The sequence below is a fragment of the Blautia aquisgranensis genome, assembly GCF_040096615.1.
GTDB lineage: Bacteria > Bacillota > Clostridia > Lachnospirales > Lachnospiraceae > Blautia_A > Blautia_A aquisgranensis.
Map to the genome: position 1 here is coordinate 1 of NZ_JBBMEJ010000001.1, position 57671 is coordinate 57671.

General features: G+C 46.2%; 56 protein-coding genes, 1 tRNA gene and 2 pseudogenes. 7 read left to right on the forward strand and 52 right to left on the reverse strand.

All coding sequences use genetic code 11. The features are described from left to right. Nucleotides 1-528: 528 nt before the first annotated feature. The 4 genes from WMO28_RS00005 to WMO28_RS00020 form a co-directional block, all read right to left on the reverse strand. Complete coding sequence (locus WMO28_RS00005; RefSeq protein WP_178645038.1) at nucleotides 529-1293, reverse strand: type III pantothenate kinase; 765 nt, start codon at nucleotides 1291-1293, stop codon at nucleotides 529-531. Nucleotides 1294-1327: 34 nt separating this feature from the next. Further along, entirely contained in the window at nucleotides 1328-1960 is a 633-nt protein-coding gene (locus WMO28_RS00010; protein ID WP_178645037.1) for an ECF transporter S component, read from the reverse strand. 185 nt (nucleotides 1961-2145) lie between these two features. Beyond that, nucleotides 2146-3339 carry a bifunctional phosphopantothenoylcysteine decarboxylase/phosphopantothenate--cysteine ligase CoaBC gene (coaBC, locus tag WMO28_RS00015; RefSeq protein ID WP_178645036.1) on the reverse strand — a complete coding sequence of 398 codons (1194 nt, stop codon included), beginning with the start codon at nucleotides 3337-3339 and terminating at the stop codon, nucleotides 2146-2148. A gap of 14 nt (nucleotides 3340-3353) precedes the next feature. Continuing rightward, a complete protein-coding gene (locus tag WMO28_RS00020; RefSeq protein ID WP_349055901.1) occupies nucleotides 3354-4091 on the reverse strand; it encodes a peptidylprolyl isomerase in 738 nt (245 codons plus the stop codon). A gap of 418 nt (nucleotides 4092-4509) precedes the next feature. Between WMO28_RS00020 and WMO28_RS00025 the strand changes: the two genes are divergently transcribed. Continuing rightward, nucleotides 4510-4989: an S-ribosylhomocysteine lyase gene (locus tag WMO28_RS00025; RefSeq protein WP_349055698.1), complete on the forward strand. Its 480-nt coding sequence runs from the start codon at nucleotides 4510-4512 to the stop codon at nucleotides 4987-4989. A 98-nt stretch (nucleotides 4990-5087) separates the two neighbouring features. Here the strand turns inward: WMO28_RS00025 and WMO28_RS00030 are convergent, their stop codons facing one another. The 6 genes from WMO28_RS00030 to WMO28_RS00055 form a co-directional block, all read right to left on the reverse strand. Beyond that, complete coding sequence (locus WMO28_RS00030) at nucleotides 5088-5600, reverse strand: SH3 domain-containing protein (protein ID WP_178645031.1); 513 nt, start codon at nucleotides 5598-5600, stop codon at nucleotides 5088-5090. A 112-nt stretch (nucleotides 5601-5712) separates the two neighbouring features. Continuing rightward, a complete protein-coding gene (locus tag WMO28_RS00035) occupies nucleotides 5713-5913 on the reverse strand; it encodes a hypothetical protein (protein ID WP_178645039.1) in 201 nt (66 codons plus the stop codon). A 1-nt stretch (nucleotide 5914) separates the two neighbouring features. Further along, nucleotides 5915-6139: a hypothetical protein gene (locus tag WMO28_RS00040; RefSeq protein ID WP_178645040.1), complete on the reverse strand. Its 225-nt coding sequence runs from the start codon at nucleotides 6137-6139 to the stop codon at nucleotides 5915-5917. Nucleotides 6140-6272: 133 nt separating this feature from the next. Beyond that, the gene (locus tag WMO28_RS00045) at nucleotides 6273-6455 is read right to left on the reverse strand and encodes a hypothetical protein (protein ID WP_178645041.1); all 183 of its coding nucleotides are present in this window, start codon (nucleotides 6453-6455) and stop codon (nucleotides 6273-6275) included. Nucleotides 6456-6564: 109 nt separating this feature from the next. Beyond that, nucleotides 6565-7638: an XdhC family protein gene (locus WMO28_RS00050; protein ID WP_349055699.1), complete on the reverse strand. Its 1074-nt coding sequence runs from the start codon at nucleotides 7636-7638 to the stop codon at nucleotides 6565-6567. Between the two features lie 82 nt (nucleotides 7639-7720). Then, complete coding sequence (locus tag WMO28_RS00055) at nucleotides 7721-8869, reverse strand: aminotransferase class V-fold PLP-dependent enzyme (protein WP_178643948.1); 1149 nt, start codon at nucleotides 8867-8869, stop codon at nucleotides 7721-7723. An 81-nt stretch (nucleotides 8870-8950) separates the two neighbouring features. Between WMO28_RS00055 and WMO28_RS00060 the strand changes: the two genes are divergently transcribed. Further along, nucleotides 8951-10171, forward strand: a complete 1221-nt coding sequence (locus tag WMO28_RS00060) for a cation:dicarboxylate symporter family transporter (protein ID WP_178641169.1) — start codon at nucleotides 8951-8953, stop codon at nucleotides 10169-10171. Between the two features lie 41 nt (nucleotides 10172-10212). Here WMO28_RS00060 and yedF read toward each other — a convergent pair whose 3' ends face one another. From yedF to WMO28_RS00090, 6 genes are all read right to left on the reverse strand, one after another. Next, entirely contained in the window at nucleotides 10213-10824 is a 612-nt protein-coding gene (yedF, locus tag WMO28_RS00065; protein WP_178641172.1) for a sulfurtransferase-like selenium metabolism protein YedF, read from the reverse strand. Nucleotides 10825-10885: 61 nt separating this feature from the next. Beyond that, nucleotides 10886-11074 (reverse strand): hypothetical protein, encoded by a 189-nt coding sequence (locus tag WMO28_RS00070; RefSeq protein ID WP_349055700.1) that lies wholly within the window; start codon nucleotides 11072-11074, stop codon nucleotides 10886-10888. After that, the gene (locus tag WMO28_RS00075; RefSeq protein WP_349055701.1) at nucleotides 11065-11721 is read right to left on the reverse strand and encodes a GTP pyrophosphokinase; all 657 of its coding nucleotides are present in this window, start codon (nucleotides 11719-11721) and stop codon (nucleotides 11065-11067) included. Before WMO28_RS00075 ends, WMO28_RS00070 begins: the two co-directional genes overlap by 10 nt. A gap of 121 nt (nucleotides 11722-11842) precedes the next feature. Further along, nucleotides 11843-13090 carry a DUF1015 family protein gene (locus tag WMO28_RS00080; RefSeq protein ID WP_178645307.1) on the reverse strand — a complete coding sequence of 416 codons (1248 nt, stop codon included), beginning with the start codon at nucleotides 13088-13090 and terminating at the stop codon, nucleotides 11843-11845. A 20-nt stretch (nucleotides 13091-13110) separates the two neighbouring features. After that, nucleotides 13111-14085: a choloylglycine hydrolase gene (bsh, locus tag WMO28_RS00085; RefSeq protein ID WP_178645306.1), complete on the reverse strand. Its 975-nt coding sequence runs from the start codon at nucleotides 14083-14085 to the stop codon at nucleotides 13111-13113. A gap of 3 nt (nucleotides 14086-14088) precedes the next feature. Next, entirely contained in the window at nucleotides 14089-15450 is a 1362-nt protein-coding gene (locus WMO28_RS00090) for an MATE family efflux transporter (RefSeq protein ID WP_349055702.1), read from the reverse strand. Nucleotides 15451-15646: 196 nt separating this feature from the next. On the opposite strand from WMO28_RS00090, the gene WMO28_RS00095 reads away from it, so the two are divergent. Together WMO28_RS00095 and WMO28_RS00100 are read left to right on the forward strand one after the other, a co-directional pair. Then, a complete protein-coding gene (locus WMO28_RS00095; protein ID WP_178645410.1) occupies nucleotides 15647-15946 on the forward strand; it encodes a BMC domain-containing protein in 300 nt (99 codons plus the stop codon). A gap of 17 nt (nucleotides 15947-15963) precedes the next feature. Next, complete coding sequence (locus WMO28_RS00100; protein ID WP_349055902.1) at nucleotides 15964-16254, forward strand: BMC domain-containing protein; 291 nt, start codon at nucleotides 15964-15966, stop codon at nucleotides 16252-16254. Between the two features lie 326 nt (nucleotides 16255-16580). Here the strand turns inward: WMO28_RS00100 and WMO28_RS00105 are convergent, their stop codons facing one another. The 14 genes from WMO28_RS00105 to WMO28_RS00170 form a co-directional block, all read right to left on the reverse strand. Continuing rightward, the gene (locus WMO28_RS00105) at nucleotides 16581-17171 is read right to left on the reverse strand and encodes a nucleotidyltransferase family protein (protein ID WP_349055703.1); all 591 of its coding nucleotides are present in this window, start codon (nucleotides 17169-17171) and stop codon (nucleotides 16581-16583) included. Further along, nucleotides 17168-17860 carry a selenium cofactor biosynthesis protein YqeC gene (yqeC, locus tag WMO28_RS00110; protein ID WP_349055704.1) on the reverse strand — a complete coding sequence of 231 codons (693 nt, stop codon included), beginning with the start codon at nucleotides 17858-17860 and terminating at the stop codon, nucleotides 17168-17170. The genes WMO28_RS00105 and yqeC overlap by 4 nt, the downstream gene beginning before the upstream one ends. Further along, on the reverse strand, nucleotides 17857-18678 hold the full coding sequence (gene yqeB / locus WMO28_RS00115) for a selenium-dependent molybdenum cofactor biosynthesis protein YqeB (protein ID WP_178645407.1): 822 nt from the start codon (nucleotides 18676-18678) through the stop codon (nucleotides 17857-17859). Before yqeB ends, yqeC begins: the two co-directional genes overlap by 4 nt. Next, a complete protein-coding gene (locus WMO28_RS00120; RefSeq protein WP_349055705.1) occupies nucleotides 18665-19459 on the reverse strand; it encodes a DUF975 family protein in 795 nt (264 codons plus the stop codon). The genes yqeB and WMO28_RS00120 overlap by 14 nt, the downstream gene beginning before the upstream one ends. 2 nt (nucleotides 19460-19461) lie before the next feature. After that, entirely contained in the window at nucleotides 19462-20061 is a 600-nt protein-coding gene (locus tag WMO28_RS00125) for a histidine phosphatase family protein (protein ID WP_349055706.1), read from the reverse strand. Beyond that, a complete protein-coding gene (locus tag WMO28_RS00130; protein ID WP_349055707.1) occupies nucleotides 20054-20434 on the reverse strand; it encodes a bifunctional adenosylcobinamide kinase/adenosylcobinamide-phosphate guanylyltransferase in 381 nt (126 codons plus the stop codon). Before WMO28_RS00130 ends, WMO28_RS00125 begins: the two co-directional genes overlap by 8 nt. A gap of 28 nt (nucleotides 20435-20462) precedes the next feature. Continuing rightward, a complete protein-coding gene (gene cobS, locus WMO28_RS00135) occupies nucleotides 20463-21236 on the reverse strand; it encodes an adenosylcobinamide-GDP ribazoletransferase (protein WP_178645403.1) in 774 nt (257 codons plus the stop codon). Further along, on the reverse strand, nucleotides 21233-21760 hold the full coding sequence (locus tag WMO28_RS00140) for a bifunctional adenosylcobinamide kinase/adenosylcobinamide-phosphate guanylyltransferase (RefSeq protein WP_178645402.1): 528 nt from the start codon (nucleotides 21758-21760) through the stop codon (nucleotides 21233-21235). Before WMO28_RS00140 ends, cobS begins: the two co-directional genes overlap by 4 nt. A gap of 1 nt (nucleotide 21761) precedes the next feature. Then, nucleotides 21762-22814 carry a nicotinate-nucleotide--dimethylbenzimidazole phosphoribosyltransferase gene (gene cobT, locus WMO28_RS00145; RefSeq protein WP_349055903.1) on the reverse strand — a complete coding sequence of 351 codons (1053 nt, stop codon included), beginning with the start codon at nucleotides 22812-22814 and terminating at the stop codon, nucleotides 21762-21764. Next, complete coding sequence (locus WMO28_RS00150) at nucleotides 22814-23242, reverse strand: GtrA family protein (RefSeq protein WP_178645401.1); 429 nt, start codon at nucleotides 23240-23242, stop codon at nucleotides 22814-22816. The genes cobT and WMO28_RS00150 overlap by 1 nt, the downstream gene beginning before the upstream one ends. Continuing rightward, nucleotides 23208-24173 (reverse strand): glycosyltransferase family 2 protein, encoded by a 966-nt coding sequence (locus WMO28_RS00155; RefSeq protein ID WP_349055708.1) that lies wholly within the window; start codon nucleotides 24171-24173, stop codon nucleotides 23208-23210. Before WMO28_RS00155 ends, WMO28_RS00150 begins: the two co-directional genes overlap by 35 nt. After that, complete coding sequence (locus tag WMO28_RS00160) at nucleotides 24170-26944, reverse strand: YfhO family protein (RefSeq protein WP_349055709.1); 2775 nt, start codon at nucleotides 26942-26944, stop codon at nucleotides 24170-24172. Before WMO28_RS00160 ends, WMO28_RS00155 begins: the two co-directional genes overlap by 4 nt. A 114-nt stretch (nucleotides 26945-27058) precedes the next feature. Then, nucleotides 27059-30604: a pyruvate:ferredoxin (flavodoxin) oxidoreductase gene (nifJ, locus tag WMO28_RS00165; protein ID WP_349055710.1), complete on the reverse strand. Its 3546-nt coding sequence runs from the start codon at nucleotides 30602-30604 to the stop codon at nucleotides 27059-27061. Between the two features lie 259 nt (nucleotides 30605-30863). Beyond that, nucleotides 30864-31277: an Rrf2 family transcriptional regulator gene (locus WMO28_RS00170; protein ID WP_178645340.1), complete on the reverse strand. Its 414-nt coding sequence runs from the start codon at nucleotides 31275-31277 to the stop codon at nucleotides 30864-30866. Between the two features lie 258 nt (nucleotides 31278-31535). Between WMO28_RS00170 and WMO28_RS00175 the strand changes: the two genes are divergently transcribed. Further along, nucleotides 31536-33176 (forward strand): ABC-F family ATP-binding cassette domain-containing protein, encoded by a 1641-nt coding sequence (locus WMO28_RS00175; protein ID WP_349055711.1) that lies wholly within the window; start codon nucleotides 31536-31538, stop codon nucleotides 33174-33176. Between the two features lie 185 nt (nucleotides 33177-33361). Here WMO28_RS00175 and ybaK read toward each other — a convergent pair whose 3' ends face one another. The 8 genes and pseudogenes from ybaK to WMO28_RS00215 all read right to left on the reverse strand — a co-directional run. Next, nucleotides 33362-33841, reverse strand: a complete 480-nt coding sequence (gene ybaK / locus WMO28_RS00180; RefSeq protein WP_349055712.1) for a Cys-tRNA(Pro) deacylase — start codon at nucleotides 33839-33841, stop codon at nucleotides 33362-33364. Nucleotides 33842-33865: 24 nt separating this feature from the next. Next, complete coding sequence (locus WMO28_RS00185) at nucleotides 33866-35143, reverse strand: hypothetical protein (protein WP_349055713.1); 1278 nt, start codon at nucleotides 35141-35143, stop codon at nucleotides 33866-33868. Between the two features lie 64 nt (nucleotides 35144-35207). Then, nucleotides 35208-36416 (reverse strand): transglutaminase domain-containing protein, encoded by a 1209-nt coding sequence (locus WMO28_RS00190; protein ID WP_349055714.1) that lies wholly within the window; start codon nucleotides 36414-36416, stop codon nucleotides 35208-35210. A gap of 80 nt (nucleotides 36417-36496) precedes the next feature. Beyond that, nucleotides 36497-38377, reverse strand: a complete 1881-nt coding sequence (locus tag WMO28_RS00195) for a C40 family peptidase (protein WP_349055715.1) — start codon at nucleotides 38375-38377, stop codon at nucleotides 36497-36499. Between the two features lie 266 nt (nucleotides 38378-38643). After that, complete coding sequence (locus tag WMO28_RS00200; protein WP_178641291.1) at nucleotides 38644-39240, reverse strand: zinc dependent phospholipase C family protein; 597 nt, start codon at nucleotides 39238-39240, stop codon at nucleotides 38644-38646. Nucleotides 39241-39437: 197 nt separating this feature from the next. After that, nucleotides 39438-40370: a homoserine O-acetyltransferase MetA gene (gene metA, locus WMO28_RS00205; protein WP_349055716.1), complete on the reverse strand. Its 933-nt coding sequence runs from the start codon at nucleotides 40368-40370 to the stop codon at nucleotides 39438-39440. Between the two features lie 91 nt (nucleotides 40371-40461). After that, complete coding sequence (gene ligA, locus WMO28_RS00210; RefSeq protein WP_178641285.1) at nucleotides 40462-42432, reverse strand: NAD-dependent DNA ligase LigA; 1971 nt, start codon at nucleotides 42430-42432, stop codon at nucleotides 40462-40464. Between the two features lie 82 nt (nucleotides 42433-42514). Next, nucleotides 42515-43168: pseudogene (locus tag WMO28_RS00215) on the reverse strand (pseudouridine synthase); the annotation flags it as partial. 111 nt (nucleotides 43169-43279) lie between these two features. Between WMO28_RS00215 and WMO28_RS00220 the strand changes: the two are divergent. Further along, nucleotides 43280-43801 (forward strand): N-acetylmuramoyl-L-alanine amidase family protein, encoded by a 522-nt coding sequence (locus WMO28_RS00220; RefSeq protein ID WP_349055717.1) that lies wholly within the window; start codon nucleotides 43280-43282, stop codon nucleotides 43799-43801. Between the two features lie 111 nt (nucleotides 43802-43912). Here WMO28_RS00220 and WMO28_RS00225 read toward each other — a convergent pair whose 3' ends face one another. The 14 genes and pseudogenes from WMO28_RS00225 to WMO28_RS00290 form a co-directional block, all read right to left on the reverse strand. Continuing rightward, nucleotides 43913-44833 carry an SH3 domain-containing protein gene (locus tag WMO28_RS00225; protein ID WP_349055718.1) on the reverse strand — a complete coding sequence of 307 codons (921 nt, stop codon included), beginning with the start codon at nucleotides 44831-44833 and terminating at the stop codon, nucleotides 43913-43915. Between the two features lie 56 nt (nucleotides 44834-44889). Beyond that, nucleotides 44890-44961: transfer RNA gene (locus WMO28_RS00230), tRNA-Arg, on the reverse strand. 204 nt (nucleotides 44962-45165) lie between these two features. Then, a complete protein-coding gene (locus WMO28_RS00235; RefSeq protein ID WP_349055719.1) occupies nucleotides 45166-45999 on the reverse strand; it encodes a hypothetical protein in 834 nt (277 codons plus the stop codon). A 109-nt stretch (nucleotides 46000-46108) separates the two neighbouring features. Beyond that, complete coding sequence (locus WMO28_RS00240) at nucleotides 46109-47167, reverse strand: DUF6077 domain-containing protein (RefSeq protein ID WP_349055720.1); 1059 nt, start codon at nucleotides 47165-47167, stop codon at nucleotides 46109-46111. Nucleotides 47168-47170: 3 nt separating this feature from the next. Beyond that, nucleotides 47171-49465, reverse strand: coding sequence for a xanthine dehydrogenase family protein molybdopterin-binding subunit (locus WMO28_RS00245; RefSeq protein ID WP_349055721.1), 2295 nt, complete (start codon nucleotides 49463-49465; stop codon nucleotides 47171-47173). Beyond that, nucleotides 49462-49932 carry a (2Fe-2S)-binding protein gene (locus WMO28_RS00250; RefSeq protein WP_349055722.1) on the reverse strand — a complete coding sequence of 157 codons (471 nt, stop codon included), beginning with the start codon at nucleotides 49930-49932 and terminating at the stop codon, nucleotides 49462-49464. Before WMO28_RS00250 ends, WMO28_RS00245 begins: the two co-directional genes overlap by 4 nt. Then, complete coding sequence (locus WMO28_RS00255; protein WP_349055723.1) at nucleotides 49932-50741, reverse strand: FAD binding domain-containing protein; 810 nt, start codon at nucleotides 50739-50741, stop codon at nucleotides 49932-49934. Before WMO28_RS00255 ends, WMO28_RS00250 begins: the two co-directional genes overlap by 1 nt. Nucleotides 50742-50830: 89 nt before the next feature. Then, complete coding sequence (locus WMO28_RS00260; protein ID WP_349055724.1) at nucleotides 50831-51466, reverse strand: GNAT family N-acetyltransferase; 636 nt, start codon at nucleotides 51464-51466, stop codon at nucleotides 50831-50833. 45 nt (nucleotides 51467-51511) lie between these two features. Next, nucleotides 51512-53473 carry a M28 family peptidase gene (locus tag WMO28_RS00265; protein ID WP_435375649.1) on the reverse strand — a complete coding sequence of 654 codons (1962 nt, stop codon included), beginning with the start codon at nucleotides 53471-53473 and terminating at the stop codon, nucleotides 51512-51514. 223 nt (nucleotides 53474-53696) lie between these two features. After that, nucleotides 53697-54548: pseudogene (locus WMO28_RS00270) on the reverse strand (ABC transporter permease); the annotation flags it as partial. 2 nt (nucleotides 54549-54550) lie between these two features. Then, the gene (locus tag WMO28_RS00275) at nucleotides 54551-55132 is read right to left on the reverse strand and encodes an efflux RND transporter periplasmic adaptor subunit (RefSeq protein WP_349055727.1); all 582 of its coding nucleotides are present in this window, start codon (nucleotides 55130-55132) and stop codon (nucleotides 54551-54553) included. Between the two features lie 104 nt (nucleotides 55133-55236). Beyond that, nucleotides 55237-55419: a hypothetical protein gene (locus WMO28_RS00280; RefSeq protein WP_349055728.1), complete on the reverse strand. Its 183-nt coding sequence runs from the start codon at nucleotides 55417-55419 to the stop codon at nucleotides 55237-55239. Continuing rightward, nucleotides 55416-56297, reverse strand: a complete 882-nt coding sequence (locus WMO28_RS00285; protein WP_349055729.1) for a hypothetical protein — start codon at nucleotides 56295-56297, stop codon at nucleotides 55416-55418. Before WMO28_RS00285 ends, WMO28_RS00280 begins: the two co-directional genes overlap by 4 nt. After that, nucleotides 56294-56635: an efflux RND transporter periplasmic adaptor subunit gene (locus WMO28_RS00290; RefSeq protein WP_349055730.1), complete on the reverse strand. Its 342-nt coding sequence runs from the start codon at nucleotides 56633-56635 to the stop codon at nucleotides 56294-56296. Before WMO28_RS00290 ends, WMO28_RS00285 begins: the two co-directional genes overlap by 4 nt. 275 nt (nucleotides 56636-56910) lie before the next feature. Between WMO28_RS00290 and WMO28_RS00295 the strand changes: the two genes are divergently transcribed. Continuing rightward, the gene (locus tag WMO28_RS00295; RefSeq protein ID WP_349055731.1) at nucleotides 56911-57498 is read left to right on the forward strand and encodes a cytidylate kinase-like family protein; all 588 of its coding nucleotides are present in this window, start codon (nucleotides 56911-56913) and stop codon (nucleotides 57496-57498) included. The last annotated feature ends 173 nt before the right edge of the window (nucleotides 57499-57671 follow it).

The window sequence follows — 57671 nt, forward strand, 5'->3', positions numbered from 1 at the left end:
AAAGAAATTTTCGAGAATCGTATGTGTTTCACTGTTTAGTTATCAAGGTTTTCCGCTTGTCTGTTTCTCAGACAGCTCGTTTATTTTATCTCATCTCTTTTTGTTTGTCAAGAACTTTTTTCAAGTTTTTTCAAACTTTTTTGAATCGAGATTTCGTTGTCGTTTCGTTGACGACTTGGATACTTTATCATATCTTCTGTCTTTTGTCAACTGTGAATTTCATTTTTCTGAAATTCTTTTTAATTGTTTGCTTTTTGAAAACAATTATTTGCGACAGCTCAGTTATATTACCATAGGGTTTTATGCTTGTCAACCATAAAATTCATTTTTTTTCGATTATTTTGTTTTTTTGTTTTAAATAAACAATTATTGCATTCACAACTTCTACTTTCTATTGAAAAAGCGAAAATGCAACGTGCATGTATTTATATAAAAGCAACTGTCTGAATCATAGATTACTTCCAGGGCAATATCCCAATCTTCCCCCACGAAATCCCCTGTATCCAGACAGCTGATTTCTATTTTTCTTTATTTATTTTTTTCATAGATTACAAGAAGTCCCTTGAGCAGAAGATCTTCATCCAGGATAATATCCTTCTTGCAATGAGAAACGATCTTCTTTGCAAGACCGCCTGTTGCAATAACAGTCGCCTTTTCTCCAAGCTCTTCCTCTATACGGTCAATGATTCCATCAATAGCAGCAGCATTGCTGTAAAGCACTCCGCTCTTCATACACTCGATCGTATTCTTGCCGATCACATGCTTTGGAGCATCGATGCTGATTCCACTGAGCTGAGATGCCCTGGCAGTCAGTGCGTCCAGTGACACGCCGATTCCCGGAAGGATCATACCCCCAATGTACTGTTTCTTATCATTGACAACTGAAACCGTAGTTGCAGTTCCCATATCAATCACGATAAACGGCACCGGATATTCATGCAGTCCTGCTACCGCATCTGCTACAAGATCTGCGCCCAGTTGTCCCGGATTATCCATCATAATATTCAGTCCCGTCTTAACGCCAGGCCCCAGAACCATAACCTCTTTTTTGAGGATTTTTTCCGCAGCAAGCTTCGCGATATTTGTGATCTGCGGAACAACCGAAGAAATGATGCATCCCTCGATCTCTGTTTTTTTGATGTGATAGATATCCAGTACTGTCTTCAGGTCAACGGCATATTCCAGCTCCGTTTTTGTCCGTACCGTAGCAAGCCTCTCAATAAAATACGTCTTCTTGTCATCAATGCATCCGACAACAATGTTTGTATTTCCAATATCAATTGCTAAAATCATAATTTCCTTTTTCCCGTCTTTTTACAAAAAATACTTATGCATTCTCCCTGCTGATCTGTGATGCCGGGATCAGATGTGCCTTGGATAAAGCCGCTCCCACAGCACCTGTGATCACAGTAGAAGAAACCATCTCGCATACTGCATTGATTCCCACCATCAGGCAGCAGCCGATAATAATGTTGTGACCACCCATCAGATTTTTAACATAATCGGTATTTCCGAACAAACCTACAAGTGCAGCCATAAAGAACAGTGTATTTAAGAATGCTGAAAAGAAACCTGTCACTGCACATGCTACATAAGTGTTGCTAACTTTACGCATGCCTCTAAAAATAAATCCGAGGCAGATACCATCCAGAAGACGTGGTACAAAACGCTGGATAAAGGCAAGCACCGGATTGATACCGAATAACACAACTCCCATGGCACTGGAACCACCTACACCAATACACTGCAGAAAGCTTGTAAGTCCGAAGATCGCACCTGCTACAGCGCCACCTACAGGGCCAAGCACTACCGCACTGATCGCTACCGGGATCACATTAAAAGAAATAGCCAGAGGTCCGATGTTCAGATATCCCAGAGGGGTATACGCCATCAAAAGAAGTATGGCTGCCATCAGGCCAAGTAACGTAAGCTGTGCTGTTGTAAATCTGTTGTTTTTCATTTTTTCTTCCTCCTTGTTACCGTTCCGTTTCACAGAATCCCCGGACTAACAGCGTGTCCGAAACTCTCCTTACGGATACAATACGGTGATGGAAAGCGGATTCGTTTGGATTTTTTATTTTCCGCTTTTCTTTTCTGCCGGATCATTTTTTCCACAGTTCCGGCTGCCCGTGGTGCTTCTTTTGCTTATTTTGTAAGCTCCAGAATTTTATCCAGGATCTTAAGGGCTGCATCCTCCTTGCTCATAAGCGGGAGTGACACTTCCTCATCCTGTGTAATCAGAGTCAGAACATTGGTGTCCCCCTGGAATCCGGCACCTTCCACCTTCAGGTTGTTGGCTGCCACCATATCCAGGTTTTTCTTCTCAAGCTTGGCTCTGGAATTACCTATCATATCCTTCGTCTCCATAGAAAAACCGCAGAGGAACTGACCATCTTTTTTGTGCTGGCCCAGATACTTCAAAATATCATCTGTCCTCTCAAGCTCTATGAAAGCCTGACCATCCTTTTTCTTGACCTTATCCTCGCTGACATTTTTCGGACGATAATCCGCCACGGCTGCTGCCTTGATGATAATGTCCTGCTGGTCACTTACAGCGGTCACTGCCTCAAACATATCCCTGGCAGTGACCACAGGAACTACTTTCACAAAAAGCGGCGGCTCGATCGCAGTAGGTCCACTTACCAGTGTGACCTCCGCTCCACGGAGCATAGCCATTTTTGCGATCGCATAGCCCATCTTTCCGGATGAGTGATTCGTAAGACAGCGGACCGGATCAACAGGCTCCTGCGTCGGTCCCGCTGTGACGAGAACTTTTTTTCCGGAAAGATCCTTCTCAAAAGCGACCTCTCTTAAAATATATTCCAGCAAAGTCTCCGGCTCCGGCATCTTACCGGCTCCGGTATCTCCGCATGCGAGATATCCGTTGGCCGGTGTGATCACCTCATATCCGTAAGACTGAAGCTTCTTAATATTATCCTGCACGATAGGATTCTCATACATGGCAGTGTTCATAGCCGGGGCAAAAATCCTCTTACATCTGCAGGCCATAACAGTTGTTGTCAGCATATCATCGGCAAGACCGTTGGCGATCTTTCCGATCACATTGGCGCTGGCAGGCGCGATCATCACCACATCCGCTTTCTTCGCAATGGAAACATGTTCGACCTGGAACTGAAAGTTCCGGTCAAAAGTATCCACCAGACATTTATTTCCGGTCAATGTCTCAAATGTGATCGGATTAATAAAATTCGTGGCATTCTCCGTCATCAGCACATGCACATCTGCATGAAGCTTATGAAGTGCGCTTGCCAAATATGCGATCTTATATGCAGCGATACTTCCTGTAATTCCAAGAAGTACAGTTTTTCCTTTCAGCATTCTTCTCCCTCCTGTCAGTCGGCCATTCGGATGCTCTCGATCACCGGCTGCTGATCGGATTCAATGCTTCCATTGCCGTCTGTAGGCTTCGCATCCTTACAGATCTTGTCCACAACATCCATTCCTGAGGTCACATGACCAAATGCAGCGTAATCACCGTCAAGATATGTAGAATCCGCCTGCATGATAAAAAACTGAGAACTTGCGCTGTCCGGATCTGAACTGCGGGCCATGGAGATCGTTCCACGAACATGGGAAATATCATTCTTCACACCATTATTGGAAAATTCTCCCTTTATATTCTCGTTGGCACCACCGGTTCCGTCACCGTTCGGATCGCCGCCCTGGATCATAAATCCATCAATAATACGATGGAAAGTCAGTCCGTCATAAAAATTATCCTGCACCAGCTTCACAAAATTCGTCACAGTGATCGGCGCGGTATCTGCATCCAGCTCCACATCGATCTTACCGTAATCCTTCACGATGATCTCTGCGTGATGTGTTCCTGTAAGCTGTTTGCTAGTATCGATCACCGTCGTTCCTGCCATGGCAGCATCCTCGGAACCATCTGAAAAATCATCAGAAGTATCACTGGAAGAGTCCTCTGTTGCACTCTCGCTCTGGCTATTATCCTCTGCACTCTCCTCGGACTGTGTGCTGTTTTCTTTTGCATCTTCCGTGCTGTCCTTCGAGCTGTCTTCTTCAGCCGAATCAGAAAATCCGGCTTTCTCCGCCTCTTCTTCAGAAATGGCCTTTGCAGCAGTCTCTTCATCTACAGCCTTCTGTCCTTCAGAAGTATCCTCATCCAATATCTCTTCCTCTGTAGCCGGCTCCTTCGAAGAATCCGAAGAGCTTCCGCAGCCAGCCAGAACTCCGGCGGTCAGCACCGTTGCAAATAATACAGATAAAACTTTTCGTTTCATTATAAATATTTCCTCCCTATCAGATTCCAGAGAAAAGGTTTCTTCACACGTTTCTCCAGACGAGTTTTTAACTCTCCCCCTGTAAGCTTTTCTCAGTGTACCATTATCCTCCCATAAAGTCAACTTTGCACGAAACGAAGAACAAATCCGCAGCCGTCCTCTTGTATCTCTTTCTCTTCTCTGCTAAAATAAGTTTCGGAGTTTTTACAACACTTCATTTATTTCAGAAAGTGAGGAATCAACCATGGAAAAGATCACAAGTTTCACCATAGACCATATCAAGCTTCAGCCAGGCGTATATGTTTCCCGTAAGGACCCGGTCGGCGATCAGGTCATCACAACCTTCGACATCCGCATGACTTCTCCGAATGAAGAACCTGTTATGAATACTGCTGAACTTCATGCAATGGAGCATCTGGCAGCGACTTTTCTCCGTAACCATAAGCAATTCGGATCGAAAGTAATCTACTGGGGACCGATGGGCTGCCGTACCGGAAACTATCTTCTTCTCAACGGCGATTATGAGTCCAGAGACATCGTTCCGCTCATGATCGAAATGTTCGAGTTCATCCGTGATTTCGAGGGTGAGATTCCGGGTGCTTCCGCAAAAGACTGCGGCAACTATCTGGATATGAACCTTAACATGGCCAAATATCTGGCTAAGAAATATCTTAATGAGGTTCTCTATGATATCAAGCCGGACCGTCTCGTATATCCGGAATAAAACTTCAACGTTATCATTCATTATACAAAAAGAGCCCTTGTATCCTAAACCGAAATTCATTCAGCTATAGGATACAAGGACTCTTTTTTATGCCTGCTTTACTGAACCGCAGTTACATCTGCTGCTCCGGTATCCGTTGTTGTGGTATCCGTGGCAGCTGCCGGTGCACCTACCGGAGGTGTAGTACTTACATAATCACCGGAAGCATAACAGGTCTGTCCATTATAGTCCACGCGGATCCATCCATTGGCACATACACCCGTACACTTCAGAGACTCACCTGAAAGCACACCTGCAACAAAATCTGCATCAGCGCTGGCATCCGCGCGGAGATTCACACCCTCTACTGCGTAATAGGTTTCATCTTTCACTTCCACTGTGATACCACTCGGTGTCTGCTCCGTAGCAACTGCAGAATCTGCAGCCGCAGCATCTTCTTTCGGTTCAGATGTTGGTTCCGGAGTTGCAGTCGCCTTCGGTGCTTCTGTCGGCTCCGGAGTTGGTGTCGCATCTACAACAGTTACCACTGCATCAGTTCCTTCTGTAAATCCACAGCCCTGCACCATAAATGCTGTGCCTAATATTAAAGCCAAAATACATTTTTTCTTCATGATAAACGGTTCCTCCTTATACGCCGGTCAAGAAATTACCATATCCGGCATTTCGTGCAATAACCCTGTTCTTAAATATACACGATTATATCGCATTGTGCAAGTCAGCTGTTTAAATATACAGCTGCCCTTTTTCAATTTTCGTATACTCAATATTATATTTCTCCAAAAGTTCACAGAATGCTCCCACATAGCAGTCTGACTTAAATTTCTGGGTAAACGCAAAGCAGATTCGTCCATTCACACAGTTGATTTCTGCAAGCATAGATGCTGCATCCGCATAGGTATAACAGGTGCGAATATGTTTTTCCACCTCACCCCATTCGAATTATCCTGTATAGCTGATGTTTGCCGTTGAACGCTGCATCTCGATTACTTTCCGACACAGCTGGATTGCACTGTGCTGTGATATTTTCACGGATAACCTCATTTGCAAATTCCTCCTGCAAAGCTTCTGCATGTATATTCCGGATTGCTTTTCCCAGAAGCCACGTAATCATGGAATTCACACTTCCATGATTCTTCTTTGCAAACTGCACGAATATATTCTCCGGTACAGCAAAGCGATAAAGCTGATATCCCGCCTTTATCGGCTCCGGAAACTTATAGATTGGTTTTTCTGCTGTTCAGATTTTCCCTCCAACATCTGATAATATCTCTGCAGAACCGCTTTCATATACTAAAAGCTCCCACTGCATCCATCAGACCATGAGTAAAGCTCAGGCTGAATTTATGATTCACTACCGAAAAACGATACAGATAATCTCCATTTTCCGAAAAAACAAACGGCCGGTCTCCATAATCATGATATAATTCCACAGGCATATTATTTTTTTCCAGAATCAATCTGCTCATCCAATTCCATATTTACCGAAACAAAATTACTGCTATCCCCAATAATACTGTAATAAAAAAGCTGCTTCGATCTTATTTCGGTCATAACATTTCTGCCTTTCCGCTTATTTTACTGTCGGTGGTCACCAACACAACAAGGCTCAAACAGCGCCCACACTGTCCCTCCGCAGATCATTCCCAGATCCCCTGCGTCCTGACCAAGCTCATAGATTTTTGTTTCCACTTTTTTTACTTCCAGAGCATATTTTCCTGCTTCAAATTCCACCTTTCCGCCACCGATGCTTCCGGCAGTTCTTCCATCCCGGAATACGAACATTTTACTTCCTGTACCTCTTGGGGATGAACCTTTTTTCTCAATAATCGTTACCATGGTTCCCGGAACGCCGCAGCGGATAGCTGCTTCTACATCCTCATCACAATATGTACGGAAAAATCTGTTTTTTTCCTGAACGATCTCTGCCAAGATACTCACTGCGATCTCTGCTGGCATCTGTCCGCCTATCGGGAGTCCTATGGGAGCGTGGACTGACGCAAGCTGTTCCTCCGTGAAACCTTCTGCCCGAAGTTTCTCCATAGTGATCCGCACCTTTGTCTTGCTTCCGATCATGCCGAAATATGCAAAGGGCCGTTTCAGGATTTCTCTGGCGCAGGTGGTGTCGCCCAGATGTCCTCGCGTCACAACTACATAATAGGCATTTTCATAAGGAGGGATTTTTTCAGACATGGTTTCAAAATCGCCTGCGATCAGCTCCTCCACCAGGGGAAAGCGCTCTCTTGTCACGAAATCCTCACGATCGTCCATTACGGTCACATGAAAGCCAAGGAGCCGTCCAATCTCAGCTACCGGTAGAGATACGTGACCGCCGCCTAAGATGATAAGGCGGGGATTTTTTTCGTAGGTTTCCACAAAGATCTCCTGTTCTTTGTTTTTCACAATCCCGGTGCCTGCGGCTTCTGTGACTGCACTTTTAAGTTGCTCTTTTATACCTTGTAACAATGCCAGTTTCGCTATTGTACCGGTTCCATTTCTGATTTCATCTCCAGTTTCAGTATTCTCGTCCCCGGCATATGCAAAGCAGTCTGCTTCTGCTAGATATTTAAGTCCTGCATATTTTCCATTTAAAACGATTCCAGTCTTTGCCCGTCCGTTTTTTTCTACAACGTCATATATTTTCTGATACATGTTGGCCTTTCCTTTCGCTTTCTGCTTAAACAACATCTGATGAGACTCTGCTCAAAATTTCTCTCATTTTTTCACGCAGTGCTTACGCTTCCTCTGCCAGTTCCCGCACAGCTCTGGCTGCCTCATCAATCTCTTCTTCTGTGTTGAAATACGAAAAGCTGAAGCGCACTGAGCCAGTTTTCCCCGTCCCCAATGACAGGTGCATCAGTGGGGCGCAGTGGCCACCGGCTCTTGTGCTGATGCCGTATTCCTCGCTGAGTGCCATGCTGACCTCAGAGGATCCTGCTCCATCTATATTCAGTGTTACCACCGGTGAGCGTTCTTTCCCCGAAAAATCCCCGTATACAGTCACACTTTTAATTTCTTTCACCTGGTTATAGAAGTGCCACATCAGCTGCTGCTCGCGCTTCCGGATCTTGTCCATCCCGGTTTCGTTTATCCAGCCAAGCGCAGCCCGCAGCCCTGCAATTCCATGACTGTTCAGGGTTCCGGCTTCCAGTGCCTCCGGCATATCCTTCGGGTGTTCTTTCTGAAAAGTCAGGATTCCGCTTCCGCCTACTTTTAAGGCTTCTACCTTCACGCCCGGACGCACGCAGATAGCACCGGTTCCCTGGGGTCCCATAAGTCCCTTATGTCCGGAGAAACAGAGGATATCAATATGATCTTTTTTCATGGAAATCGGAAAAACTCCTGCTGTCTGTGCAGCATCCACAATAAAAAGTATTCCGTGCTTCCTGGCGATCTCTCCTATGGTGCGGATATCGTTCACATTTCCGGTGAGATTGGAAGCGTGGGTACATACCAGCACCTTTGTCTCAGGACGGATCGATGCTTCCAGCTCCTTAAGGGAAATACGTCCCTGCCGGTCTGCCGGAAGAATGGTAAGCTTCAAACCTCTCTTTTCCAGAGCATAGAGGGGGCGGAGTACACTGTTGTGATCCATCGCTGTTGCAATCGCATGGACGTTTTCTCTCTCCGGATGAAGTACACCAAAAATTGCTGTATTCAAGGCTTCCGTGGCATTACTGGTAAATGCCACGCATTCCGGACCTTCTGCCTCGAACATTTCCGCCAGCTGGCACCTGGTATCAAAAATCAGCCTGGATGCTTCCAGTGCTTCTCCGCTGCTTCCTCTTCCGCTGTTACCTGCCTGCTGCATAGCTTCCACTACAGCCCGGGCTACACAGTCCGGCTTGTGAAAGCTTGTGGAGGCATTATCCAGATAAATCATGTGAATTCTCCTTGTGCTTTTTATAGAAAAATTTTATAATCAAAACTGTTATTATTTTATACTACCGAGGAGGTTTTTCCAATGAAAAAAACATCTTTTTTCAAAAACCTGCCGTTTAAACTTCTTGTTGCTGTATTCTTGGGCATTCTTGCCGGTCTGATTCTGAATCAGCACAGCACCAACGGAATTTCCATGGCAGTTCTCAATATCGCCGTTACCATCAAATATATCCTGGGTCAGATCATCACCTTCTGTGTACCTCTGATCATCCTTGGCTTTATCGCCCCGTCCATCACGCGCCTTGGCAAAAACGCCTCTGTTATGCTTGGCGTGGCAGTGATTCTTGCCTATGCTTCTTCTGTGGGTGCTGCACTTTTTTCTACGGCAGCCGGATTTTTTATTATTCCGCATCTGTCCATCCACTCCTACGCTGCCGGCCTGAAACAACTGCCGGATGTGATCTTCGAGCTGGAGATCCCGCAGATCATGTCCGTAATGAGTGCCCTTGTTTTCTCCATTATGCTGGGTCTTGCTGCCACCTGGACAAAAGCAAAGCTGATCACAGGTATCCTGGAGGAATTCCAGAAGATCGTTCTTGCTCTGGTTGCCCGTATCATTATCCCAGTGCTTCCGCTGTTTATCGGTTCTACCTTCTGCGGACTTGCCTATGAAGGTACCATCACAAGACAGCTGCCTGTTTTCCTTGAGGTCATTGCCCTGGTGCTGCTGGGGCATTTCATCTGGATGGCATTTCTCTACATAGCGGCCGGAATCTACTCCAGAGAAAATCCTCTGGAAGTGCTCCGCCATTACGCACCGGCTTATCTCACCGCTGTAGGAACCATGTCATCAGCGGCCACCCTTGCCGTAGCACTGCAGTGTGCCTCAAAAGCAAAGCCACTTCGAAAAGATCTGGTAAACTTCGGAATCCCGTTGTTTGCCAATATCCATCTCTGTGGCTCTGTACTTACGGAAGTTTTCTTTTGTATGGCAGTCTCAAAGATCCTGTACGGATCCGTTCCTACTATGGGAAATATGGTGCTGTTCTGTCTGCTTCTCGGCATTTTTGCCATTGGTGCACCTGGGATACCTGGCGGAACGGTTATGGCCTCCCTCGGCATCATCACAGGGGTGCTGAAATTCGACAGCTCAGGCACTGCGCTGATGCTGACCATCTTTGCACTGCAGGACAGCTTCGGAACTGCCTGCAACGTTACCGGAGATGGTGCTCTGACCCTGATGCTGACCGGCTTCGCCAAACGGCATCATATCGAGGAGCAGAAGATCGATATCGAATTGTAAAACCGCGCATTATTATTCGCGAAAATGAATGCGAATATTTTTTACGGGCGGATCACTTTACCTGCCTTTGCAAGCTTCTCCGCGATGGTGTACATATTTGTGACCGTTCCTACGGCTGGTTCTTTCAGCTCATAGAAGTTCACGCAGGTTCCACAGGTAAGGATCTCGCAGCCTTGCTCTTCCAGTGTTTTCAGATCCTCGATGCACGGAGAATCCTGGGCAGTAAGCTTCGCACCACCATTGTAGAACAGCATGACTGACGGTGCTGTTTCCAGCTGTGTCAGTGCATAGACGAAGCCTTTGATCAGGATTCCTCCAAGCTCCGGATCTCCGTCACCCATCTTATCTGAAGTAACGCATACAACATAATCACCCTGTGGTGCTGCTGGTGTGCACACGATCTCCGGCTCCACTTCATTTCTTGTCTGGTTGTCAGATTTTACAACCATGCGGATCTCGTATCCGTTTTCTGTTTTCTTTGATACAAAGCTACAGCCTGTGCTTCCTGCAAGTCTGCTTAAATTATTGACTGCTGTCTCATTGTCTACAAGAATCAGGATCTCATCACCCTGTTCTGCTTTGTCCAGAACTTTTTTTGTCATTACGACCGGGATCGGGCACTGTTTTCCCATTGCATCTACGGTATGTTTCATCTTCTATATTTCTCCCATTATGTCTATTTTTTCACTAAAGCAGTTCTTCATTCATCCTGTTTCAGCATTCACCTTCATGCGCCTGCCTGTAGATCTCACAGGCACCTGTATTCACACATCGTTCATGTGCACAGTCCATAAATGTCAGCTTCCGGCTGCCATCATCCTGCACGGTATATTCACAACAGACTGTTTCGCCGTTATTCATCGTCCGGCAGAAGCCGGAGATAAATTCTTCTTCTATTTCCATTTCGGTTCCTCCGCCGGAGCTTCTGCCGCACCGGTTGGTGTGATCTCCTCCAGCATTCCCGTCTCATTATACGCCTCAAACTGCTCCTCGATCTTACCCAGAATGTCTGCATACTGACAGAAAGCCTCCGCCAGCTCCTCCCTGTGCTCGGGAAGCTTCTTATAGCAGACCCTGTGCTCCATGCTGGCCCAGAGATCCATGGTCATGGTACGGAACTGGATCTCCACCGGAAAATATTCCATAGTGTCCAGATAATAAACCGGTACAGCAATGATCACGTGAAAGCTCCGGTAGCCGTTGGGCTTGGGATTGTGTATGTAATCCTTCTCCCGGATGAAGATCAGCTCGCTCTGTCTTTTCAGTGCATTTACAAGGTTATAAATATCATCTATAAAGTAACAGATCACACGGATTCCAGCAATATCCCGAAGATAGTCCTTGGCGTTCTGGACGCTGTCGGAATGTCCCAGCTTTTCCAGTTTTTTCTCAATGCTCTTCTTGGATTTGATCCGTTCCTGAATATTGTGGATCGGTGACACGGAAGATTTCTGATACAGGCTTCCGTTGAGCACCTCAAGTTTAGCCCGCATGATCTGGCTGGCATTCTGGTATGGCTGGATGCAGTCATAATATTGTTCGTTTGTCATGAAAACCCCTCTTTCTCATTTGCTCACCGTAAGTTCTATTGTACAGAACAAATGTGAGCAATCTGTAGTATTTTTCTAAGATTTTCCTGACGGTTTTATGAATTTTTTATAAAAAATATTTCTACTCGGAAAGCTTGTGAATAAACAATCCGCTTCGAAGCTTCGGCTCAAACCAGGTGCTCTTCGGCGGCATCAGCTTGCCCTCATCCGCAATAGACATCAGATCCTCCATGGAGGTCGGATACATGGCAAAAGCAGCTCCGCCTGTTTCATCTGCCGCTGCTGCCAGATCCTTCAGACGGTGATTGCCTCCCATAAAACGGATGCGCTCGTCTGTACGCGGATCCTCAATCCCAAGAACCGGGCCCAGCACCTTATCCTGAAGAATGGAAACATCCAGCTGTCCTACATGATCCTTCTTCGCATAGATATCCGGATATGCTTTCAGATGGAACCACTCCCCGTCCACATAGAGACCGAAACAGTGTTTTTCCACCGGCTTACACGGGAACCCCGGCATAGCCATCAGCTCAAAATTAAATTTCATGCTTCCGATAAAAGCCTTCGGATCCATTCCTTTGATATCTTTTACAATTCTGTGATATGGAAGGATCGTCAGCTGGTCATACGGAAATACCACGGAAAGGAAAAAGTTGAACTCTTCTTTTCCTGTATAGTCCGGATGCTCTGCCCGTCTTTTCAGGCCTACCTTCACAGCAGAAGCTGCCCTGTGGTGTCCGTCTGCAATATAGATCGATGGAATTTCTCCGAAAAGCTCCCGGATCTTCTGAATTTTCTCCTCATCGTCTACGATCCAGACTCTGTGTGTGACCTCATCCTCCTCGGTGAAATCATACACCGGAGCATGCTCCACCTTCCAGCTCTCCATCAGGGAAAGAAGCTCTGCCGGATAACGGCATGCCAGAAAGATCGGGCCTGTATTGGCATCACAGACATCCACATGGTGAATTCTGTCCTGCTCCTTGTCCTCTCTTGTCAGCTCATGCTTTTTAATGACGCCGTTTATATAGTCGTCGATGGCACTGACGCCTACGATTCCTGTCTGGGATTTTCCCTTGCGGATCAGCTCATAGAGATAGTAGTTCGGTTTCTCGTCCTGGATCAGTGTTCCCTCTTCCTGGAATCTGTCCAGATTTTCTCTGGCTTTCTCATAAACTTTTGGATCATAAAGGTCTGTCACCGGATCCAGATCCATCTCTGCTCTGTCTATATGGAGAAAAGAATATGGATTTTTTTCCCCGATCTCTCTTGCCTCCTCTCTGTTTACTACATCGTAGGGAAGTGCAGCCACGCGCTCTGCCTTGTCCGCTGCCGGCCGCACTGCCTGAAATGCCTGAAATAAAGCCATGTTTTCTGTTCCTTCTTTCTTTAGTTTTGCATGTATATCTTTTCACCCTGAAGAACCGGATATCGCACAAGTGCTGCTCCGTCCAGGTCTTCATGATGCATGTCGACTGCTGAGATCTGATGATTCTCATATGTTGTATAATAATAAATTCCCTTATCTCCGTTACAGCAGGAAGAGTAAAGTGTGATCTCGTATTTACCTGGTTCCACCTCACAGCAGCCTCTCTGCTGATCTACAGATCCCAGGATATGGAAAAACTGGCTCACACTCTCAGCCTCAGATTCACCGGAAAAAGAATGCTCCCGCACATATGCCACACGTGCAAATCTGGATGCTGAGGAAAGATCTCCCGGCAGTCCCAGAGCTCCCATGCCACGGCTGTAGGCTTTCAGCCCAAGCTGGTCAGAAAAATAATTCTCCGGCTGCTTCGGGGAAAGGTGCATGTAATTATTCAGCATAAACATCTGCTGGTCAAATGGAGGATTGTTGGTAAGCACACCTGCCGGATCGTCCCACACATGAAAACCGTCTGCCATGGATTCTACAACGATCGCTCCTTCTTTATCCGCAATGATCCAGTGAAGCTGTGCGCAGGGAAGCTGTTCACTGAACGGAGTTTTTACCAGATTGATACGCGAAAGAAGCTCTCTCGCCTCTTTTACGGTAGCACATTTTCCAAGAATCCAGGGAATGAATTCGAACTGTGCCACATTTTCTCTGCCTTCCTCCACCTCATTGTAGACTGCGTTTCCAACGAAATTCAGGCCTGCCATTCCAAGACCTTTCTCATTGATGGCATCATAATAAAGGGGATAATCCCCTGCCACATGTGCCATACCGATCAGCGCATAATGCTTGGAAAGTGTTCCCATATGGCGTAAGTTAAATACATAATTTCTCGGAGTGATGGTGATCTCATCTCCGTAGGAGAACTCATAATCCAGAGTTCTTCCGAAATAAAAATCTTTTGTCTTATAGGTTGCTGCTGTACACATAGATTATTTCTCCTTTCCGTTTAGTTCCGGCAGTACTGTGGCCAGCATGGTAAAAAAGCAGGCACAGCCTCCCACAAGGTTGGATATCGGCTCCGCCCAGAACACACCGTCTGTTCCCAGACCGTTCATATATGGCAGAAGGATCGTCAGCGGCACCACTATGATCGCCTTACGAAGCAGGGAGAAAAAAGTCGCCCTCTTCGCCTTGCCAAGTGCCACAAACACGCTCTGTCCTGTAAACTGCAGTGCCATGAAGCAAAATCCGAAAAAATAAATATGAAGCGCCGGAACGCCTTTTTCAAGAAGCTCCGGGTCATTATTAAAAATACGGATAAAAAACTCCGGAATCAGCTTCAGGATTCCCCAGCCTGCCATAGTAAAGACCACACAGACGATTGTCACGAATTTGATCGCTTTTTTTACACGGGCGTAAGCTTTTTCTCCATAATTAAAGCTCATGACCGGGGACGCTCCCGTGGCCAGCCCATGCACCGGCATGGTAAGAATATCCCTGACCGAGTTCAGAACTGTCATAACGCCAACATAAATATCCCCGCCCCAGTTCTGAAGCGTGGCATTGCATACGACCTGCACAAGACTGTTGGTAAAGGCCATAAAAAAGCCGGACATGCCCAGGCTTGTAATATCCCGGACACGTTTCCAGGATATCTTCATTGCACTTCTCTTTAAATTAAGCACTGCCTTCTTTCCACGAAGGAAGTTCAGAACCCACATGGCCGAACAAAACTGTGAAATAATAGTAGCTACTGCTGCCCCACGCACACCCATGCCAAGTACGAAAATAAACAGCGGATCCAGAATAATATTCAGAACAGCTCCGATCAGGATCGTAAGCATTCCTGTATTACCGAAACCCTGACTGTTGATAAACGGATTCATTCCCAGGGTTATCATTACAAACAGTGTTCCCAGAAGATAGATCTTTATGTAGCTTGCCGCATAGGGAAATGTCACATCACTGGCACCAAACGCATACAGGATCGGCCGGTAAAAAACAAGTCCGATGACCGTCAGGATCACGCCTGTACCAATCAGCATGACAAATGTATTCCCCATGAGCATTTCTGCTTCTTCTTCGTTACCTCTTCCCCTCTCCATGGAACAGAGCGGCGATCCTCCATTACCGAAAAGATACGTAAATGCTGTAATCAAAGTTATGATAGGAAAACAAAGTCCTACGCCAGTCAGCGCGGTTGCTCCAATTTCCGGGATCCGTCCGATATAGATCCGGTCTACGACATTATAGAGAAGGTTTAAGATCTGTGCGATGATCATCGGCACAGCAACCTCCATAATATTCCGATAGACATTTCCTGTGGAAAAATCCGTCTGATGTGTTTTCATTACTATACACCTTCTGTTCTATAAAAAATCCCCTGTCTTTTACTATACTATAAACAGAAATCAATGTAAATCCATTTATTCCTTGTCATTTACACAGAAATCGTTTATAATAAAACCATAAAAACGGTAATGATTCCACGTGCAATCAGTCAAGAAACCACATCGTAGAGAATCAGCCCCGGATGGAGGTATACTTATGGATAATAATTACAGCGGCATGGCTGTAGGTGTCTTTGAACTAGACAACCTGGTAGCCTGTTTTGTTGCCCTTGATGCTGCTTCCAAAGCAGCAAACGTAAGGATTCAGAGTGTTGAGCGTAACCGTCTCAAGAGCGGTGCCTGCGTGAAAATGCGTGGCTCTGTTTCCGATGTCAATGCAGCGATGGAGGTTGCGCTTGAAGCAGCTAAGCCTCTTGGTAAAGTCGTTTCTCACACAGTGATCGCTTCTCCTTCTGAGGATACAGAGATCGCTCTGAAGATGACGATTAACAAGTAGGAAGCGAGGGTTTGATTATGAGTTATGGTGCTTTTGGATTAGTTGAAGTTATAGGAAGCAGCAATGCGATCCTTGTGATCGACCAGATGCTGAAGACTTCTGATGTTTCTTTTCTTACATGGCAGACCAAGTGTGGCGGACATGCCACTGTTTTCCTGACCGGTGATGTTTCTGCTGTTACTGCTGCTGTTGAGAGCGTGAAAGGTAATCCACCGTGTGAGATCGTGGCTTCTGCAGTGATTTCCAATCCGTCCGGGGAGACGATACGGTTGACCGAGGAAGAAGCTGCTAGGAATCATTTTATGTAGGTTGGTATAACGAACGTACGCAGGGAACCGCCCTGTGTTCCCTGCTGTTGTTGCGTTTTGGGTGGAGCGGCGTCGCGGACGCGGTATTTCACTTTTTCTGCATACGCCAGCCGGGGAGGGGATGTCTGGTGGGAATGACTCTGCAGGAGGGGTGCGCTTCTTAGGCGGCGGGAATCTGCGTTGTTTTTCAAATGCCCGCTGTCTGAGCGGCTTCAGGCGCGAGTTCGGGCATTTGGAAAACGTTTTTAGCAGATTTCCGGTGTCTTAGAAGCCAGCCCCCGACGAAGCCCATGACCACCAGACACCCACTCACCGGCGTCCGTCTGCTACATACCACATCCTCTCACATCCACATCTACCAGCTCTCTCCCGTCAATCACCTCAATAACTGCCGTATCTTCTCTGTGTCGCGTAATCACCCGCTTTCCCCCAACATCTCCGTCAAGCTCCAGCAACTCCCCATAATATCTCTTTGAAAAAACACATGGATTCCCCGTTTTCCCATTATGCTCCACACAGGCAATCCCTTTCTTTTCCTCCAAAAAGCACCGGATCAGCGTAAGAATCGTCTCACTTCGAAGCCAGGGCTGATCGGAAACTGTAAACAGACAGGCTTCGGCATCCCGGTTCGCCTTCAGGCCAATCTTCAGAGAAGAAGAAATCCCCTCATCCGGATGCAGATTATAAAGCACCCTTGCTCCGATTTCCCCGGCAGCTTCTGCAATCTCATCATATTGCGTAACCACCGTAATTCCACAATCCAGCCCCTGTCGTTCCAGAGTTTCCTTTACCTGCATAAGCTCTCCAAGAATATGACAATACATCGGATCCCCATCAATCAAAGCCAGAAGCTTATTACTCCCAAAACGTCTGCTGTTCCCCGCTGCCAGCATAACCAGTCCAAGCTTTTGTTTCATTTTCTTTCATCTCCACATAGCATTATTCCTACATTTCTAACGCTCCCACACACAACCTCCACACCAGCACTTCTGCAGTACTCCACGATCCGCTTCGCATTCTCCAGTGTCTCCAGCACATCCGCCTTATTAAGATACACCAGAAACGGCTTCTCCCCCACACCTTTTCGAAGCCCTTCCTCAGACACAGCAATCCTGGCCACATCCATCCAGGTCACAATATCCTCCGTACTTTTCCCGAGGAATTCCGCCACTGAATCCGGTCTGTGGGCAGTTTCGGAGATTTTTTTTCCAAGGCAGTCAAAACCAGTCACACCAACGACAACATCCGCCTCCTCAGGGATCACCGGCTCCCACTGGGCCGGAACCTTCAAAGGAAGACGCCTGGAACCGTCCGCCTCCACAAGCAGAAGATCACAAAAGCCGGACAGTTTCCGGAAGACTTCCCTGTCTGGACCGGAAATCTTCGGCTGTCCGGCCTCATGATGTGCCGCCATTACATAGCCATGTTGTGAAAGAAGCTGCCGGATCGCGCAGGCGTCCTCTGCCTCAGCAAATGGACGCCACGGCTCCCAGGCCATATGTGTAGTCGTTGTGACGATCACACGCTTTCCCTGGGCGGAAAACTTTTCTGCCAGATACCAGATCAGGCTTGTTTTTCCGCCGCCACCTGTAAATGCAGCGATCATGGGCGTACTCCTCTGGAAAGAAGCACTTCCAGGACACCGCCTGCAATACATCTTGCTTTGTCGGAAATGGTGAAGCAATTCTTTTTCTGCTCTGCACGGGGATCAATATCTGCAATCTTCATTCCCTCAAAAACCGGATACCCGTCACGGATCAGTCCGCGGATCACACCGGAGATGGTAGCTTTTACCGGAATATCTCCTATCATGGCGATCACCTGATCCTTCTCCACAAGGTCTGCAATGTGACTTATGTTTCTCATATTTCCGGCTGCTGGCGAATGGATTACACGCTCCTTGCCGATTCCTGCGATCAGCCCCGGCACACCAGTATTGGGAAGTGCACTTCCCTCCCGGATGATCCGTCCCAGATTGTGGCCACGCATGGTCTCGATCACATAGTCCACATCCTCCCCGGCTGTAAAACCAGGGCCAAGGCCCACAGTCAGCGGAGCCATAGACCGATCTGTGCCGAGATTCTTTTTCGCAAGGATGGCATCTACCACCGCTTCCGAGGCAAGTTCATGAATGTGCTGTCCATCTGCATCTGTGAGAAGCGGAATCTCTCCCACTTCCCAGCAAGACTCACATTGTGCCAGGATATCCGTTTCCTGAATACGCCTGCACACAACACCCTCAACCTCTGCACTGCCATCATAAACAGCCTCACAGAAAGCCACATGACGGCGGATCGCACTTGGGTGATCACATTCAAGGATCAGAACCCGGTAGCCGCACTGGTGTAATTTGTGGATCACGCCGGTGGCAAGATCACCACCACCGCGTACGATCACCATATGATTTCTCTTAATAGGTTCCATTTTCATATACCTGCTGTCCGTTTCCCGGCATTCCAGATGCCAGTGTATCATAGAGCTCTGCATCTGTAGCATCCTTATAAGGAGATACATAAAACAGCCCTACGATTCCGATGGTGATACCAGAGAGAATATCCCACGGAATAAAGGAAAGATCCAGAACAAAAGCTTTCCATTTATTTCCATACATCATCTCACGGCTTTTTGCAAAAGCTTCTTTTCGGTCCATATCCGGATATTCTGCCATAAGATACGGAACCATTTTGTATTCATAGGATTTCACGATTCCCGGGATAATAAACAGCAATGACCACAAAAATACAAAAAGATCACGGAAGAACATGGTTTTTACTACATTTCCATAGTTTCCGGAAGTGAAAGAGCTGAAGATCTTTCCGATTCCAGGTGTAGAATACAGGTTCTCAACATAAAAGCTTCTTGCACCAACCTCGAGCACATTTCCGATAAAGAAATGAAGGATCACACCGATCAGTGCGACCGTGATAATTGCACTGGCTCCTACCAAAGCAATGATCACTGCAAGCGGAGAATGCATAAATTTAACCATCTGTCCGTAAAAAGAGCTTCCTGTGCCGTAGGCATCTGTATACAGGCTGGTTTCAGAACTTACGGAATCTGCACCGCTCTGTGCTGCACCTTTTCCACCGGATGTCACCACGATCGCCAGGATCAGGCTGACTACAACTGCTGCCCAGTAGTTCTTGCGGAATGCTTCCTTGGCACGCCATTTCAGATCTTTTCTTGTCCAGTTATTATTGTTCATTTTTACCCCTCCCTGTACGCCTCACAGACCTTAAGTTCCCGGCGGCCTTTCTGCCAGTCTGACGGATCAACCGTAACCTGATAACCACCGCCGTTTTTTACATGCCATTCATAAAATGTTCTCTGTCTGTCTCCATACTCTTCCATAATATTCATGATCGTTCCGCCGTGGATCACAAGTGCTGCGGTGTTTACTTCTTCCCGTATGCACTGTGCCACAGCCTTCTGAAATCCCTTAAGGCTCCTTCGTTTGAAGTTCTCCCGGCTCTCTCCGCCCGGAAACGGAAGTGTTCCGTTGCTGTCGATCCATTTCTGGTAATTTTCATTTCCGGAAAGCTCCTTATAATTCTTGTTCTCGAATTCTCCGAAATCGCACTCCGAAAGCTCTTCGATAATGTGCATTTCTTTTTCAGGAAAAAGAATTCCGGCCGTCTCCACGCATCGGAGAAGCGGGCTTACATACAAGGCATCCGGCATGGGATAATCCAGTTTCTCAAGAAAATCTCTTCCCTCTTCACTTAAAGACTCATCCGTCGTCCCGATATAGCGGGAAAGTTTGTTTCCCGGTGTCTGTCCATGACGGATCAGATAGATTTTAAGCATCCTTTATCACCGTCCCGATTCCACATACCACTCTTGTTACCTTGCTGCTTTTTTCTGCAAGTGCCGTACACACGCGGCCTACAGCTTCCCGGTACTTCCGTTCGAAGGCATCTGCAGGAACGATCCCATATCCGACTTCCTCGCTGACCAGGATCACGTTGGAATTTTTTTCTGCAAGCTTATCAGCAAGATCAGAAAGCTCTTCTCCGTTCTGCAATACTTTTCTTATGTATTCATGAAATCTCAGAACGCCCTGTGCCGAAAAAAGTTCTTCTCCTGTGAGCTCGCCGCCTTTTTTCCATTTTATCTCAGGAAAAAGCTTTTTTGCATAATTTTCTTTTCCCTGGTAAGCACCACCTATGATCATCTCCATGTTTCTCCCCCCCTTTTCGTCTTTTTTATTACAGAAATACACCGGCGATTGCCAGCACCAGAGCCATCACAACCTCGCAGATGCACAGGAAAAATCCGGACAGATCTCCGGTCGTGCCGCCGAAATATTTCATCGCCATATGGTGATACCACCAGAATACGACTACAGCTGTCACAATAGCCAGTGCTCCCTGGATCGGATCAATATGTACCATTAGAAATCCTACGAGCACAATTTCCACGTACAGGATCTCTCTTGATATAACATCGGAAGCATTCCTTGAAAACTCTGCCACAGTTCCGTCAGCTTTTGCTTTCGGAAATGAGATCACGCCGATTCCGGAGCAGCATCTGGACATCACAAAGCCCAGACTCATAATCGCGATTCCCTTCGGATTCGTAAGAAGCTGATTCCACGCACCCAGCCATAAGATAAAATAGACGCAGGCTGTAATAACTGCAAAAGCTCCTGCGTGGGAATCCTTAAGGATCTCAAGTCTGCGCTCCCTTTCCTGCCAGGAACTTAAAGCATCTGATGTATCCAGAAGTCCGTCCACATGAATTCCGCCTGTGACAAATACCGGAATCACCGTAAGGATCACGGTAAGAAAAAACGGCTCCAGCTTTACATGTGCTCCGAGAACGCATCCCGCAAGCCATGTCAGCACACCGATCACAGCTCCCACAAATGGAAAGAAGCACATCATATATTTCATATTTTCTTTATTCCAGTCTACCATTGGTGTGGGAATCTTGGAAAACATGGCAAATGCGGCTTTACAGCTGTTCCATATACTTTTCACTTTTCCTCTCCTCCTTTATGCCAGACCGGTATCCCGTATACGACCTCCACAACACGGTCTGCCATTTCTGCCAGGTTACAGTTGATCTGTCCCAGCTGTTCTTTATATTTTTCGGATTCTCCTTCATAGAGAACTCCGTCGGAAAAAATCTCATTGGTGACGATCACCACATGCTCTGCCTGATCAAGAAGATTTTTTACGCCAAGGATAATCTCCTCTGCCACCTCCGGATGAAACCCATCTTCCCGGAACATTTCGTTCGCTACCAGGTTTGACATACATTCCAGCAGCACCACACTGCCTTTTGGAAGCACCAGCTCATCCAGAGCCGTGTATCGCTCCACTGTCTCGAAGCCTTTTCCTGCGCGCATGTGCCTGTGTCTGCGGATTCGCCTGTGACTCTCCTCGTCAAAGGCCTGCATGGTCGCAATATAGATCCGCCTCGCTTCCCCGAAGGAAAGTACTGTTTCTTCAGCGAAAGCAGATTTCCCGCTTCCGCTGCCCCCCGTTACAACAACCAGCATTTTATTTCAGCTCCTCATACTGTTCTACATTGATATCCCCAAAAGTACTCATGGAATTATAAACCGCGCAGGAAAGATCAATCAACGGGAACAAAGCTACTGCGCCGGTTCCCTCACCCAGACACATACCTGCATGAATAATTGCTTCTTTTCCCAGCTCTTTCAGTATCAGATGAGCTGCCGGTTCTTTTGACACATGAGATGCAATAATATAAGCACGCACCTGTGGGCAGATCTTCACAGCTACAAGCGCTGCCACACAGGAAATGAAGCCATCCATGACTACCGGCATTCCAAGCGCAGCGCCGCCAATATAAACACCTGCCATTCCTGCAATATCGAAACCGCCAACCTTTGTCAGCACATCAATGACATCAGAACGGTCCGGATTGTTCAGGGCAATAGCTTTTTTGATGGCATTGATTTTCCTTACCAGACCTTCACCGGTAAGTCCCGCACCGCGCCCCGTCATATCTTCCACAGGTTTGCCAAGAAGTACCGCTGCCACCGCGCTGCTGGTCGTAGTATTTCCGATTCCCATTTCACCGGTAGCAAGCACCTGGTAGCCTTTGTCTTTCAATTCCTGCGCCATGGCGATTCCGGCCTCAATACCTTTGATTGCCTGCTCTCTTGTCATAGCCGGTTCCTTGGTCATATTTTTTGTTCCATAGGCAACCTTAAGATCTGTGCGGACCTTTGTGTCAACGACCATTCCCACATCCACCGGAAAAAGCTCTGCACCGGACTGACGGCACATAACACAACAGGTCGTGGCACCGTCCAAAAAATTCTCCGCAACAATCGCAGTAACCTCCTGCCCTGTCTGGGTCACGCCTTCTTCCACAACTCCGTTGTCCGCACACATGGCAACTACTGCCTTTTTTTCCACGCGGACATCCGGTGTGCCTGTGATACCGGCGATCTGTGTCAGCATGGTCTCAAGCGCGCCAAGAGAATGGAGAGGTTTAGCGATACTGTCCCACCTTTTTTTCGCCCCGTCCATGGCCTTCTCATCAAGTGGCCGGACTTTTTTTACCGCCTCATTTAAAGTCATCATTTGCTACCTCCTGTCTTTTTACCTGTAGTAAAAATTAAAAATTTACTAAATATATAATTCAGCGCCAGCACAATAAACTGGGTGCAGAATTTCGCGATCATATCGTTCAGTCCCATAGCAACCGCCAGAAGCCACACACCCCCGACCTCGATCACCATGGTCACAAGACGGGCGCTCACGAATTTGAGAAACGGCTGTATATGGTCTTTAAGTGTTTCACATTTATCATGAAAAACAAATTTCGAGTTTACCACATAGGCAAACAAGATCGCCAGGATAATGGAGATCACGTTCGCCGTCATAAGCGGGACACCTACAAGTCTCATCACATAAAAGCTCACCAGATTCACAAGAGTCGTACAACCGCCCCAGAATACATACCGGATCACATCATTTCCGTATAGTTTCAGAATCAGTTTCTTCATTATTTTTATCTCCTCCGTGTATGATCTTCGACACGATATAACGTGGACGCCGCTTCACTTCCTCATAGATCCTGGCAATATAATAGCCGATGATCCCAAGACTCATCATCACCGCGCTTCCAATAAACAGAAGCACGATCAGAAGCGTGGTATAACCTTCTACTGCATGTCCTGTGAAATACCGCACCAGTGAATAAACCAGAAGGACCAGTGAGCAGCAAAAACATCCCACAGCTCCTGCTGTTACAAACTGCAGGGGAATTGTTGTAAACGCCACGATATTCCGAAAAGCATAACAGATCAGCTTTCTGGTTGACCATTTGGATTCCCCGGCTTCTCTCTCCTGTACCTGAAAGGGTACGGAAATGCTTCGAAAGCCTACCCAGGAAGCTGCTGCCCGGAAAAACATGCTCCGCTCTGGCATGGAGAGAACGCTTTCCACAGCCTTCCGGTCCAGCAGCTTGAAATCCGAAGCATTCTGCATATCAAAACCTGTTGCCCGGGACATGATCCGGTAGAAAAAGCCTGCGCTCTTCTGATGCATCACGCTTTCTTTTCCCCGGCTTGTCTTCACGCCCTCCACAACCTCATAGCCCTGCTCCCACAGATGAAACATCTCCACCAGAGTTTCCGGTGGATGCTGCAGATCACAGTCCATCACAGCTATCGCATCTCCGGATGCCTGAGCAAGTCCCGCCATAATTGCAGCTTCTTTTCCAAAATTTCTGGAAAAATGTACACCATTCACATTGGGATCCTCCTTCGAAGCTTCCCGAATCCGGTTCCAGGTTCCATCCGAAGAACCATCATCCACCAGAACAAGCTCATACCCGATTCCTGCCAGGCTCAGAACAGCCTTTAATGTCCGGCAGGCCTTTATCACCATCAGCTCTTCATTATATGCTGGCAGAACTACTGATAATCGGCTCATCTTTTCAGCTTTCTCCCTTCTTTTCGTCTTTTCGTATGCCTGTTATATGCCACGATCAGAAGAAAAACTGCCAATCCTGCCACGGTCAGCGTCATCCCTGAGCGAATATATGGTGTACGGTACGTAAGCACGATGCTGTGCTTTCCTTTTTTCAGTTCAAGGCCCATATACATGCTGTTAGCCTGAACAAGCTCTGTTTTCTCGCCGTCCACATAAGCAGTAAATCCCTCACTGTATGGAATTGCAAATACCAAAATTTTATCCGAAGTTGTCTGAATATCTCCTGTGATCCGGTTTGTTCCTGTCTTAACATTCTGAAGACTTTCGTTTCCAAGTTGTTCCGTCTGTTTTTCTACGGAATCCATCGGCTGACACACCACATAGAGATCATCAAAGGTATATTCTCCAGGAGTGGAAAAAGTAAGTTTCATGGTTCCGGCATTGTAATTCTTATATCCCATATTCAGAAGGAAATTATGACGGCCGCTGTAACCATTATATTTATCTGTAAAAATACGGATTGTCTTGTCAACAGAGCCCAGAGAAACATCCATGGATGCCTCTTTGCTCTCTTTCCAGTAACGCCAGTTATCGTCCTCATAAAGAATGGTGTTCTTCTCATATTTTGTGAGGGAAGCCCATTTTTTATCACTGATCTGCTCCCGCGGGGAGTAGGCATCAAAATCCAGATTTTCTGCGATCAGATAAACCTCTGTCCCTGGCTCACCTTTATATCCGATAGTTGCCGTGGCATTGGCTTTCGTTACAATGATTTTTCCATCCTTGATCTTACAGCCTTTATCTGCTTCCAGTGTAAAATTTACTTTCTGGTTATCAAACGTAAGCTCTGTCTCCGGAAGACTGCTGTCCTCCACAACTGCGCCCTGGAGCAGTGCCTGCTGCTTCTCCGTTACGGAAAGCTTCTCATATTTTTCTCTTGGGATCCAGGAATCATAAGTATATCCCAGTGGCAGGGAATTCGTATTCTCATAAATCTTGTATTTCTTCGAAGAATCGGCTTCGCTGTCATAACCATACGGAAGATAAGCATATCCGTTCTTTTTGATGGCAAAATATTTCACAGAAGCCAACCGGTCCAGAATGGTCCTTCCGTCCAGACTACTGTAATGGTAATCCCATGGAGTATTCACATACATCTCATCAAAAAAACGACTGATATTTCCGTTGGCTACACTGAAATAATAAGATGTACTGTTCGTGCCAATGTACATGGCCGAGTTTACATATGAACCTGTTTTGTACTGATCATAGCGGGTCGTTTCCGAATCCTCAAGGGATCTTATCTCCTTATCCGGACCGGATTCAAGAGCTTTCAGCGCCTCATCCTTTTCTTCAAACTCTGACAAATAATCCTTCTCATAGGAGTACTGATAAGATACGTTCAAAAGGATGCTGGCGATCAGTACTGTGACGATCATTCCGCAGAGATATTTTCCCTGAACAAAAATATTTCCATAAGAAACCACAGTGAACACAGCCAGAGTCAGCATCATCACAGCCATGATATTTCGCTGCGTACGCGCCGCATTGGCAAACAATGCCAGCACACAGTACACCAGAAGCATAATAAATATGCGTCTTTTTTCCCGGATCTGAAGTGTGAACAGTTCCGGATACGCCTGCACAAGAATGTAGGCAATCAGCATTCCATATGCCCAGATCCACCGGTTGGATACGTAAGAAAAACCGTTCAGCACATGGCCTGCAAACGGAATCAGAAGAAACAGATTCATCATCACGAAGCCCAGCTTCAGTGCTGTATATTTCTTTTTTTTGGAAAAGATCACAAACACGCCTGCCATGGCAACTGCGGAGAATCCAGCAACGCCCCACTGGATCATATTTTCGCCGATCAGGCAGCCGAGATATTTTTCGTAGTAAACGTGGTCATACAAAAGTGGTACATAATTCTCCGCCTGAAAACGTTCTGTTCCAAACAGAGTCATGATCACCGGCAGGAAAATCGTAGCAGCGATCATCAGTGCCACAAGATAATAGCCTGCAAATTTCAGAAACCACTGAAATACATCTTTTACAGAACGCTTTTCAAATATTCCGAAATAGCGGAATGCGGCGTACAGCACCATAAAGACACTGATCATGTAAAAGAAATAAAAATTTGACATTGCCGCAATGGCCGAAGCCCAGATAAAAAGATATGGCTTTTCTTTTTTGTATACTTTTTCAATGCCCATGAGCACCAGCGGCAGGTAGATCATCGGATTGGAAAAATAGGGATGTTTCATAGACGCATAGATCGTCCATCCTGCAAAAATATAAACAAGGCTTCCGAGAAAAGTTGCCTGCTTCGGATTTTTGCGGTAAAAGCAGTAAATACTGAACGTGATCCCCGCAAGATAAATACGCAGAAAGATCAGGATCTCATACAGAATCTCCGTATATTTCTGCGGTACAAAAACGGAAAATAAAGTCAGCGGATCACCGATCACGTAATAATGAAGCGTTGTAAGAATATCGGAACCATATCCGATATGCATATCCCACATGGGAACAGAAAGTTTATGATCAATCAAAAGTGTTTTCAGGACATTTCGCAGATATCTGCCATAGTATGCCAGCGCATTAATATGCTGCGGCACTCCATCATGGCTCCAGATCAGCGATTTTCCATTGAAATAAAAACAGCCGTAAATAAACAGCGAGATCGCTGCAAAGACAAGGGTATACAGAATATAAAAATCTGCTTTTTTCTCTTTCCGGGATTTCTCCTTCGAAAAAAATATTCTCATGTTGTATCTCTCCTGTATAAGAAAAAAGACCTGCGGTGCGCTAAACACCGCAGGCCTCTCACCTAATGCTTAATCAGCAAGCACACTGTGTAAACAGTAACTATTGATCAGTAATTAGTCCTCTTTCTTATCTGCTCCGTAAAGAGTGATAAGTTTCTGCAGATACTCATATCTAGCCTGAGCCTCAGACTCGTTCTTAGCGAACAGTCTTGCGGCTTTCTCAGGATTCTGACGCTGCAGAGAGTTGTAACGAACCTCTCCGTTCAGGAAGTCCATATAGTTCTCCATATCCGGAGTCTTGGAATCAAGGCTGAACTTGTTCTCAGCAGCCGGATTGAATCTGAAGTTGTGCCAGTATCCGCACTTAACTGCCAGTTCTTCCTCTGTCTGAGCTTTGCTCATACCTTTCTTGATACCATGGTTGATACATGGAGCATAAGCGATGATCAGGGATGGTCCCGGATATGCCTCTGCCTCTGCAATAGCTTTTACAGTCTGGTTGAAGTCAGCACCCATGGAGATCTGTGCTACATATACATAGCCATAGCTCATTGCGATAGATGCCATATCTTTCTTCTTAGTCTCTTTTCCGCCTGCTGCGAACTGAGCGATCGCACCTGTCGGTGTAGACTTGGAAGACTGTCCGCCTGTATTGGAGTAAACCTCTGTATCGAATACCATAACGTTGATGTCGCGTCCGCTTGCAAGAACATGGTCAACACCACCGAATCCGATATCGTAAGCCCATCCGTCACCACCGAAGATCCACTGGGATTTCTTGGAGAGGAAGTCTTTCTGTGCAAGGATCTCGTTAGCCTTGTCACATCCGCAAGCCTCAAGAGCTGCAACGAGTTTCTCTGTAGCTGCACCGTTTGTTGCGCCTACAGCGTAAGTATCCAGCCATTCCTGACCAGCTGCCTTAACATCCTCGTTTGTTCCGTTAGCTACAAGGTCTTCGATCTTCTCTTTCAGACCGCCACGGATCGCACGCTGTGCAAGAAGCATACCATAACCGAACTCTGCGTTATCCTCGAACAGAGAGTTTGACCATGCAGGTCCCTGTCCCTTAGCGTTTGTTGTGTATGGTGTAGATGGTGAAGAGTTACCCCAGATAGAGGAACATCCTGTAGCATTTGCAATGTACATTCTGTCACCAAAGAGCTGTGTGATCAGCTTAGCGTATGGTGTCTCACCACAACCTGCACAAGCGCCGGAGAACTCAAGGAGCGGCTGTTTGAACTGGCTGCCTTTTACAGTTGTCTCTTTATATTTAGCGATAACGTCTTCCTTCTGAGGAAGTGTTACACCGTAATCGAAGTATTTCTGCTCTTCTGCGTTAGCTTCAAGTGGAGCCATCTCAAGAGCTTTGTTGCCTTTCTTTCCTGGGCAGACATTCGCACAGGAACCACATCCTGTACAGTCAAGAGCTGATACAGTCATTGTGAATGTATAGTCTTTCATTCCTGTAAGTGGAAGTGTCTTGATTCCCTCTGGTGCGTTAGCTGTCTCATCTGCTGTCATTGCAACCGGACGGATTGCAGCATGCGGGCAGACATATGCACAGCGGTTACACTGGATACAGTTGTCCGGAACCCATACAGGAACATTAACTGCGATACCACGTTTCTCATATGCAGCTGTTCCGGATGGTGTTGTACCATCTACATAATCCTTGAATGCAGATACCGGGAGGCTGTTACCTTCCTGAGCATTGATCTTGCACTGGATGTTGTTTACGAAGTCCTGAGCTTCCTGAGCACCGTGGGATGCGTGAGACATGAAGAGTCCCTCGTCCTCAGCGTTCTTCCAGCTCTCCGGAACCTGAACCTCTACGACCTGCTTAGCGCCGGCATCAATAGCTGCCCAGTTCTTCTTAACAACGTCATCACCCTTACGTCCGTAAGTAGCTTTAGCAGCTGCCTTCATAAGCTCGATAGCCTGCTCCTCAGGAATGATTCCTGTAAGTTTGAAGAATGCGGACTGAAGGATTGTGTTGATACGTGTCGGTCCCATGCCAGTCTCAATACCGATCTTAACACCGTCGATGGTGTAGAATTTGATATTGTGGTTAGCGATGAATGCTTTAACCTGTCCCGGAAGATGCTTCTCGAGTCCTTCCATATCCCATGCACAGTTCAGAAGGAATGTACCTCCGTCAACAAGCTCCTGTACCATGTTATATTTGTTAACATAGGACGGATTATGACATGCAACGAAGTTAGCCTTGTGGATCAGGTATGTGGATTTGATCGGTTTCTTACCGAAACGAAGGTGAGACATTGTAACACCGCCGGACTTCTTGGAGTCATAATCGAAGTAAGCCTGAGCGTACATGTCTGTGTTGTCACCGATGATCTTGATGGAGTTCTTGTTAGCACCTACAGTACCATCAGCTCCAAGTCCCCAGAACTTGCAGTTTGTTGTTCCCTCTGGTGTTGTAACAAGTGGTGCACCTGTCTCAAGAGAAAGGTTTGTAACATCATCAACGATACCGATTGTAAATTTCTCTTTCTCAGTGTTCTCGTATACTGCTACGATCTGTGCAGGTGTTGTATCTTTGGAACCAAGTCCGTAACGTCCTGTAAAGATCTTAACATCACTGAACTTGCTGTCACGAAGAGCTGCAACAACATCAAGATACAGAGGCTCGCCAAGTGCTCCTGGCTCTTTTGTTCTGTCAAGAACAGAGATCTGCTTAACTGTATCCGGAATTGCATCGATAAGAGCCTGTGCACAGAATGGTCTGTAAAGACGAACTTTAACAACACCGACTTTCTTGCCAGCTGCCATAAGGTAATCGATTGTCTCCTCGATTGTATCGTTTACGGAACCCATAGCTACGATGATGTGCTCAGCGTCAGCAGCTCCGTAGTAGTTGAACAGTTTGTAGTCTGTTCCGATCTTCTCGTTAACCTTGTCCATATACTCCTGAACAACTGCTGGAAGAGCGTCATAATATGGGTTACATGCCTCTCTTGCCTGGAAGAAGATATCCGGGTTCTGAGCAGAACCTCTCTGACATGGATGATTCGGGTTCAGAGCACGGTTACGGAACTCTGCGATAGCATCCATATCTGCCATATCTTTCAGATCTTCATAATCCCAGGTCTCAATCTTCTGGATCTCGTGGGATGTACGGAATCCATCGAAGAAGTTGATGAACGGAACTTTTCCTTTGATTGCTGCAAGATGAGCAACCGGTGTAAGGTCCATAACCTCCTGTACGGAAGACTCGCAAAGCATTGCGCATCCAGTCTGACGACAGGCCATAACGTCGGAATGATCTCCGAAGATACAAAGTGCATGGGAAGCAAGTGCACGGGCAGATACGTTGATAACACCCGGAAGCTGCTCGCCAGCAATCTTGTAAAGATTCGGGATCATAAGCAGAAGACCCTGGGAAGCTGTATAAGTTGTAGTCAGGGCACCTGCTGCCAGAGAACCGTGAACAGCACCTGCTGCACCAGCCTCAGACTGCATCTCTGTAACCTGTACTTCCTGTCCAAAGATGTTCTTTCTTCCCTGAGTTGCCCACTCGTCTGTTGCCTCAGCCATTACAGATGAAGGGGTAATCGGGTAAATAGCAGCTACATCAGAAAAAGCGTATGATGCATGAGCGGCTGCATGGTTACCATCCATGGTTTTCATCTTTCTTGCCATTTTTTAATTCCTCCTTAAAGGTTTGTTAAAAATATATTTTTAGACTTGCGGAAGCCTAAAATTCCATTGGTTATTATATCATACATTCCCAGCAATGTCCATTTTCTTTCATCTATTTTTGTACATTATCAGAAACAAACGTTGTTATCTTTTTGACAAATCAAAAAAGAGCCCTCCGGAAAAATTACTGTCCGGATAAGCTCTTTTTCACTCATATGTCTGTATCTCTCCTGCTCAGTCTGCCCTGACTTATAATCAATCACTCGGCATCCTTTCCAAAAAGATCCTGCATGGATTTTCGCCGGAGCATTGTCCATAATTCATCCTGAATATTCTTCAGCTCATCATGGGCATGACAGGGAACACCATTCTGTCCGTTTCTGACACATTCACATCTGCCATTCAGGCATTCAATAATCGACATATCGGAATCGATCGCCGTATATATATCATATAACGTCAGCTCCGCCGGGTCTTTCTTCAGAGCATAACCGCCATGAACTCCCCGGTATCCCTGAACGATCCCTGCGTTCTGAAGCTTTTTCAGTATCTTGTAGGCAAAAGGTGCTGTGATTGCTTCCCTCCCGCAGATATCACTGACACTCAAACGTGTCTCTCCCATTAGTGCGCGGACAACCCGCATCGCATAATCGCTTTCTCTGGTGATAAACATCTCTGACCTCTCTTCTGTTCAACTAAGCTGCTAAATTATGATGATCTCCTGTTTTTATCATCACATACGTCAGTATAACGCATTTTTTTCAATAATAAAAGGTTATTATTTTCCTGTATTTCATGATAATCTCCCTGTTTTTACTTTATTTAATGTAAAAAGCAAAAATACAGCTTGCAAATTTTCCAGTTTACGGTACAATAAAGGACGATTATGTAATTGAAGCGATATTGATTATTTTGAAAAAAGAGGTATGATATGATTTCAGCAAACAACATCACACTGCGCGTTGGTAAAAAAGCGCTGTTTGAAGACGTTAACATCAAATTTACAGAAGGTAACTGTTATGGATTGATCGGCGCCAACGGCGCAGGTAAATCTACATTCCTCAAGATTCTTTCCGGACAGCTCGAGCCGACCAAGGGCGATATCGTGATCACACCTGGCCAGAGGCTTTCTTTCCTGCAGCAGGATCACTTCAAGTATGATGCTTACCCGGTACTGGATACTGTTATCATGGGTAATGCCCGCCTTTACGAGATCATGAAAGAAAAAGAAGCCATCTATGCAAAAGAGGATTTCACAGACGAGGACGGAATCCGCGCCAGCGAGCTTGAGGGTGAATTTGCAGAGATGAACGGATGGGAAGCAGAATCCGATGCTGCTACTCTTCTCAATGGTCTTGGTGTTGACACAGAGTTCCACTACACACAGATGGCTGATCTGACCGGTAGTATGAAAGTCAAAGTTCTTCTTGCACAGGCACTTTTCGGAAACCCGGATATCCTTCTTCTTGATGAGCCGACCAACCATCTGGATCTTCCGGCGATCGAATGGCTGGAAGAATTCCTGATCAACTTTGACAATACAGTCATCGTGGTATCCCATGACCGTTATTTCCTGAACAAGGTCTGCACACATACCGCTGATATCGACTATGGTAAAATCCAGCTTTATGCCGGAAACTATGATTTCTGGTTCGAGTCCAGCCAGCTTCTTATCAAACAGATGAAAGAAGCAAACAAAAAGAAAGAGGAGAAGATTAAAGAACTTCAGGAGTTCATCTCCCGATTCAGCGCCAATGCTTCCAAATCCAAGCAGGCAACTTCCCGTAAACGTGCCCTGGAGAAAATCCAGCTCGACGACATGCGTCCGTCCAGCCGTAAATACCCATACATCGATTTCCGCCCGAACCGTGAGATCGGAAACGAGGTACTTATGGTCGAGAATCTTTCCAAGACCATTGATGGCGTTAAGGTTCTTGATAACATCTCTTTCACCCTCGGCCGCGAAGACAAAGTTGCTTTTGTAGGTGCCAACGAGCAGGCGATTACAACTTTCTTCAAGATCCTTACAGGTGAGATGGAGCCGGATGAAGGTAACTATAAATGGGGTGTTACCACTTCCCAGGCATATTTCCCGAAGGACAACACACATGAGTTCGACAATGACCTTACGATCACAGACTGGCTGACACAGTACTCTGAGATCAAAGATGCGACCTATGTTCGTGGATTCCTTGGACGTATGCTCTTCCCTGGTGAAGATGGTGTGAAACGTGTCCGCGTTCTTTCCGGTGGCGAAAAAGTTCGCTGTCTTCTTTCCAAGATGATGATCTCCGGCGCCAACATCCTGATCCTGGATGAGCCGACCAACCATCTGGATATGGAATCCATCACAGCACTGAACAACGGACTGATCAAGTTCCCGGGCGTGATCCTTTTCACTTCCCACGACCATCAGTTCGTACAGACAACAGCCAACCGTATCATGGAGATTCTTCCAAACGGCAGACTTGTTGATAAGATCACAACCTACGACGAGTATCTTGCCAGCGATGAGATGGCTAAGAAACGTCATGTATTCCAGGTTAACGAGGAGGATGCACAGGACAACTAAGAAACAGTCCTTAATCTTTTCCCTGTTACATTAAGAATATTAAAAGCCCTGCTATCTGCAAGGGAACATTCCCGGGAGTCATATCCCGGGGGGATGTTACCTTACAGCCGGCAGGGCTTTTTCTTTTCGATCAGTGCGATCTGATATTCACACTCCGTTTTTGATGTTTATCTGATTCGGGTCAATTACGCCATAGTGATCGGTGCAAGCTTGCCTCCTGTCACATCCAGAAGATCTTTCAACGGAACCTTCAGTGTCAGTCCTACTCTTCCTCCACTTACGTAAATCTCATCGAAATTTTCCGCAGACTGATCAAAAACTACCGGATAATTCTTTTTCATTCCAAGAGGACTGCAGCCACCACGAATGTAACCGGTGATCTTTGTAAGATCCTTGACATGAATCATATCTACCGTCTTCTCTCCCACAGCCTTCGCTGCTGCCTTACGGTCTACTTCTTTCTCGATCGGCACCACAAATACATAATAACCGCCGCTTTTCCCCTCCATAACAAGGGTCTTGAAAGACTGGTCATGTGGCGCTCCCGTAATATCCGCGCAGTGGATACCGTCTATGAACTCGCCACAGTCATATGTGATTGCCTCGTATTTTACTTTTTTCCGGTCCAGCATTCTCATTGCATTTGTTTTAGCTTCTTTTCCCATTTCTGTCACTCCTCAGGTATTCTTTTAATCGTCTTCCCATTCATCGTAGTCATCCAGCTCAAAGTCTGCCATATTTTCAATATCCAGCCGACGTTTTCTCTGCTGATCTTCTTCAAAATTTTCATATGTATCCATATCCGATATATATTCGCTATCATATTCAACATCCTTCGAAACATCCCGGGAGTCGCGAATATCATAATCATCGGGATCTTCATATCTTGATCGCCTGAATGAGCCTGTACTTATATTCTTTCTTTCTGAATAGCCTTTATCGGAATATCTGCTACGGCTTCGATCCCGATTATCAGAACTCTTCAGATCACGACCGCCGGTTCTGCTCCTGTCAGAAGAACCCCTGGTTTTTTTACGGCTCTCGGAAAAACTGTTTCGGACATTAATACCTGTGTTGCTCTTTCTGTCACTACCTTTATGTCTGTTTTCAGAAGAATTTCTGCGTTCTGTATAACGCCTTTCTCTTTCTGATTCTTCACGCAAACGAGAGTTCTTTCTATCGCTTTCATCGTTCCTGCGATATGAACGATTGTCATTTCTCCTTTTCTCATCATCACGTCCTGAACGTTTTTCAGAAGAAACATTCTGTCTGTCACGGTTATCATAAGATGTATTATCAGACACTGTGTTCCTCTTTTTCGTGCAGTTATCACTTTTCTCCTCAGGTTTTTCTTCATCCTCATCGTCATCATCGCGTTCCCTGTTGATTGCAAACTGAATCGCAATTCCAAGAATTGCAATTCCAGCAGCTATTCCCACACCATACGGAAACTGTGCAAGCCCGCCAAGCTGTGCCAGAGAAACCCCTGCCAATATGCCGCCAAGAACACTGGTACCAATGATAATCACACCTTTTGCATAGCGCATTGCCAGAATCCCAAGTCCCACACCAATCAGAAGGCACAGAAAAAAAGTAAAAGAACTTGTCGGATGCACCAGATAAATACTCAACGAAACTCCGATACCAAATCCCAGTACAAAAATTCCGGCTCTGTAAATCAGAAATGAAACAATAGCCAGAACAACGCCCAGTCCCGCCATAGCACCAATGATCATTTTCCAATCATTAACACCAGACAGATAAGTCACTCCAAATCCGGTGCAAGCACCGATAAGAAATCCAAAAAGCATCATCCAGAATCGCAGGATACGATATCCAAGAATACAGTTCAGAAGACCAAAAACGCAAATCACTCCATAAATAGCCATCATAAATCGATTAATCTGTTCCATACCTCCTACCCGCTGCAGAATGTCAAATACTCTTGACAACATATCCATACTCATATTATTTCTCCTTTCCTTCCATGATCAGCTCTCGGCCAACTTTAATCAGCTGTTCCTGCTGCTCTCAGAAAATAAAATATATCGTATAAAAATCATCCAGTACACCATAGTGGTATTCCACCTGTGTAAGCCCATTTAATTTCATATAATACTGTGCCACATTCTGAACCTCACCACTATCCAGCCATTCCTGACACGCTGCGTCAAACGCTTCCTGATTACTGAATTTAAAACGTACTACCGCCGCCTGATTATCCAGACGCATTTTACAATAATCATAAATTGTCTGCCAGTCATAAATATCAAAACAGCCCTGGTTCAAAACATAAAAATTCAGGTCTTCCGCTGTACATTTCGGAACGTTCAGTTCTGTAGATGGTGTATACATTTTCTCATATTCTTTCGGAAACGGGCAGAGATAATCATAAATAATCGTTTTATGCTCTTCCAATTGTGAAGCATTTCCATTCAGAAAATCCGGTTGATCACCATTAGTTGCATCTACATAATAATACGATTCTCCTATTTTTACAATATTCCAGGCATGTCCCTCTGTACTTTCTCTTGTACTTCCGTCTACATAAATACAGGGAATCGAAAGTTTTTCCAAAAGATATTGAACAGCTCCCGCATACCCCGCACAGACAGCTGATTTCTTCCAGAAAACTCCGGCTATATTCTGATCATCTTCTCCGGTCTCATATCTGGTATTATCAATCACATAGGTATATACTATACGAACTTTTTCATAATCAGAAGAGCCCTCAGGAATCCGTTTTTCAACTTCCTGATAACTTTCTTCCATGGCAGTTTTTATTTCTTCAATCTCACTTTTTGAATAAGTATATCCTGGTGTAAACAGGCAATAATTCCGATCAGAATATGTAGTTTTGTAAATTTTTTTGCGATTATGCACCCAAAATACTTCCGGATGATCTTTCAAAACAGCATGATAAGTCCGGTCAATACTATCATCATCAGCAAGCGTCAGATAAAACTGTTCTTTTCTGTCGCGAATTCCTTTCAAAATTTCTCTGTAAACCCGCTGTTCGTCTTTGGAAAGTTGCTTGAAATAGTATTCCTGATGTTCCTCATCTGTCTGCGCCACATCCATATTTCTTAAGTCCCGAACTTCCTGTGGTTCTTCTTCCCAGAGTTCTTTAGCTGCAGACCATATTTTATTCAGCGTTCCTGCCTGAATATAGCAAGGCTGCCATAAAATAAATGTCGATATTATCATTGCTGCTAAACAACAAAAAAATCTTTTTTCCATTTAAATTCCTTTTACTCTGTAAATATTGTAAGAAAGGACAGTCTCCCGCAGGAGACTGCCCTTTCTTCAGTCGCTGTCTCTTAATTTTCCAGTTCCAGTGTTTCTACGTCATCAAATGTATCCACTGTATCTTCGATATCTTCCTGATCAAGTGTCAGAGTTTCAACAATCTCTTCCTCTTCTTCATCCTGCAATGCTGTATTCTTAAAATCAGCAAGAATATCACTATTATCAGCCGAATCTCCGGATGCCAGCACTTCTTTTAACGCACTGGATTTTACTACATCTGTAAGTGCTGTTTCTGTCGTCTCACTTATGGTATCTTCATCAGCTACTTCTTCAACGGTTTCATCACTGTAGAAAGACGGCTGTCTAATATAACGGAAACTCGCACTGTAAGCTTCTCCTACAGTTACTCCATTTTTACTGGAAGAACAATGTACCGCAATCCAATCTCCTGAATCTGTCTTACCACACAGAATACCAACATGATTGTCGCTTCCTGCTTCCGGTCCTCTCTGGAATACAAGATCTCCAGGTTTAGCATCTGCCTCACTGACCACATTAGCCTTTTCCCACTGATCAGAGGTTCCATCACCAACAACAGACTGCATGCCCGGATCCTGGTAACCATTAATCACTGCCCAAGTTACGAATCCACTGCAATCCAAGCCGTATGCCCGCAATGTACCAGAGCTTTTACTTCCCTCTGCTGTAACCTTCTCAACAGCTCCCCAGCTCGGGTCACTGCCGATAGCATTGGATTTACCACCCCAAAAATATCCAACTTTACCAACCAGAGAATATGCAGCTGTAATTACATCTACTCGATCTTCTGAAACATTATCTCCAACGCTTTCTCTTACAAATCCTTTGGACGCTGTAACAACCGCACAAAGTAATTCGCAGTCTGTCTCAACATATTTCTTAAGAATCGTTCGATCTGCTTTTGAAATATTATTCTTCTTGATGTAATAATTGATCTTAAGATTTCCATAGGACACTTTAGTAATATCCTGTTTATCTCTCACGATTGGATTCATTTCTGCGAATATCTTCGCAAGTTCAGTTTTACTGGACGCATCCATATTAAATGATGACACTCCATTCTGACTCTGCCGGTATACATATACCGCCAGAATATCCTGCCAGTTACGCACCAGAATAGTATCATCTGTAAGTTTGTTACTTTCTTTATATTCCTGCTCAATCTGATCCATCACAGATGCAAAATCGTCAGAAAATGTAAGATTGTAATTATTTTTCAGGCTGTCCAGATAAAATTCTTTTCCTGCATGAAGATTAGATACCATATTTGTCAAATATACAGGACTTCCTATCTGTGTCGCAGTAGCATTATTTCCTTTATTTTCTTTTTCAGAATCCTTATTAGTATCTTCAGACTTCTTTATATCTTTTTTAGTATCACCAGCAATTGCTGCCAGTTTTTCTTCCGCTGATACAAGGACAGAATAATTCGTAACCTTGGCTTTATCTGAATCTGACAATGCTTCATATGCTGCACGAGCTTCCTGAATCTGCGTTTTTGTCTGCACGGTAATACTCTCCGGCAGTGCATTAATCTTATTAATAACATCCTGCACCGTTTCAGAACTATCCGGTGTCTCAGTCGGCTTCGGTGTTGCTGTCGGTTCCGGTGTCGCGGTTGGTTCCGGCGTCGCGGTCGGTTCTGGTGTCGGTGTTTCTATTGGCTCCGGTGTTGCTGTCGGCTCCGGTTCCGGTGTTTCTATTGGCTCTGGCGCTGCGGTCGGCTCTGGTTCCGGTGTTTCTATTGGCTCCGGTTCCGGTGTTTCAGTCGGTTCCGATGGCATCGTTTCGCCACTGTCATCACTGACAACAGTCCCTGTTTCCTCTGAAGCCATAACCCCAGCGGGTGATGTCAGTACCATAGCTGATAACGTCGTGATGCATAAAAACTTATTCAGGTACTTGTTCTTCATATTTAATAAGATGCTCCCTTCTTTCCTTGAACATCCCTTTACTTCCCCTATAATAAAGGTCTGCCTTAAACCATATTAGATAACTTAAAGTTTTACTTTGCTTATTTTATCATAGGAATTTTATGAAATCAACCGTTCTGGCAGTATAACCTCTCCAATTTATTTATTTTTCACTTTTTATTCACATTTTTGCAAAAATCTTTTCCAAATATAAAAACACAAAAACTGCAGTGCCTACACACTGCAGTCTCTGCCGTATACTGTTTTCAGGCCACAATGACCGGCTGACCTTCCATATGAAACTGTCTTCTGACACAGAGCTGGAAAATTCCCTGTACTACCTGATAGCATACCCGCAGGATAAAACGGATATCATCTGCAATACATCTCGGACTCTCCAGGTAATATGCGTGACGCTCACGGATATATTCCACAAGTTCCTCAAAGCTGTCGAACTGCTTCGCTTCTTCCAGCTGACTGTCTGCGTTGCCGCTTAAGATACACTCTTTCAGGCGGTTCTTCAGTTCAGCCTCGTAGGAATTATGTTCTGCAAGATTTCCTTTGTATGTTCTGTTATGAGGAAAAGTAAAATAATCAGCCATATAATGCATGACTTCACCGAACCTGCGCCAGTAAACTCTGGCATTGTCCACTTCCGGATTCCGTTCAACCAGTTCTCTCATCTTACTCTGAAGCTGATTGAAAGTTCCATAGAACTCGTGTCTTGTAGTAAGAAACGACGGTTTCAGATCCGGCATGATGTTACCCAAGCAAAACGCTTTTCTGTGCTGCTGAAGACTATACACCTCAGACATCTGGTCAGCCAGGTATCTGCCTAACAGTATATGTGATTTTTTACGCAATTGTTTCCCTCTTCCTTCTTTCCTGATCCAGATCATGACCGGCTACAACAGTAAAATGGCTCCGCCCGGTCACTCGCTGAAATCCATAAAGTATTCGTTTGTCGGAACCAACTTTACTATAGCACCATTTTTCAAAATAGGCAAATAAAGTTTGTGTGAAAAATGTGATTTTTCAAAGAAAGAACGGGGCATATTTTCTACAGTTCCTTAAAATCCGGTGTCCCGTACAGGTCGAACGGGGTTGACTGATAAACGTAATAATTCAGCCAGTTTGTATAAAGGTTGTTCGCATGTGCTCGCCATGTGAGCAGTGGCTTGTTGTTTGGATCATCGTTCTCGTAGTAGTTCTTCGGAATCTCAATCGGAAGACCCTTGGCAAGGTCGCGCTTGTACTCTCCGTCCAGGGTCACACGGTCGTATTCCGGATGTCCCATAACGAAGATCTTGCGGCCGCCCTCTGCCATGGCAAGGAAAAGACCTGCTTCCTCACTCTCCGCCAGAATGGTCAGATCTTTGCAGGCACGGATATCTTCGATCGGAACCTCTGTATGTCTGGAATGCGGGGCAAGAAATACATCATCAAAGCCACGTACAAGCGGGATCTTGCGGTTCAGGACCTTATGCCAGAAAAGACCGAACATTTTTTTGTCCAGAGGCTTTTTCTCCAGGCCATAGAAGTGGTACAGGCTGGCCTGCGCCGCCCAGCAGAGAAAGATCGTGGAGGTCACATGCTTCTCAGTCCAGTTCATGATCTCCGTCAGCTCCTCCCAGTAGTCTACCTCCTCAAAAGGCATCTGCTCCACCGGCGCTCCTGTAATGATCATTCCATCGAATTTACGTTTCTTAACATCTGAAAAAGTCTCATAGAATTTATTCAGATGACTGAGAGATGTGTTTTTTGCCTCGTGGCTTTCCACAGCCATAAAAGTCACATCCACCTGCAGCGGTGTATTGGAAAGAGAGCGCAGAAGCTGCAGCTCTGTCTCTTCTTTCAGCGGCATCAGATTCAGGATTAGAATCTGAATCGGACGGATGTCCTGATGCATGGCACGCTTCTCATCCATCACAAATATATTTTCTCTTTCAAGGATCTCCTTTACCGGAAGATCTCCCTGTGTTTTGATCGGCATTGTTAGCCCTCCTTTATGTATAAGGTGAATCCCTCAGAAATCACCCTTATCTTCATTTATGAAGCCGGATATTTCTCACATTCCAACTGTCTCAGTTTTCGCTTCCGCGTCCTGCAAGCTTGAGAAAATCCTCCTCAGACAGAATCGGTATCTCAAGTTCTCTGGCCTTTTTATTTTTGGACGAATTGGACTGCACATCGTTATTGATGAGATAATTCGTCTTTTTTGTTACAGAGCCGGTCACCTTACCTCCCAAAGATTCGATCAGCTCTTTGGCCTCACTACGATTTCCGAAATGTACCAGGCTTCCTGTGATCACGAAGTTCATTCCTGCAAAAATCTGCTCCTGCTTCGGTCCCTCTTCCTGAATATGAAGAAAGCTCATCAGATGATCCAGTCGCCGGTTATTCTCTTCATTTTTAAAATACTCCACAAGATTCCCGGCGATCACTGGCCCGATAGTATCAATATCGCTGACCTCTTCCAGATCTGCATGGCGGAGCTTCTCCAGGTCGTTGTCAAAATGACGACAGATCACCTTCGCATTGGCAATACCGATGTTGGCAATGCCAAGGCTGTAGATCACCCGTGGAAGCGTAGTCTCTTTCGTCTTCTCCAGGCTGTCGATCAGATTGTCATAGGATTTCTGGCCAAAGCCCTCCATCTCCACGATCTCATCCTTATATCTGCTGATCTCAAAAATATCGCCAAAATCATGGATAAAACCTCTTGCGATAAATTTCTCCAGTGTAGCCTCAGAAAGTCCGTCGATATTCATGGCATCCCTGCTTGTAAACAGTGCAAAAGATTTGATCTTTTTCGCCGGGCAGTCCGGGTTCGGGCAGAAAAGGCTCTCCACCTCATTCTCCTTACGGATCACGGTATCCTGGCCACACGCCGGGCAGGTCGGTGGAATCGGTGCATTTCCGCTTCCAGTAAGATTCTCCGCGATCTGCGGAATGATCATATTCGCTTTGTAAACACGGATCGTATCTCCAATTCCAAGCTTCAGCTCTTTCATGATGCTGATGTTATGAACGCTGGCTCTGCTGACCGTGGTACCCTCCAGCTCCACAGGTTCAAAGATCGCCACCGGATTGATAAGGCCTGTTCTTGACGGACTCCACTCGATCTCCAGAAGCTTCGTGTCACGCATCTCGTCCGCCCATTTAAATGCCATGGCATTGCGTGGAAACTTCGCTGTGGTTCCCAGGGATTCCCCATAGGAAATATTGTCATACAGGGCAACCAGTCCGTCCGATGGAAAATCATTCTTCGTAACTGCTTCCGCAAAATAATCCATCGCCGCATCCAGGGTTTCTCCTGTGACCTTACGGTACTCCACAACCTCGAAGCCCTGTCCGGCCAACCACTTGAACTGTTCTTCTCTGGAATTCTTAAAATCCACTCTGTCTGCACTTACCAGAGAAAAGGCATAAAAACGCACATTTCTCTTCGCAGTGATCTCGTTATTCAGCTGGCGGACTGAACCGCTGCAGAGGTTCCTTGGATTTTTATATCTGGCATCCGCATCTCCGATCTGTTCATTGATCCGCTCAAAATCAGAATAGGTGATAATCGCCTCTCCTCGGAGTACCAGCCTTCCCTTAAAAGAAATCTTCAAAGGAATGTTCTTGAATACTCTGGCATTGTTGGTGATCACCTCGCCTACGATACCGTTTCCTCTGGTGACAGCCTTGATAAGCTCTCCATTCTCATAGGTCAGTACTATGGTAAGTCCGTCCATCTTCCAGGAAAGAAGGGTCGGATGATCTCCGATAAATTCCCGCAGTGCTTCTCTCTCCTTCGTCTTATCCAGAGAAAGCATCGGTCGCTCATGCTCCTCCTTGGGAAGCTGATCAACTGCTTCGTATCCTACATTAACGGTGGGACTGTCTGCCAGAACCACCCCTGTTTCTTTCTCCAGAGCTTCCAGCTGGTCGTACAGAGCGTCGTACTCCACGTTTGGCATGATCTCCCTGTCTTCCTGATAATACGCCTTTGATGCTTCCCGGAGCCTTGCCCCCAGTTCTTTCATTTCTTTGATGGTTTCTTCGTTCATGCCTTCCTCCTGTTTCTCTTTTTGGTTTTTCGGAGGAAAGCAGTTCCTCCAGTTTCGCACGTTCCCGCGGCGTAATCTCCCGGTATTTGCCTTCTTCAATACCGTCGATCATCAGATTCATGATCCGTACTCTCTTCAGTGTTACGACCCGGTAGCCGAAATATTCACACATCCGGCGGATCTGCCGGTTCAGGCCCTGGGTAAGAATAATAGAAAAACCGTTCTTTCCTGTTTTTGTCACCTTACAGGTGCGGGTCACGGTGTCCAGGATCGGCACTCCGCCACTCATGCCTTTTATGAATTCCGGTGTGACCGGTTTGTTGACTGTCACCTGATATTCCTTCTCATGAAAATTCCCGGCTTTCATGATACGGTTCACAAGGCTTCCCTCATTCGTAAGAAGCAAAAGCCCCTGAGATTCCTTATCAAGACGGCCTATGGGATATATCCGCACCGGATAGTTCAGATATTCGGTCACGGTCATCTCCTCTCGCTGCTGCTTCGTACTGCAGACAATCCCTCTTGGTTTGTTAAAGAGGAGGAGGATCCTTCTTCCCTGTATGGTTATAGGCTTTCCGTCGATACAGATCCTGGCTCCCGGCGATACCTTCGTACCGGCCGGAACTGCCTCTCCGTCAACAGTGATACGCCCCTCTTCTGTCAGTCTGTCTGCCTCTCTTCTGGAGCAGACGCCTGCGTCACTTAAATATTTATTGATTCTGATTTTTTCGTCCATTGTTCTATTATATATTCTTTCACTGGTGTTCGCAACGCTTATTTTCCTTGTATTTTTAATACAGGTATTGTATGATTAACAGGAACAGACCAATCATCAGGAGGAAAAAATATGCAAGGCCGTAATTCACACATTCACCGGCTTCTGATCTTTATTTCGATTTTTTTGTGCCTGCTCTGTGGCATTCTTTTTACCCAGTCATCCGCCGGTCCTTCCGGAAACAGCAAGCTTTCCGTTACTATCAGAGATACTGCGGTCGTTCCGGAAGCAACCCCGGTTCCGACTGTTTCTGATACGGCAGCTTCTTCGGACTCCGACATAATACCTGCCACGTCGACTCCGACTCCCACACCCGAAACGCAGAAAGCTTCCCCGGAAGCTGAGAATGGTGTATGGACAGCCAATGGCTCTGACTGGCTTTTTATGGTAGATGGCACTGCCTACACAGGCTGGCTTACCGATACAGATGGCAAACGCTACTATTTTAATAAGAACGGAATCATGCAGCGAGAATGGCTGAAGCTGAAACGCAAAACCTATTATCTGGACGAGGATGGAATTCTTCAGACAGGTACTTTCACTGCAGATGGGAAGAAATATAAGACTGCCGACGATGGCTCTATTCAAAAATAGCCCCCCGTTGGTGCAGCTGCCCTGCACTGTCAGTGCGATTACAAAAAACATAATTGTAAAAAAAATGCAGGCTCCATATCGGAACCTGCATTTCCTATTTACCCTTATTATTTATTCCAGCAGACCACTGTATATATATCCGGTCTGTCCATCATAATCAACCTGTATCCAGTCGCCTTCCTGCCCCTTCTTCTCAACTTCCGTTCCCGCAGAAAAACCACCGATAATCTCACCCTCTGAATCTGCTGAAGCACGAACATTACAGTCCTCTGTGACTGTCATCATTGTTCCTGACTCTGCGGAAGCACTGGCATCATCACCAAGCCCCTGCAGAAACTCTGCCAGAGAGGAATCATTTTTCTGAGCCGCATCATAATCAGCCTTTACTTTCGTGATAAGATCCTGTACATCCTTCTCAGATTCTAATTTCTTAACATAAGCACTGATATCTGTATCCGCATCAGCGCCTCCCTTGATCTTCAGGCTTCCGTCACTGTCTGTCTCAACATAAAACTGGCTCAGTGCCGGAACCGGAGTTTCAATACCTGTACAGATATAATTAAAGACGACATAAACGACATACGAGCCGTCCGTCATTCCTTTCTTCGCGTAAACATCCTGTACCTCATATCCGTCAATATAATCCCTTGAATTAACCTGTGACTCGTCGGCCGGTGTAAATCCGTCCTCGATCGTCTTAAGTGTTGCAATGTCTTTTTCCCCAAAAGCTTTATAATAGCTTTGAATCAGCTCGGTTACTTCCGTGCTGGCTTTTTCCATGGTTGTCTCCGCATCAGCTTCTGCTGCGGGACTGGCGTCTTTCTTCTCGTCTGTCTCCCCATCATTTGCCGGAGAAGAAGGATCATTTTCCTGGTTACTTTTGGCTGTTGTCTGATCTTCATTGGAATTCCCCTTCTTACCTCCAACACAGGCGCGCACGCCAAAGATCAGAACAAGCACGATTAACAGAATTGCTCCGCCTAACATAAAATAGCGAAGGTTATCTGATAACCATTCTCTGAAATCATCCAAGTTCTTGTCCTCCTTATCATAACAACACACCGGAACAGCTCCACTGTCCCGGGTAGCACACCTGAAGGGAATCGAACCCCCGCACATGGTACCGGAAACCACTGCTCTATCCACTGAGCTACAGGTGCATAATGAAAAACATAACTCGCAAATCGGATATGAAATTATCAAAGTAGGCTTACACTGTCTTTGATTCTAACACAAAAACAAAAAATTGTAAAGATTTTTTTAAACAGTGTACATTCATCACACATTTCGAGCATTTTCGCCATATTTGTCAACCATATTTTTCCAAAAAATCTGTCTGTATCAGACAGAGGAGTGAAGTTTCATCACCCCTCATACCTGTATACAACATATTTTTCGGTCTGCGCCACAGGCACACATCCTGCCTCGCGAAGATAATCGTGGCAGTTCTGCTCCAGCTGAACCACAAGATACTCTGTTTTCGTCTTTTTCAGAGATGATTTGAATTTCTTCATATCTGTATCTGTCATCTGGTAGCTGACCACATCCATGATCACCTTCTGTATCTGATAATCCTTCTTTTTTTCGTAGTTTCCCACCACTGTGCTTCCTGCCCTGTACAGACGATAATTCCGGTTCAGAACCAGGATCAGGGAAGGATCATACTGTCTTGCCACCATATTCATATCATCGCCGAAAACGATCCGTGGCTGTTCATTTTTGCTGTCTTTGTGTATCACATCACAGATGGAGCGCAGCTCATCCGGAACTTTGTAGATATTCTCTGCAACGGCAAAATCCTTTGCAATGCCAGGAATGGGAGTTCCGGTAGCCACGATCACCCCTCCCAGAATGACAGCAAGGAGGACTTTTGCCCATTTTGCCCGGATAAGTCCCACTAGACGCACCGCGTAATACGCAACACCCGGTATCACCGGAAGGATCCATATGAACCGATAATATTCATTTTCAAAATTCGCCTTTGGCACAACATATTTCACAAGGAACGGATTGTATACCGTAAGTGCCAGAAAGACGGTATAAAACAGAAAGACCCAGGCCTCTTTTTTCTTGTGGCAGAAAATATTCCACAGGATCCCCAGCAGAAAAAATACCGGCAATATACAGCCACTCCAGTAATTTTCCATGCAGACCTTCACAAAATTAAGGCCAAGCTCTTCGATCGTTACTCCTGCCATTTTCTATTCTCCTATTTGTAGCATTTTTGCAGCATTCCGGGCAGGCACCATTTCCGGTTCTGTCCGCCGTTTCCCGAAATGCTGTATATTTCTTCGCTGCATGCAGTATTTACGATGCCGGAAACACCAGCCATCCCAACTTCGACGAAAAATAAACCGCCGCATAGAGAAATCCCGACACCATACAAAGTGCATAAGGGATCGCCCAGGAAAGTTTTCTCCGGAAAAGCATTACCGGAAGTACTGCTGCACTGACTGCCACCGGATAAATAATGGATGATCCGGAAAAAGTCAGCGCACTGACGGAAGCCAGCACAAGAAACACCCAGGTATTTCGAGACTTTTCATCCATCCACAGGCAGACCGCCGCATAAAATGCAGCCGGGATCGCTACATTGGCAAGCAAGGCTTTTCCTTCATAGCATCGGGTAAGCTGGAAGGTTCCTGATGTATAAAGGGAATAGGAAAACAGCTGCAGCAGGCATACAAAGACCACAAAAAGGTCTGCCTTCTTCACATCTTCCCTGAAAAGCTTTTTTCCAAGCTGGTAAAAAAGCAGATTGATCATCAGAACATTCACAACTGCCATCACGATCTTGGACTGTACGATCGGATGAATTCCAAGGAGACAGCACCATACCGCATTGTTCATCGGATATGCTGACAGGTCATATCGGATATTAAAATTCTTCTGAAGCACTCCAGTAAGGGGATTATACCTGGCCAGCGTGTCCGTATATACAGATGTGCTCACCTCACCAACGTAATGTGCCGCATCTGCTGTATTATCCTGATATGCTGCCACCAGCAGACATTGCAGAAGAACTACTGCTGCCACAAGCAGAAGCATCCAGGAATGAGCCTTAAGCACATTCCCCCATTCTCTCAACTGATGAAACCATTGTCTGTGCAAAAACAGGCAGCCCGCAAAAACTGTCGAAACCATAACCGCTGCCCAGAACCACGCAAAATGTGTGAGGCTTATCCATTTCAGAGTCATAGGCACAGCAATCAGCTCAAATACCGAAAAATACAGAAGATATCCCATAAAAAGTGCCATGGATGTCTCTGCCTTCATCCGAAGAAGTCGCATCAGAAGGCTTCCTGCACAGAAAAACACAAGAAGCTCCAGGATGATACCTGCCGGAATCAGCATCAGTTCTCGCATCCTTTACACCTTCTCTCCGTTTTCCTTAGCCAGGATTCCCATAGCAACCTTTTCCGGAGTGATCGGAAGCTCACGGACACGGACTCCTGTTGCATTATAAACTGCGTTGGCAATCGCCGGGCACGGAGTATCGATCACAAGCTCGCCGATGGATTTCGCACCAAACGGTCCGCTCTTCTCATAGCTGCTCTCAAACTCGATCCGGACGCTTGGAAGATCCATACGGTTCGGAATCTTGTACTGCATGAACGAATTGTTCCGTATCTTACCTTTATCTGTGTACTTCACATCCTCATAAAGAGCCATTCCGATTCCCTGTCCGATACCGCCCTCTGCCTGTACCCTGGCAAGATTCGGGTTGATCGGAGTTCCGCAGTCGATCACACCAACATAATCGATCACATCGACCTGTCCTGTCTCCTTATCAATCTCAACCTCAGCAGCACCTGCCATAAACGGCGGCGGGGAGATCGGAGAAGAAAATTCCTTTGTCACCTGAAGCTCACTGCTGATACCACAGGTGCTCTTTCCTGCGATCTGTCTCAGGGTAACCTCCTTACCGTCTTCTGTGCGAACGATGGTTCCGTCAAAATCGGTATCCTCCAAAGCTACCCCCAGCATATCCGCACCGAAAGCATGAATTCGTTTTCTCAGCTCTGTGCAGGCCTGGATCACTGCATTTCCTGTAGCATAGGTAGTTGAAGAAGCATAGGAGCCGGAATCATATGGTGAAATATCTGTATCCACACTGAATACAACGATGTTTTTCATGTCGGTATCCAGACAGTCTGCCGCCATCTGTGCAAGGATCGTGTCGCAGCCGGTTCCCATATCTGAGCATCCAAGTGCTAGTGTATAGGAGCCATCCTCGTTGAGCTTGATATCCGCACCACCTACATCGATTCCCGCAATGGATGAGCCCTGCATGGCCATGGCGATTCCTACACCACGGACCTTGCCGTTACCCATATCACGGAACGGGTATTTCTCATCCCAGCCAATCATTTCTTTTGCACGGGCCACGCATTTGTCCATGGTACAGCTTCCGTTGATCGGAACATCCGGATATCCAGGAAGGGCTTCTCCCTCCATCGGCATGTTCATCTCCCGGAATTTCACCGGATCGATACCCATCTTGTGCGCCAGCTCATCTGCCGCAGACTCCACTGCAAAAATACCCTGGGTCGCACCATAGCCACGGTACGCACCGGCTGCCTGCATATTCGTATAGACCACATCATAGGCAAACCGGTAAGCCTCGGTATGTCTGTAGAGTGCAATGGACTTATGTCCGGAAAGTCCGACGGTTGTCGGGCCATGCTCCCCGTAGGCTCCTGTGTTGGAAAGCGTATAAAGATCGATTGCTTTTACGATACCGTTTTCGTCGGCACCCATGCGGATACGGACTTCCATCTCATGACGCGGTGAGGATGCGATCATGGACTCTTTTCTTGAAAAAATGATCTTGGACGGCCGTCCTGTGACCCAGGTCACAAGTGCCGGATAAACCTCGCTGACAGAAGACTGCTTCGCTCCGAAGCCACCGCCAATTCGAGGCTTGATCACGCGGATCTTAGAGGACGGGATATCCAGTGCATTTCCTACGATTCGTCTGACATGGAACGGAATCTGTGTGGAAGAAACCACGGTCAGTCTCTGAAAATGATCCATATAGCAATATGTCCGGAACGTCTCCATCATAGTCTGCTGGTTGGCCTTCGTATGATAGACCTGATCTACGGTATAAGCGCATTTTTCCAGCATGGCATCCACGTCCCCCACCTCTTCTACATTGGAAGAACACAGATTACGCTTATTATCGCCGCCTGCTGGGATCGGCATATACCAGTCCTCCTCCGGATGAACCAGGATAGGATTATCTTTGGCTGTATGAATGTCAAGCACCGGCTCCTCCACACGGTACTTTACCTTGATGCGTTTCAGGGCCTTGTCAACAGCTTCTTCTGTCTCACCGGCTACAATGGCAACCGTATCTCCTACAAAACGCACATGCTTATCAATGATATAACGATCCCACGGGCTGATTTCCGGCGCTGTCTGACCTGCCAGGGTAAAACGCTTATGGGAAACATCATCATATGTAAGAACACAGGCGATTCCTTCTATTTTTTTTGCCGCGTCGGTCTTGATTTCTTCCACCCAGGCGTTGGCATACGGGCTTCGAAGAAGCTTCACAATAAGACAGTCTGAAGGCGCAAGATCATCGGTGTAGACCGGTTTTCCGGTTACCAGTGACATGGCATCTGTTTTTGGTACCGGTTTATTTACGTATTTCATTCTCCTTCCTCCTGTCTTTTTTTGTAGTCGAGAAATTTCAGGATACTTCTTGTCTGTCCCACAAACCCGGAGCAGCGGCACAGGTTTCCGGAAAGATATTCCCGAATCTCATCCTCTGTAGGATCCTCAAGCTCACGGAGCATGGCAAAAACATTCATGATAAAGCCAGGATTGCAAAAACCACACTGCTCTGCTCCCTCATTAGCCATAAACTGGCCGAATTCTTTTGCTTCCTCCTGCATGCCTTCCAGTGTGACGATCTTTTTACCATCTGCACGTGCAGCCAGCATGGAGCAGGAAAGAACCGGACGGTCATCCATCAGAACCGTGCAAAGTCCACAGTTCGCTGTTTCACAGCCACGTTTCACGCTGTAGCAGCTGTTTTTGCGGAGAAAATCCAGAAGCAGCTCGGAAGCATCTACCTCTGCCTGTTTTTTTCTTCCGTTTAACCAGAACGTGATGTTCATCAATCTCTACCTCCAATCTCTTCCCATGCTCTTCTTGTAAGAACTTTTACAAGGAGGGTTCTGTATTCTTTTGAGGCACGCATATTTTTATCGGTAGCAACATGCTCTGCTGCATATTCGGCAAAAGCCTTCGCTGCCTCTTTTTTCTCCTGCGGATCCTTCTTTGCAAAATCTGCGAGAATGCCTTCTGTATCCTCTGCAACAACGGCTCTGGCCGGTCTTGCACCGATCACGGTTCTCGGCACTCCGTCAATAAGCGAAGCTGCACAGGTCAGCACCGGAAAATCTGTGGAGTTATTCCGCTGACTTAAGTACACTGTATTCAGAGGAGCCTTTTTCACAATGATATTTACAAGGATATCATTGTCACGCTCCATCTGTGCAAATTCTGTAAGCGGGATCCTTCCTCTGTCATAAAGCTCTACCCAGGTATCCATGGCAAGGAACATAGTGAGCACATCCGAAAATCCGAAACGCCCGAAAATACTTCCGCCCACTGTGGCGCAGTTGCGGAACTGCACGCCTACGATATGACGGACACTCTCACGGATCGCACCATTGGTATATTCATTGAGCGATTTATGAGTCTCCAGCGTGTGAAGCGGGGTCATACATCCGATCACAAACTCTTCTTCTGTTTCTGTGATCGTATCCAGTCCCAGCCCGGAAAGGTCTATAGCTGTGACAATATTGCGATTGCCCATTTTCAGCCAGACCATGCCGCCCAGAATAATGGCTGTTTTTTTCTGATTCAGCTCATAGGCCTGGGTAAGACTCTCTGCCTTTACATAATTTTTTATCTTGAGCATATTTTTTCCCTTCTGAAAAATATTATCATTATTTATCCAAGTGTTAATTTTAGCAGACCCGTATAAAAATATCCACTGCTATTTCCATTTTACGCCTGTTTGATCATACAGTACTGCTTCAGATCAAAGCCTTTCTTCTGCACAATACCGTATAACTTAAATCCGAATTTTTCATACATGGATACATTCACCGGATTGTGAGTTTCCAGTGAGATCATCAGCTTATTCCGGTCTGCATAGTCAATGACCTCATCCATCAGCTTCTCGGCCAGTCCGTGATGCTGCATCTGCGGCACCACAGCCAGATAGATCACATGAAGTCTCTCTGCTGTGTGCAGCTGGGAAGTCCAACTGGAATTGAGATAGTCTTTTCCCTGAATGAATTTCCACAAGGTGGAAAGGCTTGGATCCTCCTTGATCAGATACCCATCGGTTTTCAGCAGTGCAAAAAAATCTACCATCAGATTGTGCAGTGCTGCCTCGTGCTCCGTTCCGTCTGACACTACAAGAACACTGTTCAGCTCACTGCTGTCTGCATAGATCTCGCAGGTCTCAAAAAACTCCGTAAGATCACAGGTGAAAAGCTCGGGCATCAGTCTCTCACGGGTATCCTTATCCGGGATCAGCGCATGATACAGAGGATCCTCCGCAAAGCATACGGTCAGTATCCGGATCAGCTTCTCCAGGTCTTCTTCTTTCACTCGGTATAAATTATGGCTTTCCATTTTTTCCTCCAGGCTCCCGGCGCACTCCGGGATGCTGTTATTTTTTTATTCTTCCTCGAACATCCGGATCGTCTCGCGGATCATATCGTTAAGCTTGTCTGCCGCACGGATCAGATATTCGATATCATCTATGTAGTAATTCTTCTGACGTTCCCAGGCTTCCTTCAGCTGTCTGCGCTCTGTCTCAAGGCTGTCCCCGGGCTGTTTTTCCCTGAGGCTTTTTACGATGTCATACAGATTCTCGTGGTGTAGGATCCTGCCTTTTCCCCACATCAGACGCTCCGGTGACTGCTTCATGATATATTCTGTAAAATGATAAAAAACCTCTCGCTCGAACTGGAACGCATAACAGTTGTTATCTATGCTGTAAAAAGCCTCCAGAGCCGGTGCAATCTCACCTTTTTCAAGGAAGCTCATCGCCTCATCCAGTGCATACAAATTATTCTGCACTGCCTGCTGCGGAAAGATCACATTGTCCTCCCAGTCCAGGCGCACCAGGTAATCCTGGGATTTTTTGAATACGGCAAGAAGCTTCTTTGTGATGGCATCGGATTTTTTCCAGTTCTGGTCAGCAACCGGCTGGCTGTTCCACTGACGGATCTTTTCAAAAAGCTGTGCTGCTACTTTTTTTGCCTGCTCAGTCTTTGAAAGAAGGAGTGCTCCGTTGGCACCGGTACGCATACACAGCTTCATATCAAGGCTCTCAATGCTTCCTGCAAGCACACGGCCGAAATCCAGGGGCGGCAGTGTAAGAGAATCAACCGCCATAAGAAGGCGCAGATAAAATTCATGATGAAATTTATAAACCGCTTCCTCATAAACATCCTGATTGTCATACTGGGAATGATAATAGTTCTCCATAAACGGCCCGCCGCTGAAATCATTGACCATGGAGGGGATTCCGGAAATGGACATGGTAAAATCATCCGACCATGTCTCAATAGGATAAAGTGTGGTCATTCCGTCCGGATAGATTCCCTCCGGCATTAAAACCGTATCCACAAATTTCTGGACAAAATCCGCATACTCATAGGTACAGCGCACAGCGTCCCTGGTACTGTGTGCATGTGCCGGAAGCTCAAAATTAAAGTCCGCGATCACATGCCCCGGCCAGTCTGGTCTTGCCTCAAACACCTGCCGGTAAGCACCTGTGGACCAGTCATATTTCGTATCGGAAATTCCCCATTCCTCTGCTGCGAGGGCACATACTACAATGGTGTGATATGGCCGGTAGCCGCCACGGATCAGTGCCCGTGCGATCCCGATGATCATTGCCACTGCTGCATTGTCATCCTGAAAGCCCTCAAAATACGAGTCATAATGTGCACTTAAGAGGATCATGGAATCCGAACAGCTACCTGGAATCTTTCCTATAATATTATAAGTATACTGATCTTTCTTCACCTGCGTTTCCGCATCAAACTCCACCGTGATCTCCGGCAGCGTTCTCCCGCCCTCCTGTTTCGCTTTCATGAGCTTTTGTATTTTGAGGAAATCTGCTCTTGACATGGAAAAAGCAGGAGCCTCTGGCGGACCTGCAATATCCTGTGCATTCAATGCCGTATCATCGATCTGGGCATACCCTCTGCTCTGGACAGCGATCAGGGCTGCTGCACCTTTCAGATGTGCCTGGTATACTGGATAATTGATCCACCACTCTTCCCGCTGATTGATCTCCACAAGCACCAGCTTGCCCTTCACATCTACGTTGCGGTACTCATCCGCAGTTCCTTTTCCCAGATAAACAAGCTCAAATTTCTCAAAGCCCTCCGTCTGAAAATCTGTCTGGTATGCTCCCAGCTGAATCTCCCTGATACTGCCGTCTGCGTCCGGATAGCGCATGACCGCCTTATGGAATTCCCAGGCATCTACTGTGATGCGGTCTTTTTCCACCTGGGTAAGGCCGGCTTTCTTCATTTCCTCACAGAGCATATCTCCGGTCTTTCTCTCTGCCAGAGAGCCTGCTGTACGGTAACCCAGGACCGGATTGGTCTTCTCCTGTTCCATCCGCCTGGCCAGATCATAGGACTCTTCAACGTCTAGGCATGAAACACATTTCTCCACGATGTTCAAATCTTCCGTCACCCTTTCTCTGCTCGTTTCATTTATTATGAATTATACCTTATCATAGTCGAGATTTCCAGACAAAATAATAAATCAGCGCAATCTGTTCCGGTGTCTGACACCTGTAACAAATTGCGCTATCTCTCATGCTGATTATTCTATATGTTTAACCGGAATACCGTAATGCTTCGATCGGTTTCTTGGATGCTGCCTTATTTGCCGGGTAGAGTCCGAAAATGACACCGATCAGTGCGGAGAATCCTACAGAAACCCACACCACCTTCATATCCATGGCAAAGCTCATGGAATCTTTCATGACGATTCCTGCCACCTTAAGGATCACCCAGGCCAGACCAATCCCCGCCACGCAGCCCATCAGGCTTACCAGAAGTGCTTCCATAAGAAACTGCAGCATAATGGTTCCCCACTTCGCGCCGATAGCCTTTCGGATTCCGATCTCTCTCGTTCGCTCCGTAACCGAAACCAGCATGATATTCATGATCCCGATTCCTCCTACCAAAAGAGAGATTGCCGCAATCCCGCCGATCATCAGTGACATGGTATTCGTCACATTGGACATAGCCTCCATGATCTCCGACTGATCCACAACGGAAAAAGCATCCTCATCCTGTCCAAAACGTTCCAGAAGAAGCTCTGTCAGTGCATTCTTCGCCGGCTCCAAGCTCTTCTCATCTGTGGCATCTGCCCGTCCCAGAAGCTCTGTAGCCGTATCTTTCGTGATCACCACAACATAGGAATTGTTATCTGTATCTGTTTTTTTCAGGAAACGTCCACTGTACAGCTCCAGTCCCTGAATATCCATATAGCCTCCCGTAGTTCCTATCAGTGTTATGGTGCCGCTGGAATTACTTGTTTTTGCAGTAACGCTGGTCCAGGAAACAGGCGCTACCTCGTCCACCTCATCTGGCACTGAAAAATCCGACAGCTCATTCAGACGAAGCGGATTTTCCTTATCATCCGAGATCGTCACAGTAAGGTAGCTGGAGCCCATCCGTGATCTCAACCGTTGTTCCATCCGAAAGTCCCTGTCTTTACTTCTGTCTCACCGGAAAGATTTCCCTCTTCATCCGTACTGGTATAGACGAAAACCCGGTCCCCTTTTTCCTGCAGTGCGTTTACAGGAATGGTGATCACATTTTCACGGTTCTCGATCGTGACCGTCGCAGAAGCATTCATGCCCTGCTTCATCTGCTCATCTTTCGGAACAGAAACTGATACTGTGTATTTCGCAACACCGCCACTTACCGATGCTGTATTTCCGATTTCAGTTACCTCGCCGATAAATTCCTTATCCTCAATAGCATCGAATGTGATCGCTGCCTCCTGCCCGATTTCCACGGAATTGATATCCAGTTCGTCCACACTTACATTCAAGGTCATGGTATCATCCGGGGAAATGGTAAAAAGCGCAACGTCTGTACTGTACTCAGAGGTTGAGAGAACTGTGGCCTCCGTGCTTTCTGCGGATGAAGAATCTGAGGAATTCTGTGAGTCCTTTGTCTCGGTCGCAGATGTACCGGAAGCAATATTTCCTGTTGTGTTCCCTGTTATATTTCCGGCGGAAGAAGTATTTCCGGTCATATTGCCGGAGCCTGTCTGAGTACCGGTTCCATTGTCGCTGCTTCCGGTGTTATCCGTTCCATCTGTTCCGTTTTTGTCTATACCACCCGTATTGATTCCGTCTGTCAGTGCATCATCCTCTTCGGCGTTGTTATTTCATTTCCCGGATTCCAGGACACCGTACCGGTGTATGTTCCATCCGTCACATTTACAACAATCACTGGCGTACCGCCTGTTGCCGGTGCAGCAACAACCAGATTCGCAGCTGTACACTCCCCTTCCGTAGTTATGGCAAACTGCAAGATCACCGAAGAATCCTCTGGCGTTTCCCCCTGTATATTGTCTTCTGTATTCTCTTCTGTATTGTCTTCCTCATCGACAGAAAAATCCTCTGTTTCTGCTGTAACTGCCAATGACGCTGCCTCATCTGTTCTTTCTGAATCGCATTTTTTGTATTGTTTTCAGCACTACTCTCCGCACTTTTCGATACAGCTTTATTATCAGAGGCAAATATATCTTTCACTGTAGTATACGACATCTGTGAAACCGTTTTCCCACCGGATGTACTTGTACTGCCCGATGCAGTACTTCCTGTGCTGCTTCCCGTCGAACCGGAATCTGACGTACCGCTTCCCGCAGACGCATTCACACTCTGCGCAGTTCCGGCAATTTCCGCCCTGATCTCCGGGTCCGTTTTCAGCTGAATCAGCTTTTTCAAAGTCACAGTTCTGGCCTCCCGCTTTGCCAGAAGTTCCTGATACTCCGTCTCATTGGCGTTTCCCTCAAGCGTAAGGATGGTCGTATCCTCCGACACACTGGTATTCTCGGATACATTCACAACAGAAACCGTACCAGAGGTTCCTGTGATCTCAAGCGGTTGATGAATCGTTAGCTCTCCGCTTCCCAGCTCATTTCCACTGCTGTCTGTCACTGCAACCATGTCCCCATATGTAGTTCCATCATCCGTAACCGTAACCACACAATCATCACCACTGACAGAATCTACAGTTCCACTGACTTCTGTCCCTGAAGAAAGCACAACCGTCACAGTATCACCGGCAGACACACCGGACACATCCGCAAGCGAAACTGCCATTTTTCCATCCAGGGATAAAACCATCAGGGCACCGTCACTGACCATCACATCTGCAATATCTGATCCGGCAGACACGTTGATCTTCTTCACTCTTCCATCTGATCCATTGCCTCTAGGATCGAACTCGCATCCACGACAGCAAGTACATCCCCTTCTTTCACCTCATCACCGCTTGCCACCTGCACCTCGCTGATCTCAAGGCCAGACGGAACATTCAGATCAACCGCATCCGCGAGCTCCAGGTTACCGGTTTCAACAATTGTTTTTGAAAGGTTTCCCTTTTTTGCCTCCGCTGACTGCATAGGTGTCGTCTCCTGCACTGCAGGCCGCGTGTTTCTCAGTTTAAAATACCCTAATGTTCCTGCTCCCGCTACACAGACACAGGTTACCGGTATGATAATCATAAGCTTTTTTCGTCGTCCCTTCATTCCTCTGACCTCCAGATATGTAATGAACTAAAAAATGTGTAAACTTTTTGTGCGATCTGTGAAATCCAGGTGAAAAAACTTTGTTTTATGCAGCTTTACTTTGTACAATTTTCTGTCTGTTTCGAATTCTGTTTGTATATTTTTACTATTATTTTAAATATTTTCTATAATTTTCTGGTATTTTTGTTCTGAATATGTTATAAAAGAAGTATAAGAATATAAGAACCGGAAAAGCAGAATTTCATTTCCGGTCTGAGATAAAAGGGGGTTTTATTATGGCAAAGCGTATCATCACTATCAATCGTATGTTCGGAAGCAACGGACGTCTGATCGGCAAGACACTGGCAGAAAAGTTGGATATGGGTTTTTATGACAAAGAGCTGATCGACATGGCAGCCAAGAAGAATAATCTGCCTTTTGATACCCTGGCAAAGGTCGATGAAAAAAAAGCCAGCCAGTGGATGTTCCCTGTTGACAGTGAACTCCAGTTTACGGACAACTTCTCCTTCATTCCCATGAATGATGTGCTTTATGATCTGCAGAGAAAAATCATACTTTCTCTCCCGCAGAAAGAGGATTGCGTGATCGTCGGGCGGTGCGCTACGAATATTCTGAAGGATAAATCCCTGAAACTTTTTATTCATGCACCCTTTGAAGAGAGAGTACAGAATGTTATCCGCCGAACCGGCCGCGAGGAAGCCAGCGCACGGAAACTGGTAAAGAAGATGGATAAAGAACGCAGGGCTTATTATGAGTATTTTACAGATTCTAAATGGATGGATATGACACAGTATGATCTGTGTATTGATAGTAGCCGGTTTTCTATGGAACAGATTGTAGAAATTGTGAAAGATAGTCTTTAGATTTTTCTTCCTTTCCCAGAGTGGGTGGCTTTGACAAAGACGGGGAAATATATGCGGGGAGGGGAGGCACTCATAGTTGCGAAAGGCCGTTCCCCCTCCCCAAACCCCTCCCCTCTGGTCACGCCGCTGCTCTACACTTTGATTGTGTTTATTTTCTGACAAGGCGATGTATT

What these genes read in the sequence shown, in the direction of transcription:
- ligA (WP_178641285.1), bottom strand. Translation starts at nt 42,432, where the DNA reads ATGAACGAAGAAACCATCAAAGAAATGAAAGAACTGGGGGCAAGGCTC.
- WMO28_RS00250 (WP_349055722.1), bottom strand. Translation starts at nt 49,932, where the DNA reads ATGAACATCACGTTCTGGTTAAACGGAAGAAAAAAACAGGCAGAGGTA.
- yqeC (WP_349055704.1), bottom strand. Translation starts at nt 17,860, where the DNA reads ATGATCGCTGCATTTACAGGTGGCGGCGGAAAAACAAGCCTGATCTGG.
- yqeB (WP_178645407.1), bottom strand. Translation starts at nt 18,678, where the DNA reads ATGGAACCTATTAAGAGAAATCATATGGTGATCGTACGCGGTGGTGGT.
- WMO28_RS00240 (WP_349055720.1), bottom strand. Translation starts at nt 47,167, where the DNA reads ATGCGAGAACTGATGCTGATTCCGGCAGGTATCATCCTGGAGCTTCTT.
- WMO28_RS00100 (WP_349055902.1), top strand. Translation starts at nt 15,964, where the DNA reads ATGAGTTATGGTGCTTTTGGATTAGTTGAAGTTATAGGAAGCAGCAAT.
- WMO28_RS00160 (WP_349055709.1), bottom strand. Translation starts at nt 26,944, where the DNA reads ATGAGAATATTTTTTTCGAAGGAGAAATCCCGGAAAGAGAAAAAAGCA.
- WMO28_RS00175 (WP_349055711.1), top strand. Translation starts at nt 31,536, where the DNA reads ATGATTTCAGCAAACAACATCACACTGCGCGTTGGTAAAAAAGCGCTG.
- WMO28_RS00170 (WP_178645340.1), bottom strand. Translation starts at nt 31,277, where the DNA reads ATGTTTATCACCAGAGAAAGCGATTATGCGATGCGGGTTGTCCGCGCA.
- WMO28_RS00095 (WP_178645410.1), top strand. Translation starts at nt 15,647, where the DNA reads ATGGATAATAATTACAGCGGCATGGCTGTAGGTGTCTTTGAACTAGAC.
- WMO28_RS00295 (WP_349055731.1), top strand. Translation starts at nt 56,911, where the DNA reads ATGGCAAAGCGTATCATCACTATCAATCGTATGTTCGGAAGCAACGGA.
- WMO28_RS00185 (WP_349055713.1), bottom strand. Translation starts at nt 35,143, where the DNA reads ATGAGTATGGATATGTTGTCAAGAGTATTTGACATTCTGCAGCGGGTA.
- WMO28_RS00125 (WP_349055706.1), bottom strand. Translation starts at nt 20,061, where the DNA reads ATGCTTAAAATCTATCTGATCCGTCATGGACAGACACCGGGAAACAAA.
- WMO28_RS00150 (WP_178645401.1), bottom strand. Translation starts at nt 23,242, where the DNA reads ATGAAGAAACTGATTCTGAAACTATACGGAAATGATGTGATCCGGTAT.
- WMO28_RS00120 (WP_349055705.1), bottom strand. Translation starts at nt 19,459, where the DNA reads ATGAACAATAATAACTGGACAAGAAAAGATCTGAAATGGCGTGCCAAG.
- WMO28_RS00265 (WP_435375649.1), bottom strand. Translation starts at nt 53,473, where the DNA reads ATGGAACAGGAGAAGACCAATCCGGTCCTGGGTTACCGTACAGCAGGC.
- cobT (WP_349055903.1), bottom strand. Translation starts at nt 22,814, where the DNA reads ATGACTTTAAATGAGGCGGTAAAAAAAGTCCGGCCACTTGATGAGAAG.
- WMO28_RS00245 (WP_349055721.1), bottom strand. Translation starts at nt 49,465, where the DNA reads ATGAAATACGTAAATAAACCGGTACCAAAAACAGATGCCATGTCACTG.
- WMO28_RS00220 (WP_349055717.1), top strand. Translation starts at nt 43,280, where the DNA reads ATGCAAGGCCGTAATTCACACATTCACCGGCTTCTGATCTTTATTTCG.
- WMO28_RS00090 (WP_349055702.1), bottom strand. Translation starts at nt 15,450, where the DNA reads ATGAAAACACATCAGACGGATTTTTCCACAGGAAATGTCTATCGGAAT.
- WMO28_RS00290 (WP_349055730.1), bottom strand. Translation starts at nt 56,635, where the DNA reads ATGAAGGGACGACGAAAAAAGCTTATGATTATCATACCGGTAACCTGT.
- WMO28_RS00255 (WP_349055723.1), bottom strand. Translation starts at nt 50,741, where the DNA reads ATGCTCAAGATAAAAAATTATGTAAAGGCAGAGAGTCTTACCCAGGCC.
- bsh (WP_178645306.1), bottom strand. Translation starts at nt 14,085, where the DNA reads ATGTGTACAGCAGCAACCTATAAGACAAAAGATTTTTATTTCGGAAGA.
- WMO28_RS00045 (WP_178645041.1), bottom strand. Translation starts at nt 6,455, where the DNA reads ATGAGCAGATTGATTCTGGAAAAAAATAATATGCCTGTGGAATTATAT.
- WMO28_RS00025 (WP_349055698.1), top strand. Translation starts at nt 4,510, where the DNA reads ATGGAAAAGATCACAAGTTTCACCATAGACCATATCAAGCTTCAGCCA.
- coaBC (WP_178645036.1), bottom strand. Translation starts at nt 3,339, where the DNA reads ATGCTGAAAGGAAAAACTGTACTTCTTGGAATTACAGGAAGTATCGCT.
- WMO28_RS00055 (WP_178643948.1), bottom strand. Translation starts at nt 8,869, where the DNA reads ATGATTTATCTGGATAATGCCTCCACAAGCTTTCACAAGCCGGACTGT.
- WMO28_RS00080 (WP_178645307.1), bottom strand. Translation starts at nt 13,090, where the DNA reads ATGGCTTTATTTCAGGCATTTCAGGCAGTGCGGCCGGCAGCGGACAAG.
- metA (WP_349055716.1), bottom strand. Translation starts at nt 40,370, where the DNA reads ATGCCGATCAAAACACAGGGAGATCTTCCGGTAAAGGAGATCCTTGAA.
- WMO28_RS00155 (WP_349055708.1), bottom strand. Translation starts at nt 24,173, where the DNA reads ATGAGCCGATTATCAGTAGTTCTGCCAGCATATAATGAAGAGCTGATG.
- WMO28_RS00030 (WP_178645031.1), bottom strand. Translation starts at nt 5,600, where the DNA reads ATGAAGAAAAAATGTATTTTGGCTTTAATATTAGGCACAGCATTTATG.
- ybaK (WP_349055712.1), bottom strand. Translation starts at nt 33,841, where the DNA reads ATGGGAAAAGAAGCTAAAACAAATGCAATGAGAATGCTGGACCGGAAA.
- nifJ (WP_349055710.1), bottom strand. Translation starts at nt 30,604, where the DNA reads ATGGCAAGAAAGATGAAAACCATGGATGGTAACCATGCAGCCGCTCAT.
- WMO28_RS00105 (WP_349055703.1), bottom strand. Translation starts at nt 17,171, where the DNA reads ATGAAACAAAAGCTTGGACTGGTTATGCTGGCAGCGGGGAACAGCAGA.
- WMO28_RS00140 (WP_178645402.1), bottom strand. Translation starts at nt 21,760, where the DNA reads ATGCTGGTTGTTGTAACGGGGGGCAGCGGAAGCGGGAAATCTGCTTTC.
- WMO28_RS00010 (WP_178645037.1), bottom strand. Translation starts at nt 1,960, where the DNA reads ATGAAAAACAACAGATTTACAACAGCACAGCTTACGTTACTTGGCCTG.
- WMO28_RS00235 (WP_349055719.1), bottom strand. Translation starts at nt 45,999, where the DNA reads ATGGCAGGAGTAACGATCGAAGAGCTTGGCCTTAATTTTGTGAAGGTC.
- WMO28_RS00060 (WP_178641169.1), top strand. Translation starts at nt 8,951, where the DNA reads ATGAAAAAAACATCTTTTTTCAAAAACCTGCCGTTTAAACTTCTTGTT.
- WMO28_RS00130 (WP_349055707.1), bottom strand. Translation starts at nt 20,434, where the DNA reads ATGGAGATGATCATAGGTGGTGCTTACCAGGGAAAAGAAAATTATGCA.
- WMO28_RS00275 (WP_349055727.1), bottom strand. Translation starts at nt 55,132, where the DNA reads ATGACCGGAAATACTTCTTCCGCCGGAAATATAACAGGGAACACAACA.
- yedF (WP_178641172.1), bottom strand. Translation starts at nt 10,824, where the DNA reads ATGAAACATACCGTAGATGCAATGGGAAAACAGTGCCCGATCCCGGTC.
- WMO28_RS00050 (WP_349055699.1), bottom strand. Translation starts at nt 7,638, where the DNA reads ATGTATCAGAAAATATATGACGTTGTAGAAAAAAACGGACGGGCAAAG.
- WMO28_RS00190 (WP_349055714.1), bottom strand. Translation starts at nt 36,416, where the DNA reads ATGGAAAAAAGATTTTTTTGTTGTTTAGCAGCAATGATAATATCGACA.
- WMO28_RS00005 (WP_178645038.1), bottom strand. Translation starts at nt 1,293, where the DNA reads ATGATTTTAGCAATTGATATTGGAAATACAAACATTGTTGTCGGATGC.
- WMO28_RS00070 (WP_349055700.1), bottom strand. Translation starts at nt 11,074, where the DNA reads ATGGAAATAGAAGAAGAATTTATCTCCGGCTTCTGCCGGACGATGAAT.
- WMO28_RS00195 (WP_349055715.1), bottom strand. Translation starts at nt 38,377, where the DNA reads ATGAAGAACAAGTACCTGAATAAGTTTTTATGCATCACGACGTTATCA.
- WMO28_RS00075 (WP_349055701.1), bottom strand. Translation starts at nt 11,721, where the DNA reads ATGACAAACGAACAATATTATGACTGCATCCAGCCATACCAGAATGCC.
- WMO28_RS00260 (WP_349055724.1), bottom strand. Translation starts at nt 51,466, where the DNA reads ATGGAAAGCCATAATTTATACCGAGTGAAAGAAGAAGACCTGGAGAAG.